General features: G+C 55.9%; 53 protein-coding genes and 1 tRNA gene (2 of these 54 running past the window's edge). 18 read left to right on the plus strand and 36 right to left on the minus strand.

Features of this window, described 5'->3' with window-relative positions:
- Together J2S70_RS01070 and leuS are read right to left on the minus strand one after the other, a co-directional pair.
- On the minus strand, window positions 1–752 hold the 5' portion of the coding sequence (locus J2S70_RS01070) for an aldose 1-epimerase (protein WP_307681903.1). Its footprint begins 208 nt before the window's first position; 752 of the gene's 960 nt are visible here — the first part of the coding sequence; its start codon is at window positions 750–752; its stop codon lies beyond the left edge, outside the window.
- A 105-nt stretch (window positions 753–857) separates the two neighbouring features.
- A complete protein-coding gene (gene leuS, locus J2S70_RS01075) occupies window positions 858–3,737 on the minus strand; it encodes a leucine--tRNA ligase (protein WP_307681904.1) in 2,880 nt (959 codons plus the stop codon).
- Between the two features lie 105 nt (window positions 3,738–3,842).
- Between leuS and J2S70_RS01080 the strand changes: the two genes are divergently transcribed.
- Complete coding sequence (locus tag J2S70_RS01080; protein WP_307681905.1) at window positions 3,843–4,268, plus strand: HIT family protein; 426 nt, start codon at window positions 3,843–3,845, stop codon at window positions 4,266–4,268.
- Between the two features lie 14 nt (window positions 4,269–4,282).
- Here J2S70_RS01080 and J2S70_RS01085 read toward each other — a convergent pair whose 3' ends face one another.
- From J2S70_RS01085 to J2S70_RS01095, 3 genes are read right to left on the minus strand one after another with little or no spacing between them, the layout of a single operon-like run.
- Window positions 4,283–4,969, minus strand: coding sequence for a vitamin K epoxide reductase family protein (locus J2S70_RS01085; protein ID WP_307681906.1), 687 nt, complete (start codon window positions 4,967–4,969; stop codon window positions 4,283–4,285).
- Window positions 4,966–5,724, minus strand: a complete 759-nt coding sequence (locus J2S70_RS01090; protein ID WP_307681907.1) for an HAD-IIB family hydrolase — start codon at window positions 5,722–5,724, stop codon at window positions 4,966–4,968. The genes J2S70_RS01085 and J2S70_RS01090 overlap by 4 nt, the downstream gene beginning before the upstream one ends.
- Before the next feature lie 4 nt (window positions 5,725–5,728).
- Window positions 5,729–6,271, minus strand: a complete 543-nt coding sequence (locus tag J2S70_RS01095) for a DUF4282 domain-containing protein (RefSeq protein ID WP_307681908.1) — start codon at window positions 6,269–6,271, stop codon at window positions 5,729–5,731.
- A gap of 133 nt (window positions 6,272–6,404) precedes the next feature.
- On the opposite strand from J2S70_RS01095, the gene J2S70_RS01100 reads away from it, so the two are divergent.
- The 4 genes from J2S70_RS01100 to J2S70_RS01115 all read left to right on the plus strand — a co-directional run bounded on the left by J2S70_RS01100 (window position 6,405) and on the right by J2S70_RS01115 (window position 10,067).
- Window positions 6,405–7,790 carry an AI-2E family transporter gene (locus tag J2S70_RS01100; protein ID WP_307681909.1) on the plus strand — a complete coding sequence of 462 codons (1,386 nt, stop codon included), beginning with the start codon at window positions 6,405–6,407 and terminating at the stop codon, window positions 7,788–7,790.
- 70 nt (window positions 7,791–7,860) lie between these two features.
- Window positions 7,861–8,568, plus strand: coding sequence for a purine-nucleoside phosphorylase (locus J2S70_RS01105; protein WP_307683346.1), 708 nt, complete (start codon window positions 7,861–7,863; stop codon window positions 8,566–8,568).
- Window positions 8,568–9,236 (plus strand): metal-dependent transcriptional regulator, encoded by a 669-nt coding sequence (locus J2S70_RS01110; protein WP_307681910.1) that lies wholly within the window; start codon window positions 8,568–8,570, stop codon window positions 9,234–9,236. Before J2S70_RS01105 ends, J2S70_RS01110 begins: the two co-directional genes overlap by 1 nt.
- 222 nt (window positions 9,237–9,458) lie before the next feature.
- Window positions 9,459–10,067, plus strand: a complete 609-nt coding sequence (locus J2S70_RS01115; protein ID WP_307681911.1) for a thymidine kinase — start codon at window positions 9,459–9,461, stop codon at window positions 10,065–10,067.
- Between the two features lie 70 nt (window positions 10,068–10,137).
- On the opposite strand, the gene J2S70_RS01120 is transcribed toward J2S70_RS01115, so the two are convergent.
- A complete protein-coding gene (locus J2S70_RS01120) occupies window positions 10,138–12,237 on the minus strand; it encodes a glycoside hydrolase family 3 protein (protein WP_307681912.1) in 2,100 nt (699 codons plus the stop codon).
- 163 nt (window positions 12,238–12,400) lie between these two features.
- On the opposite strand from J2S70_RS01120, the gene J2S70_RS01125 reads away from it, so the two are divergent.
- The 4 genes from J2S70_RS01125 to J2S70_RS01140 all read left to right on the plus strand — a co-directional run bounded on the left by J2S70_RS01125 (window position 12,401) and on the right by J2S70_RS01140 (window position 16,794).
- Window positions 12,401–14,080 (plus strand): fumarate hydratase, encoded by a 1,680-nt coding sequence (locus tag J2S70_RS01125; RefSeq protein WP_307681913.1) that lies wholly within the window; start codon window positions 12,401–12,403, stop codon window positions 14,078–14,080.
- A gap of 104 nt (window positions 14,081–14,184) precedes the next feature.
- Window positions 14,185–15,171 (plus strand): methionine ABC transporter ATP-binding protein, encoded by a 987-nt coding sequence (locus J2S70_RS01130; RefSeq protein WP_307681914.1) that lies wholly within the window; start codon window positions 14,185–14,187, stop codon window positions 15,169–15,171.
- Entirely contained in the window at window positions 15,168–15,893 is a 726-nt protein-coding gene (locus J2S70_RS01135) for a methionine ABC transporter permease (protein WP_307681915.1), read from the plus strand. Before J2S70_RS01130 ends, J2S70_RS01135 begins: the two co-directional genes overlap by 4 nt.
- Window positions 15,894–15,966: 73 nt before the next feature.
- On the plus strand, window positions 15,967–16,794 hold the full coding sequence (locus J2S70_RS01140) for a MetQ/NlpA family ABC transporter substrate-binding protein (RefSeq protein WP_307681916.1): 828 nt from the start codon (window positions 15,967–15,969) through the stop codon (window positions 16,792–16,794).
- Between the two features lie 56 nt (window positions 16,795–16,850).
- Here J2S70_RS01140 and J2S70_RS01145 read toward each other — a convergent pair whose 3' ends face one another.
- From J2S70_RS01145 to J2S70_RS01205, 13 genes are all read right to left on the minus strand, one after another.
- The gene (locus J2S70_RS01145; RefSeq protein WP_307681917.1) at window positions 16,851–18,062 is read right to left on the minus strand and encodes a class I SAM-dependent RNA methyltransferase; all 1,212 of its coding nucleotides are present in this window, start codon (window positions 18,060–18,062) and stop codon (window positions 16,851–16,853) included.
- Between the two features lie 137 nt (window positions 18,063–18,199).
- A complete protein-coding gene (locus tag J2S70_RS01150) occupies window positions 18,200–20,050 on the minus strand; it encodes a phosphoenolpyruvate carboxykinase (GTP) (RefSeq protein ID WP_307681918.1) in 1,851 nt (616 codons plus the stop codon).
- 501 nt (window positions 20,051–20,551) lie between these two features.
- On the minus strand, window positions 20,552–20,692 hold the full coding sequence (locus tag J2S70_RS01155; protein ID WP_307681919.1) for a hypothetical protein: 141 nt from the start codon (window positions 20,690–20,692) through the stop codon (window positions 20,552–20,554).
- 50 nt (window positions 20,693–20,742) lie between these two features.
- Window positions 20,743–22,233, minus strand: coding sequence for an ABC transporter ATP-binding protein (locus J2S70_RS01160; protein ID WP_307681920.1), 1,491 nt, complete (start codon window positions 22,231–22,233; stop codon window positions 20,743–20,745).
- Window positions 22,230–23,048, minus strand: coding sequence for an ABC transporter permease (locus J2S70_RS01165; protein WP_307681921.1), 819 nt, complete (start codon window positions 23,046–23,048; stop codon window positions 22,230–22,232). The genes J2S70_RS01160 and J2S70_RS01165 overlap by 4 nt, the downstream gene beginning before the upstream one ends.
- Before the next feature lie 8 nt (window positions 23,049–23,056).
- Complete coding sequence (locus J2S70_RS01170) at window positions 23,057–24,112, minus strand: ABC transporter permease (protein ID WP_307681922.1); 1,056 nt, start codon at window positions 24,110–24,112, stop codon at window positions 23,057–23,059.
- Window positions 24,113–24,126: 14 nt separating this feature from the next.
- Window positions 24,127–25,803, minus strand: coding sequence for an ABC transporter substrate-binding protein (locus J2S70_RS01175; RefSeq protein ID WP_307681923.1), 1,677 nt, complete (start codon window positions 25,801–25,803; stop codon window positions 24,127–24,129).
- Between the two features lie 333 nt (window positions 25,804–26,136).
- Window positions 26,137–26,212, minus strand: a tRNA-Ala gene (locus J2S70_RS01180).
- Window positions 26,213–26,333: 121 nt separating this feature from the next.
- Window positions 26,334–26,981, minus strand: coding sequence for a histidine phosphatase family protein (locus tag J2S70_RS01185; RefSeq protein ID WP_307681924.1), 648 nt, complete (start codon window positions 26,979–26,981; stop codon window positions 26,334–26,336).
- The gene (gene rsfS, locus J2S70_RS01190; protein ID WP_307681925.1) at window positions 26,978–27,415 is read right to left on the minus strand and encodes a ribosome silencing factor; all 438 of its coding nucleotides are present in this window, start codon (window positions 27,413–27,415) and stop codon (window positions 26,978–26,980) included. Before rsfS ends, J2S70_RS01185 begins: the two co-directional genes overlap by 4 nt.
- 13 nt (window positions 27,416–27,428) lie before the next feature.
- Complete coding sequence (locus J2S70_RS01195; RefSeq protein WP_307681926.1) at window positions 27,429–28,292, minus strand: hypothetical protein; 864 nt, start codon at window positions 28,290–28,292, stop codon at window positions 27,429–27,431.
- The gene (gene nadD, locus J2S70_RS01200) at window positions 28,289–28,969 is read right to left on the minus strand and encodes a nicotinate-nucleotide adenylyltransferase (protein WP_307681927.1); all 681 of its coding nucleotides are present in this window, start codon (window positions 28,967–28,969) and stop codon (window positions 28,289–28,291) included. The genes J2S70_RS01195 and nadD overlap by 4 nt, the downstream gene beginning before the upstream one ends.
- Entirely contained in the window at window positions 28,956–30,218 is a 1,263-nt protein-coding gene (locus J2S70_RS01205) for a glutamate-5-semialdehyde dehydrogenase (protein WP_307681928.1), read from the minus strand. The genes nadD and J2S70_RS01205 overlap by 14 nt, the downstream gene beginning before the upstream one ends.
- A 155-nt stretch (window positions 30,219–30,373) precedes the next feature.
- Between J2S70_RS01205 and trxA the strand changes: the two genes are divergently transcribed.
- Entirely contained in the window at window positions 30,374–30,751 is a 378-nt protein-coding gene (gene trxA, locus J2S70_RS01210; RefSeq protein WP_307681929.1) for a thioredoxin, read from the plus strand.
- 83 nt (window positions 30,752–30,834) lie between these two features.
- Here trxA and J2S70_RS01215 read toward each other — a convergent pair whose 3' ends face one another.
- The 6 genes from J2S70_RS01215 to J2S70_RS01240 form a co-directional block, all read right to left on the minus strand.
- Complete coding sequence (locus tag J2S70_RS01215) at window positions 30,835–31,767, minus strand: LLM class oxidoreductase (protein ID WP_307681930.1); 933 nt, start codon at window positions 31,765–31,767, stop codon at window positions 30,835–30,837.
- A 503-nt stretch (window positions 31,768–32,270) separates the two neighbouring features.
- Window positions 32,271–33,377, minus strand: a complete 1,107-nt coding sequence (gene proB, locus J2S70_RS01220) for a glutamate 5-kinase (protein ID WP_407702617.1) — start codon at window positions 33,375–33,377, stop codon at window positions 32,271–32,273.
- Between the two features lie 12 nt (window positions 33,378–33,389).
- A complete protein-coding gene (gene obgE / locus J2S70_RS01225) occupies window positions 33,390–34,904 on the minus strand; it encodes a GTPase ObgE (protein WP_307681932.1) in 1,515 nt (504 codons plus the stop codon).
- Window positions 34,905–35,028: 124 nt separating this feature from the next.
- The gene (gene rpmA / locus J2S70_RS01230) at window positions 35,029–35,283 is read right to left on the minus strand and encodes a 50S ribosomal protein L27 (RefSeq protein WP_307681933.1); all 255 of its coding nucleotides are present in this window, start codon (window positions 35,281–35,283) and stop codon (window positions 35,029–35,031) included.
- A 35-nt stretch (window positions 35,284–35,318) separates the two neighbouring features.
- The gene (gene rplU / locus J2S70_RS01235) at window positions 35,319–35,624 is read right to left on the minus strand and encodes a 50S ribosomal protein L21 (protein ID WP_307681934.1); all 306 of its coding nucleotides are present in this window, start codon (window positions 35,622–35,624) and stop codon (window positions 35,319–35,321) included.
- A gap of 125 nt (window positions 35,625–35,749) precedes the next feature.
- Window positions 35,750–38,011, minus strand: coding sequence for an Rne/Rng family ribonuclease (locus J2S70_RS01240; protein WP_407702618.1), 2,262 nt, complete (start codon window positions 38,009–38,011; stop codon window positions 35,750–35,752).
- Between the two features lie 441 nt (window positions 38,012–38,452).
- Here J2S70_RS01240 and J2S70_RS01245 point away from each other — a divergent pair, with 441 nt between their 5' ends.
- The 5 genes from J2S70_RS01245 to J2S70_RS01265 all read left to right on the plus strand — a co-directional run bounded on the left by J2S70_RS01245 (window position 38,453) and on the right by J2S70_RS01265 (window position 46,515).
- Window positions 38,453–39,961, plus strand: a complete 1,509-nt coding sequence (locus J2S70_RS01245; RefSeq protein WP_307681935.1) for a cytochrome ubiquinol oxidase subunit I — start codon at window positions 38,453–38,455, stop codon at window positions 39,959–39,961.
- Between the two features lie 8 nt (window positions 39,962–39,969).
- Window positions 39,970–41,103 (plus strand): cytochrome d ubiquinol oxidase subunit II, encoded by a 1,134-nt coding sequence (gene cydB, locus J2S70_RS01250; RefSeq protein ID WP_307681936.1) that lies wholly within the window; start codon window positions 39,970–39,972, stop codon window positions 41,101–41,103.
- A gap of 134 nt (window positions 41,104–41,237) precedes the next feature.
- Complete coding sequence (cydD, locus tag J2S70_RS01255; RefSeq protein WP_307681937.1) at window positions 41,238–43,076, plus strand: thiol reductant ABC exporter subunit CydD; 1,839 nt, start codon at window positions 41,238–41,240, stop codon at window positions 43,074–43,076.
- Window positions 43,073–44,827, plus strand: coding sequence for a thiol reductant ABC exporter subunit CydC (gene cydC, locus J2S70_RS01260; RefSeq protein ID WP_307681938.1), 1,755 nt, complete (start codon window positions 43,073–43,075; stop codon window positions 44,825–44,827). Before cydD ends, cydC begins: the two co-directional genes overlap by 4 nt.
- A 38-nt stretch (window positions 44,828–44,865) precedes the next feature.
- Entirely contained in the window at window positions 44,866–46,515 is a 1,650-nt protein-coding gene (locus J2S70_RS01265; protein WP_307681939.1) for a GAF domain-containing sensor histidine kinase, read from the plus strand.
- Here J2S70_RS01265 and J2S70_RS01270 read toward each other — a convergent pair.
- From J2S70_RS01270 to J2S70_RS01305, 8 genes are read right to left on the minus strand one after another with little or no spacing between them, the layout of a single operon-like run.
- Complete coding sequence (locus J2S70_RS01270; RefSeq protein ID WP_307683348.1) at window positions 46,512–47,135, minus strand: response regulator; 624 nt, start codon at window positions 47,133–47,135, stop codon at window positions 46,512–46,514. The two genes, J2S70_RS01265 and J2S70_RS01270, sit on opposite strands and share 4 nt — an antisense overlap.
- A 47-nt stretch (window positions 47,136–47,182) precedes the next feature.
- Entirely contained in the window at window positions 47,183–48,073 is an 891-nt protein-coding gene (gene mutM, locus J2S70_RS01275) for a bifunctional DNA-formamidopyrimidine glycosylase/DNA-(apurinic or apyrimidinic site) lyase (RefSeq protein WP_307681940.1), read from the minus strand.
- Between the two features lie 2 nt (window positions 48,074–48,075).
- Entirely contained in the window at window positions 48,076–48,765 is a 690-nt protein-coding gene (rnc, locus tag J2S70_RS01280) for a ribonuclease III (protein WP_307681941.1), read from the minus strand.
- On the minus strand, window positions 48,758–49,333 hold the full coding sequence (locus tag J2S70_RS01285; RefSeq protein ID WP_307681942.1) for a YceD family protein: 576 nt from the start codon (window positions 49,331–49,333) through the stop codon (window positions 48,758–48,760). The genes rnc and J2S70_RS01285 overlap by 8 nt, the downstream gene beginning before the upstream one ends.
- Window positions 49,330–49,839, minus strand: a complete 510-nt coding sequence (locus tag J2S70_RS01290; protein ID WP_307681943.1) for a hypothetical protein — start codon at window positions 49,837–49,839, stop codon at window positions 49,330–49,332. Before J2S70_RS01290 ends, J2S70_RS01285 begins: the two co-directional genes overlap by 4 nt.
- Window positions 49,836–50,312: a pantetheine-phosphate adenylyltransferase gene (gene coaD, locus J2S70_RS01295; RefSeq protein ID WP_307681944.1), complete on the minus strand. Its 477-nt coding sequence runs from the start codon at window positions 50,310–50,312 to the stop codon at window positions 49,836–49,838. The genes J2S70_RS01290 and coaD overlap by 4 nt, the downstream gene beginning before the upstream one ends.
- Window positions 50,309–50,878: an RsmD family RNA methyltransferase gene (locus J2S70_RS01300; protein ID WP_307681945.1), complete on the minus strand. Its 570-nt coding sequence runs from the start codon at window positions 50,876–50,878 to the stop codon at window positions 50,309–50,311. The genes coaD and J2S70_RS01300 overlap by 4 nt, the downstream gene beginning before the upstream one ends.
- On the minus strand, window positions 50,879–53,155 hold the full coding sequence (locus J2S70_RS01305; RefSeq protein WP_407702619.1) for an ATP-dependent DNA helicase RecG: 2,277 nt from the start codon (window positions 53,153–53,155) through the stop codon (window positions 50,879–50,881).
- A 232-nt stretch (window positions 53,156–53,387) separates the two neighbouring features.
- Here J2S70_RS01305 and rpmB point away from each other — a divergent pair, with 232 nt between their 5' ends.
- Both rpmB and J2S70_RS01315 read left to right on the plus strand, forming a co-directional pair.
- A complete protein-coding gene (gene rpmB / locus J2S70_RS01310) occupies window positions 53,388–53,579 on the plus strand; it encodes a 50S ribosomal protein L28 (protein ID WP_307681947.1) in 192 nt (63 codons plus the stop codon).
- A gap of 197 nt (window positions 53,580–53,776) precedes the next feature.
- Window positions 53,777–54,631, plus strand: a complete 855-nt coding sequence (locus tag J2S70_RS01315; RefSeq protein ID WP_307681948.1) for an HAD-IIB family hydrolase — start codon at window positions 53,777–53,779, stop codon at window positions 54,629–54,631.
- Here the strand turns inward: J2S70_RS01315 and thiL are convergent.
- The 3 genes from thiL to J2S70_RS01330 all read right to left on the minus strand — a co-directional run bounded on the left by thiL (window position 54,628) and on the right by J2S70_RS01330 (window position 57,498).
- Window positions 54,628–55,590: a thiamine-phosphate kinase gene (gene thiL, locus J2S70_RS01320; protein ID WP_307681949.1), complete on the minus strand. Its 963-nt coding sequence runs from the start codon at window positions 55,588–55,590 to the stop codon at window positions 54,628–54,630. The genes J2S70_RS01315 and thiL overlap by 4 nt on opposite strands.
- A 115-nt stretch (window positions 55,591–55,705) precedes the next feature.
- Window positions 55,706–56,284 carry an NADPH-dependent FMN reductase gene (locus J2S70_RS01325; protein ID WP_307681950.1) on the minus strand — a complete coding sequence of 193 codons (579 nt, stop codon included), beginning with the start codon at window positions 56,282–56,284 and terminating at the stop codon, window positions 55,706–55,708.
- A 104-nt stretch (window positions 56,285–56,388) separates the two neighbouring features.
- Window positions 56,389–57,498 carry a D-alanine--D-alanine ligase family protein gene (locus tag J2S70_RS01330; protein ID WP_307681951.1) on the minus strand — a complete coding sequence of 370 codons (1,110 nt, stop codon included), beginning with the start codon at window positions 57,496–57,498 and terminating at the stop codon, window positions 56,389–56,391.
- Window positions 57,499–57,601: 103 nt separating this feature from the next.
- Here J2S70_RS01330 and J2S70_RS01335 point away from each other — a divergent pair, with 103 nt between their 5' ends.
- Window positions 57,602–57,671, plus strand: partial view of an AMIN-like domain-containing (lipo)protein gene (locus J2S70_RS01335; RefSeq protein WP_307681952.1) — the start only. It continues 587 nt past the right edge of the window; 70 of the gene's 657 nt are visible here — the first part of the coding sequence; the start codon lies at window positions 57,602–57,604; its stop codon lies beyond the right edge, outside the window.

Genomic DNA, 57,671 nt, shown 5'->3' on the forward strand with positions numbered 1-57,671 from the left:
GACGAATTCGATGCCGGGTCTACAACCCGTGTAGCAACCACTCCGTAATTATCCGGCACGAGACCGCGATAGTAATCGTCCAACTTTGCAGAACCGAGATATTCGATGTCCATCGGCATGTTCACACCCGCGTACGCCGACTCACCCGGAAGCGGAATACCGTGCCGGTTGGTCAAAATCTTCGTCCGTGAGGGCACGGATATCGCCAAGTTCGATACGGCGCCCAGGCCGGGCAGCATGACGTGCGGGCTCCATCCGATCGTCAACGGAGCGTCTTCTTTGGAAACGTTCCTCACCTCGAGTGTCAACGACAAATGCTCTTCTGCTTCGGCGCCCGAATCGAGGGAGAAATGGACTGCCACGTCAATGGGCCACGGATAGCCTCGTGAGGCTGGAATCGCCGTCCGCAATGAGAGCGTCGAGCCGGACGATGAGCGCTTAAAGTTTTGCCGAAACGCAAGACCAGCCACTCGCCCGGCATCGTCTACGCGGTAGTCATTTCCTGCGAAACTGTAGGTGCCCGACTCGATCGGCCCTACCCAAGGGGCCATGATAAGTCCGCGTCCACCGACTCCGGCATCCAGTTCTTCTGCATTTTCGTAAGAAGAGATGAGTTCGATTTCGGGGCGAGGTTTCCACGAGACCAGTGTTGCGCCACGTTCGGCAACAATGGCACGCGCTCCGGTTGGAGAGATAAGCTCCCACGCTGGTTCATCGAAAACCTGAGTTTTAACGATATCGGTTGCCACCATCGAACGCCCTTTCTCTCCATGTTCGAACCACTGTAACGCGGCTCAAACATGGAGCAGGTCTCATCCCAAAAGTTGGGATGAGACCTGCCTTGACATCCGAGTATTTTACGGAACGATGTTCACGAGATTCGGTTCACGCACAATGACTTTTCGCGGTTCGCCGGTCAAGAATTTTTGCACCTTTTCGGAGGCTAGTGCGAGCTTTTCAAGGTCTTCAGCTGATATATCGGCGGGAACCTGCAAGCGATCACGGAGCTTACCTTTAACCTGAATGATCGCAATGACCGTATCGTCTTCCAATAGTGATTGGTCAGTTACCACAGGGAAAGGCTCATAAGCCAAGCTTTCGGTATGGCCAAGCCGCTCCCATAGTTCCTCGGCCACATGCGGTGCAACGGGCGCAACCATGAGAACGAGCGCTTCGGCCACGGAACGCGGAACCTCACGCGTGGTGAGGTGGTTGTTAAGCACGATCATCTTCGCGATCGCCGTGTTGATATGCATGTTTTCGTAGTCTTCGGTGACGCCAACAATCGTACGGGCCAACAGCTTTTCTGTTTCCGCATCCGGTTGCGAATCAACGACGACGAGCTCGCCCGTCTCTTCGTTGAGAATATTGCGCCACAGCCGTTGCAAGAAACGCTGCGATCCAACTACCGCGCGGGTCTCCCAGGGCCGGTCAACATCGAGTGGCCCCATCGACATTTCGTAGAGCCGGAAGGTGTCGGCCCCATACTGTTCAGCCATCTCGTCTGGGGTCACTATATTTTTCAATGACTTGCCCATCTTGCCGTATTCGCGGTTTACCTCTTGACCGTTCCACACGTAGGTGACCTCACCTGAACCATCGGTTGCGGCAACCTCTTCGACCTCATCAGCGGGAACATACTGACCGCGCTGATCAGTGTAGGCATATGCCTGTACATAGCCCTGATTGAAAAGCTTGTGGAATGGCTCCGAGGAGCTCAAGTGCCCAAGATCGTAAAGCACCTTGTGCCAAAATCGCGCGTACAACAGGTGTAGCACGGCGTGCTCGACGCCGCCTACGTACAGATCTGTGCCGCCCGCCTTTTTCTTATCTGTGGGGCCCATCCAGTACTCTTCAACCCGCGGGTCAACGAAGCTTTCGTCGTTATTAGGATCAAGATAGCGCAGCTCATACCAACATGAGCCAGCCCAGTTAGGCATCGTATTGGTATCACGCTTGTACATCTTCGGCCCATCGCCCAGATCGAGTTCGACATTCACCCAATCATCGAGCCTGCCCAGCGGTGGTTCGGGATTGGACTGCGCGTCGTCGGGATCAAAAGACCTCGGCGTGTAGTCGGGAGTATCTGGTAGCTCAACCGGAAGCATAGATTCGGGTAGATCGTGTGCGCGGCCCTCCTCGTCGTAGACGATCGGGAATGGCTCACCCCAATACCGTTGCCGAGAGAACAGCCAGTCACGCAAGCGGTAGGTGACGGTCGCTTTACCGAGCCCTTTGCTCTCCAGCCATTCAGAAATCGCCGGCACAGCCTCGGCCAGATGCATCCCGTTGAGCGAAATTTCTTCGTTGGCCGAGTCGATGATTTCGCCATCTTGCACCCACGCGCTTTGCCAATCGAATCCTTCTTCGGGTTTCATCGTTGGCACAATTTCCAGATCGAATGCTTTCGCGAAGTCAAAATCGCGTTGATCGTGGGCAGGAACAGCCATAATCGCGCCGGTTCCGTAGCCCATCATCACGTAGTCGGCTGTAAACACGGGAATCTTCTTCCCGTTGACGGGATTGGTCGCAAAAATACCCGTGAAAACGCCGGTTTTGTCTTTGGTGTCATCTACCCGGTCGACCTCGGATTTGCGTGCAGCGTCCTCCTGGTATGCCCTGACGGCTACCGCCGGGGTACCTGCACCTCCGGTCCAGATTTGTTTCGTGCCTTCCGGCCATTCACCGGGTAGCCCAGAACCGGCAAGCATCGGATGTTCGGGCGAGACCACCATGAAGGTGGCCCCGAACAAGGTATCGGGCCGAGTGGTAAAGACGCGCAACGTGTAGTCACCATCTGCACTGTGTGCCACGAAATCAACGTCGGCGCCATGCGATTTTCCGATCCAGTTGCGCTGCATGAGGCGCACTTTTTCCGGCCAATCAACTAGGTCGAGATCGTCGGCCAACCGATCGGCGTAGGCGGTGATTCGCATCATCCACTGCCGTAGCTCACGTTTGAAAACCGGGAAATTACCCCGTTCGGAACGGCCCTCAGCCGTCACTTCCTCATTGGCAAGCACGGTACCCAAGCCGGGTGCCCAGTTGACCGGCGCGTAATCGATATAGGCCAGCCTCTTAGAGTTGATGGCCTGGTTGCGCTCCTCAGCTGAAAGTTCCTTCCAGGGGCGGCCATCTGGAGTCGGGATCCTACCGGCCGCATACTCTCCGACCAGTTCACTGATCGGCCGGGCGCGACCGACAGTTCCAGGCGCGCGCCCGGGCGCCTTCTCGTCGTACCACGAGTTGTAAATCTGGAGGAAAATCCACTGGGTCCAGCGCATGAACTCCACGTCCGTCGTCGCAACCGAACGACGTTGCTCATGGGACATTCCAAGCCGGCGCAGCTGACGGCGCATATTGGCAATATTTTCCTCGGTGGTTACTCGAGGATGCTGGCCCGTCTGGACGGCATACTGCTCGGCGGGAAGGCCAAACGAGTCGTATCCCATCGTGTACAGAACGTTCTTGCCCTGCATGCGAGCGAATCTTGCGAGAGTGTCGGTAGCGATATAGCCGAGCGGATGGCCGACATGGAGGCCTTTACCGGACGGGTATGGAAACATGTCGAGCAAATAGAAAGTATCTTCTGGTAGTTGATCACCCGGCGCCGGTGCGAGATCACCCGCGGGATTAGGCGCTTTAAATATTTCTTTTTCTTCCCAGCGCTCTTGCCATTTCAGTTCGATCTGCCCGGCAAGTTCTGCCGTGTAACGATGCGACGGCGTAATGCTCATGATTCTCCTAGAAATTAATCATCCGCAATCAATCTTAGCCCAGCCCAAATCACAGCCCGGCGATAGCCAATGTGAGAGATGTGACTTCCCGGGTAGACTTGGAGTATGGCTAGCGTTTTTTCGAAAATTATTGCGGGTGAACTCCCCGGCCAGATCGTGTGGAAGGACGAGCACTGCGTGGTCATGGCAACCATTGAGCCAATGCGCCCCGGGCACGTGATGGTCATCCCCTTGGAGGAAGTCGATAAGTTTAACGACGTCGATCCCGCCGTTTTCGCGCATATGGCGAAAGTGGCGCAGATTATCGCCCATGCGCAAGAAAGAGCCTTCAACGTTCCGCGTGCAGTCACAGCAATTCTCGGCTTTGAGGTGCCGCACACCCATATCCACGTGATTCCCGCAGAATCGGAAGCTGCCGCATACGTTCAAAATGCGCACAAGGCTGAAGCAGACGAGATCGCCAGTGCGATGGACAAGCTACGCAAGGCCTTGGGCGAGCTAGGACACGGTGAGAAGATCCCGCCGAACTAGGACCTGCTAGCGGATCAAAATACCAGCGCCCAAGAGTTCCAGAAGGCGATGATTGTCACCGCAACCAACGTCACGTAAAGTACCGCAACAACTATCCAGCGGTTACGCACGAGCGCCGATCCTGCAGAGCTCGCGCTTTGGCCAAGATGGCCCGCTTGAAGCGTGCGTGCGAGAATGTGCACAAATAGTGGAATCACCGCGATCCAAACGATCACGCAATAGGGGCAGATTGAGCCCGCCACGACATACGATTGGTATCCAAACCAGAGCACCCAGATCATGCCCAGTGATATTCCCACAAGGGCGAGCGACCAAAGGCTTCGGTGGAGTCGGCCACCGGTGAGTAGCACCAGCCCGAGTCCTGACATGCCTGCAAAGAACAGCGCCCCCCACAGGGCGTTGGGCACGTCGAAAATGAGTGTTCCCTGCCAGGCGGTAAACCACGTGGAGCATCCGACGAGTGGATTGACATCGCAAAGAAGGTTGCCGGCGGGATTTCTCAGGTAGTTAATTTCTGAAAGCAAGAGCATGGCAGAAGCAAACATTCCGAGAAGGCTTGCAATCGTCCATAAGAGCCCGGTTTCTAGCGATGCTCCCCCGGCGCTCTCATGTTCGGTTGGCTTTGCTTCGAATTTTGCTATGCGCCGCTCGAGTTCAGCTAGCTCGATATCATCGGTGTCGTCCGCGCCGTCAAAGGTCATCGTGATTGAGCCTTTTTGACGTACGTTTCAACGAATGCGGCGGTGTCTTCCCAGCCGGTTACGGGGTGGGTGTCAATTCCTAGCTTCTTGACCGGGTAGTCGTTTCCTGAAGGATCGAGGCGATCACCGATAAACAGCATGTCAGCAATGTCGATTCCCGTATGTTTTGCAAGTTCGGCAATTCCGTATGATTTATCAACACCTTTACGTGTGATGTCAACGGATGTAGAACCTCCGGAGCGTACTTCTAGCGCCGGTAGACGTTCGGCGGCGGCGGCACGCAATGCCTCTTTTTTTGATCCGGTAGGATCCCAGGCCTTTTTCTCTTCCAAAGGTGCCTGCTGGCCAAGTGCCGAGAACGTTATTTGCGAGCCGCGATCCTCAATGATTTCGCCCCACGGCTTAGATTCCCACAAGCCTAATCGTTTTGCCTCTTCCTCCAAAATTCGCTGGGCCTCCATGCGCTCCTTCTCACTCAGATCGCGAACGTAAACCGGAACCCAATCGCCGTCGTTGAAACGCAAATATCGCGTTCCACACGTTGGCATAAGATGCAGGCGAGCCAGCTGCTCGGCGGTTGCTTTCAATCCACCAAGCAGCTGCCTATTAAATTGCTCAAAATTCCCACCTGAAATGACACAGACGTCATGAAGCTCAAGCAGATCGCGTAGAGTAGCAGCCATTCGCGCAGGAAGTGGTGACTTCGATGGCGCTAAGGTGTCATCGAGATCGAAGGCGAGGAGGGCACGAACCATACCGTTACTTCGTGTCCGAATCCGAATTCTTGACGAAGTACTCCAACATCACCCGCGACGCTCCGATGATGAGCAGCCCGATCGCCGTATTGGTCAAGAAGCCCACGAAAGAATTAAACTTTGCTGCCCCACTTACGTAATCTTCAGACAGCATCGTGATGAAAACGATAAGCCCGCCAACAGCCATGACGATTCCGGCTACAATCGCGAAGATGTGCACGATGCGCGCCAGACCCGGCGTAAACGTGCGCGAGAAGTCACTAGAAAACAGTGCGCCGAAGCCTCCGCCAGAGTTCTGTTGCGCCATCGGCTGCTGACCGTATGGCTGGCCGTACTGCGCCGGATGTGGCTGACCGTACTGCTGTTGGCTATACGGCTGCTGGCCGTGAGGCTGCTGCGGCTGCCCCCCGTACTGAGCAAAGGTCGGTGCCCCCTGCGCGCCGTAGCCCTGATAGTTCTGCGCGGCCGGAGAAGATCCTCCCTGCCCGCCCTCATGGACTTCCGGTTTGAACTGCCCTTCAGAAGAGTTGGTATTCTGTTCAGACATCAATGGTTCCTAACCTCGGTTTCAACTTGCGAAATTATTGTCTCACCCTTGATGGGCAATTCCAATTTCTTACGGTTTGTTCAATCGGCGCTTAATGTTCTTAACATGGCGGCATTCGAGTAAGGTTGGCTGCATGGAAAAAGTAGAGCCCGAGGGCATTTCAGCCTCGACTTATGACGGCGCAGACACCAGCCAGCGTCTCAGCACAACCCGTGTTCCCACAGGTTTACGCACAGCCGCTGCGTGGTCCTGGCGCATTATCGTCATCGCCATCATTGCCATTGCTCTGGGCTGGTTTTTGCTCCAATTTTCTACGATCGTCATCGCGCTGATGATCGCTTTGCTGCTTGCAGTTATTTTGGAGCCGGTATCGTCTCGCCTCCAAAATCGCTGGGGATGGCCTCCAGCCGCAGCAGCAGCCGCGGCTCTCATTGGTCTGGTGCTCGTCATCACCGGGCTTCTTGCTGGGGCAGGCACGGGAATAGTCGCGGGAGTTTCAGACCTTACCGAGCAGGTTGTTGAAGGTATTTCTACGCTCATCGCCGTGATAAGCGAGCAGTTCCCGAACTTGCGATCATCGCTCGATGACGCTTGGGGAAGTGCGCAGGAAACGATCCGCCAAAATTCCTCGTCTATTCTGGGCGGCGTTGCCTCTGTTGGTTCAACCGTCACCTCTTTTTTCACCGGCCTGATTTTGACCTTCTTTTCTCTATTTTTCTTCCTTAAGGACGGGCGCCGGCTATGGCACTGGCTAGTTCGGCTCGCGCCAACATCCCAGCAAACTCAGATCAACGAGGCCGGTATCCGGGCATGGGTGACTATCGGGAACTACACCCGAACACAGGCAATCGTTGCGGCTGTCGATGCAGTTGGTATTGCCGCTGTTGCCATGCTCTTAAAGACTCCATTCAGTCTGGCTTTCCCCATCGCCGTCGTCGTGTTTTTATTCTCGTTTATCCCGATCGTTGGCGCGTTCCTCTCGGGCTTCCTCGCTGTTGTGATCGTTTTGGTCAACACGCAGTCGATAGCAATGGCCCTGCTGATGTTGCTCGGCGTGATCGTCGTCCAACAGTTGGAAGGCAATGTCCTTCAGCCCGTACTGCAGGGTAACGCTCTCAACATGCACGCACTGGCAATCGTTATCTTCGTGACCGGCGGCTCGGCCGTCGCAGGAATTTTTGGCGCGCTGTTTGCCGTTCCGGTGGCCGCTGCAATAAATACCGCTTTGCTCTACTTCCAAGGCCACGATACCTACCCGTATTTGGACCACATGGAGGATCGCCCCGGTGGTCCCCCGCGTAACTTCGAGCATTATCGCACCGAGTATTGGAGGAAGTTCGACGAAAAGGTCGCCCAACATTTATCCCCCAAAGAGCGAAAAGCCGAAGGTAAACGGGCCCGTAAGGCCGCCCAACTCCATGCTAAGGAGGATATCGGGCTCGAAGAGGCTAAAGCGCGAGTTGACTCTCAGGATGGAGATTCGAGCGCTGCTGACGCTACCGATGATTCGGCAAACTAACGTCAGCCTCGCGCGCGATGAGTTTATTGGCGATAATATATAGAAATCGTAACAACCGAGGAGATCCATGATGGCCACCCCACATATCGCCGCCGAAAAAGGCGATTTCGCACCAGCTGTTTTAATGCCTGGCGATCCCAAGCGAGCCGAAAGAATGGCCGAACTGCTCATGCCTGACGCTAAAGTCGTCTCCGATGTGCGCGGTATCAAGGCTTTCACGGGAACTGTGGACGGCAAACCACTGTCCGTTATGGCATCTGGTATGGGCCAGCCGTCGCTTGCCATCTACGTCTCCGAATTGTTTACGCAGTTCGACGTCGAACGCGTGATTCGCGTTGGAACCTGTGGCGGTCTTTCCAACGGGGTGAAAATCGGCGATGTCATCGTTGCTAACGGCGCACACTATGAAGGTATCATTAACACTCACCTCATTCCCCAAACCCATTTCTCTGCTGTCGCCTCGCACAATCTCGTCCAGGCGGCGCTCGAAGCTGCAACGGACGATATGAACGTCGTCGTCGCACCTGTTATTTCCCGGGATCGCTTCTACGACGTGCCGGATGAGGTGAATGCGGCCGCTGCCCGCGTTGGCACGGCGGGCGCGGAAATGGAAGCTGGAGCACTCTACGGGCTTGCCGCACTACACGGCAAAGAAGCATTGGCCGTTTTGACCGTCTCGGATCACATAACGGTGAAAACAGTCGATATGACCGCGGAAGAGCGCGAGACGAACTTCCAATCGGCTCTAAAACTCGCGGTGGCCGCGGCTTTGTCGTAATGGTTGCCCTCACGCCGTCTACCGAAGACTATTTAAAGACCATTTGGGCAATTACCGAATGGTCTGGCCCCGAGGTTTTGCCGACCGAACTTGCCCGGCGGATGGAGGTTAGTCCGTCCACCGTGACCGAGGCTGTCAAAAAACTCGCAGCCCAAGGACTTGTGGTTCACAAGCGCTACGGGCCGATTCGCCTTACGGAAGATGGCCACCGTGAGGCCCTGCGTGTGGTGCGCAAGCACCGACTTATCGAATCATTCCTGCACAATCATTTGGGATACGCGTGGGAAGAGCTGCACGCGGAGGCTGAGGCGCTTGAACACGCTGTTTCTGAACGCTTCATCACAGCCGTTGACGAGCTCCTGGGCCACCCTTTACGTGATCCGCACGGTGATCCCATTCCTCGCGCTGACGGTACGATGCCTCAGTTTGACGTTTTTCTGCTTTCAGAGGTGGAGGAAGGATCAGAGGTCGTTGTCGCACAAGTCGACGACGACGATTCAGATGTGTTGGTCTACTTGGGGGATCTCGGGGTGAGACCCGGCATATCAGCGCGAGTCGCCGTTCAAACCCCCGGACTGGGACTTACGACCATTGATGTCGAAGGCCGTGAGGTTTCGCTTCCCTTGCCCGCTGCTCGCCGAATTAGGGTGACAGCCGAGGAGGGGTAACTGACTGCAGGTTGGTAGTACCTGCACCGGGCCCAGCTTTACAGCACCGAGCGAAATTACCCACCCGAGCTTCGGCTTTCGCCACGCGTACTTTTGTTGTGAAACGATCTCAATGTTCATACCACTACCCTCGCATGCGGCTCCGACACCGATATTCTTGGGCTGGTACATCACGCACGGCCGTCAAAGCTGTAACATTGGATAGACCGAAAGGTAATTGTTGTGGCAAAACTGTACTTCCGCTATGGAACCATGAATTCAGGCAAAACAGCCGGTTTGCTGATGGCGGCACACAACTTCGAAGAGTCTGCTCAGCAGGTTTTCATCATCAAGCCCGCTCTTGACTCTAAAGCTGGCGGTGCACTAAGCACCCGGCTCGGAATTGAGCGAAAGGCCGACCATTTGGTTCGACCAGAAGATGACCTGTTCGACATTACGAAGGCGTGGCTGGGGCAAATCACAGGGAATACTGTTGGCGGTGTTCTGGTCGACGAGGCGCAATTTTTGACTTCTACCCAGGTTGATCAGTTGCTTCGAGTCGCTCTCGTCTTAGACGTGCCTGTCTTGTGCTATGGCCTTCGCACAGATTTCCTCACCCGTGTCTTCCCCGGTTCGGCCCGGTTACTCGAAACGGCTCACACCCTCGAAGAGCTGAAGACGATGTGCGGCGCCGGGTGCCGCCGAAAAGCGAATTTCAATGCTCGAAAGGTTGACGGCGCGTTCGTGCTACACGGCGAGCAAGTGAGCATCGATAACCAAGAAAACATCGATTACGTCGCACTTTGTGGTCAGTGTTTCTTGCAGCTGGTGGGGCCAATCGAAGGTTCATAAAGAGGTGGGCGGAACCGAGGCTCCGCCCACCTCATCTTAGGCACATCAGCATCTGACGTGCCGTCGTCGCTTAGTCCTCGTACGTTAGTCCATGGCCGAGCTTATAGACGTTGCCATCTGTATCGGTCCACGCGTAGTCGAGACCTTCTGGCATGTATTGCTGCTTGTCATAGCCGGGCACGTCATTGGGCGAGACGCAAATACCATTCTCATCCACGTGAATTGCCGCTTCGGTTCCCGGTGGTGTGATCGGCATCTTGCCCTGCGGCTTGAACTTTCCAGCGATAACCTCACCCTGAGCGTCAAAGAAGCTGTGGAAGGTACCGATGAGTGCATCCGCGAGCGGCTCGACGTCGTCGATAATCCACGCCAAAGAATAGTTCACCGAAATGATCACCTTCTGGCCACGTTCGCGGCCTTCGCGCGCCATTTGCTTGAACTCTTCGGCACCGGTGACTGTCGTTTCCGTATACTCCGTGCCGTCAACAGCTCTCAACGGTTTATTTTCGCAAATGGTGAGCTCGAGCAACCCGGGAGTTGCGTTAAAGTAATCGCCGGACTGCGGATCAACCATGAGGTAGAGAGCATCCGCCTCTTCCGGTTTATCCACGAGTATCAAGCCATCAACCGCACCGATCTGCTCGCGAGCTTCAGCCGTTTTCTGCTCGGAGGTTTCGGGCTTCTTATGCCACATCTGAACGTAAACCTTTGTACCTTCCGCAAGGGGCAAGGTCTTGTTCGAGTTCTTCATAAGCACGATGGACTTGCGGTGCACCTCATCCGCAAGCTTCCAGCCCGGAGAGTTCTTCACGATATCGTCAGCCGCCTCGGCGTCGACGTAGGTCTGTTCATCAAACAGCCCGAGTTGGAACATCTCCATCAGCAGTCGGTAATTCGCCTCGTCGATACGCTCCATCGAAATCATGCCCTGTTCGACAGCGGCCTTAAGATCTTCGACATTATTGGTATCGGCTATCAAATCCGTGCCGGCATTAACCGCCTTCGCAAAGCGGCCAGGCCGTTCGAGATCCTCGACGCCCCAGTTCATATTGTCTGTGACGCCCGAATCAGAGTTGATATAACCCTTGTAACCCATGCGGCGCCGGAGAACTTCTTCGATCAGATACCAGTTAAAGGTGAATCCTACCTCCTCGAAGGGCACGTCAATGCCGTCAATGTGCTGGACCACGGATTTCTCGATCGACGGGGCCGAGTAGTAAGGCATCATCGAAGCAGACTTAATCGCGGCCCTAAACCCGGGCATGTGGTACTTATCCAATGAACCCGGGGTACGGTAAACGTTCCATTTGCCCTCAACGTAGTGCGGGTCAAAACCGTTTTCACGCGGTCCGCCACCCGGGTAGTGCTTCGTTGTTAGTGACACGGACTCCGGGCCAAGTTCATCGCCCTGGAAACCTTCAATGATGCGCTCCATCGCATCGGAAATTAGTTCCGGATCTTCGCCGAAAGTTCCGTAGGTGCGCTGCCAGCGTGGGTCCGTGACGACGTCGGCCATATACATGTAGCCCTTACGCAGGCCACTTGCACGCCATTCCGCACACGCTGCTCGAGCGTATTCTGAGAAAATCCTGCCATCTTTGCCCAGCGCCTTTTCGCCGAGCACCGCGGCTGCAATACCCATCGTGGCTGGGAACGTGGAAAAGACACCCATTGCGTCATTCATGCCGAAAACGAACTCACCGTTATCGTTACGAGGATTCGACGTCACGAGGGTTGGGATACCAAGGCGGGTGCCCTCTGCAATTTCATTCATCGCGTTATTCCAGCGGGCGAGCTTCGTCGGTGAAAAGTTATCGCGCAAAATGAAATGGCGAATGTGAAGGTTTTCGATCGTGTGGCTTGTTCCCCACACCTTGCGCATGGCAAAAATTGTTTCGCCTTGTTCGATGATCTCCTCGTCGATAATGCCGTCATAAGACGTCTTTCCGCCTTCGGGGGTGTTGTACCCCGTGCGTCGAGTATTGATGAGCATATTGCCCACCTTTTCGTCGAGGGTCATGCGCGAAACAAGATCTTTTGCACGCTCCTCGTATGGTAGGCGCCAATCCTCGTATGGATCGAGCTTCCCATTACCATTGAGATCTTTGAACTGGTAGCCGTCTACTTCGATGATCTTCTTTGATCGGGTCTCAAGCTTGGGTTGTTCCACAATACACCTCTTCGTCAATGCTGAACACTTCAAGTTTAGTCACATCGAATGGGAAATAGGTGAGTTGCCGGACGTTGCCACGGTGCGGGTCATTGATCCCGGGATTTAAAAAAAGTGCACGTTAGCCTCTTATCGACGAGTTCTTTGACCAGAAAGATGAACGATGGCTGACATAAAATACAGGGATATGCTCCCCCTTGGCCCGGATACAACCGAATACCGCCTTCTGACCACTGAAGGTGTGCGCACTGTTGAAGGCCCGGAAGGAATAACCTTCCTGCAGGTGGACGAAAGTGCACTTGAGCTCCTTGCCGAAACCGCAATGCATGACATCAATTTCTTCATGCGAACTGAACATCTCGAGCAGCTGGTGAAGATCACCGAAGATCCAGAAGCTTCCCCCAACGATCGCTTCGTCGCTAAGACACTACTCCGAAATGCCTATATTTCCTCGCAGGGTGTGCTTCCGCTGTGCCAAGACACGGGCACGGCAATAGTCAAAGGTGATCGCGGGCAGCACGTATTAACCCCGGGAGTTGACGAACGCGCTCTGTCTCGCGGCATCCAAAGTACGTACGACAAGTACAATCTGCGCTATTCCCAAAATGCTCCTTTGACCATGTACGAAGAAGTGAACACGGGAACGAACCTGCCGGCACAAATTGAACTCTACGCAGATACTGCGCCTGGCAAAGAAAATGAGTACAGCTTCCTCTTCATGTCCAAAGGTGGCGGCTCGGCTAACAAATCGTTCCTGTATCAGGAAACCAAAGCGATCCTTAACCCCGAAGCGATGATGCCCTTCCTCGAGGAAAAGATCCGCTCGCTGGGCACGGCCGCTTGCCCGCCCTACCACCTTGCAATCGTGATCGGTGGCACTTCAGCAGAATATGCTTTGAAGACGGCGAAATACGCTTCAGCAAAGTATCTGGACGAGCTTCCCACCCAGGGTGGCGAAGAGGGCTACGGTTTCCGCGATCTCGACATGGAAGCACAGGTACTCGATCTCACCCGGAAGATCGATATCGGCGCCCAGTTCGGTGGAAAGTATTTTTGTCACGACGTACGAGTTGTTCGCCTTCCCCGCCACGGCGCCTCACTGCCGGTGGCAATTGCCGTCTCATGTTCGGCCGATCGCCAGGCAAAGGCAAAGATTACTCCCGAGGGCATTTTTCTCGAACAGTTGGACTTCAATCCGGGAAGGTTTTTACCTGAAACAACAGACGCCGAAATCGGCCACCAAGAAGGCGATGAGGTCATCCACATCGACCTCAATCGGCCGATGTCCGAAGTGTGTGCTGAACTTTCGAAGTATCCGGTAAAGACCCGCCTATCGCTCAGCGGCACGATCGTCGTCGCACGCGATATCGCACACGCGAAAATCAAGGAACGCCTCGATGCCGGCGAGGGTATGCCGCAATACATGATGGACCACCCGGTCTACTACGCAGGCCCCGCAAAAACTCCGGATGGTAAGCCTTCGGGTTCCTTTGGCCCGACGACGGCCGGGCGCATGGACGCCTACGTGGAACCCTTCCAAGCGGCCGGCGGTTCTCTCATTATGCTTGCGAAGGGAAACCGCTCACAACAGGTCACCGATGCGTGCCAAAAGTACGGCGGTTTCTACCTCGGATCAATCGGAGGGCCCGCGGCGCAGCTGGCTGAAGACTGCATCAAGAAGGTCGAGGTCCTTGAATACCCCGAACTCGGAATGGAGGCCGTGTGGCGGATCGAAGTTGACGATTTCCCGGCCTTTATCGTCGTTGACGATAAAGGGAACGACTTCTTCGAGGGATCCACGAAGGTCAGCGTCACCATCGGTAAACGGCTCGGGCTCGAATAACGGCGAATCGATGAACATCTGGTGAGATGAATTTGCAACCATGTACTTCCCTGTGTTTACTATTCCCTCGTAAGCACAGCCTGCATGGCTAACAGCGGAGGACCATGATCGAGCTCGATGGGGTAACGAAAATTTACCCGCGCAAGAACGGCGAGGACGTCGTCGCTCTTGACAATCTGACGCTCACGATCCCAAATGGTGAAATTCACGGGATCGTGGGCGAATCAGGTGCGGGCAAATCAACCCTCATTCGCTGCCTGACCGCACTCGAACAACCCACGCGCGGCTCGATCAAGGTTGACGGCAAAGATCTGACGAAACTTTCCGAGGCAGATCTACGTGCGGAACGGCGCCGGATTGGCATGGTCTTCCAAGGGGCAAATCTTTTCGAGGCACGAACCGCCTGGGATAATATCGACTACCCGCTCAAGGTGACGGGAGTAAAGAAAGCGCACCGTGATAAACGCGTGGCAACCTTACTTGAGCTGGTCGGTCTGGCTGATCGAGGTGCGTCCTACCCGGCGCAACTTTCTGGCGGCCAGCGCCAACGCATCGGGATTGCTCGCGCGCTCGCGGCACAGCCGTCGGTGATCCTTGCCGATGAGCCCACTTCTGCCCTGGATATGGACACCACTGACCAGATTCTTGATCTCTTGAAAGATATTCGAGACCAGCTTAGTGTCACCATCCTCATCATCACGCACGAAATGTCCGTGGTACGCAAGATTTGTACTTCGGCTACATTGCTGGAAACCGGCAAGATCGCCGAAACGGGATCGATTCTCCAAATGTTGAGCGATCCCACGTCAAAGCTTGCTAGGAAGCTTGTGCCCCTTCCCGCAGTCGATCCCTCAACCGTGACGGGTCAGCGCCTAGTCGACATCTATTTCACCTCCAGCCCAGGGATCCCCACCGGTTCGAAGGTGATGAATAAAGTGGCCGAGCTAGGTGCCGACATTTCCGCGGGAACCTTCGAATCTATCGACGACACGCAGGTAGGACGCCTGGCTCTCGCATTTCCACCCGAGAAAGTCGCCAGCGCTATGGATGCGTTCGAAGCCGCCGGAATTCATGCGAGGGTGAGATTATGACGACGCCGTTATCCACGGCTATCGTAGCCACTCCCCTATTGTCTTCTGGCTCGTGGTTTTCCAATCCTGCGATTGAGCGAGGTTTGTGGCCAGCGCTCATAGAAACGCTCTACATGGTTGGCTTCGCCTCGCTCTTTACCGTGTTGCTCGGTCTACCGCTCGGCGTGTTTTTAGCAGAAACTCGTAAGGATGGTCTCATCGAGGCACCGATCGCAAACCGGGTGACCGGCGTCGTTGTTAACCTGGGCCGCGCGATACCATTCATTATATTGGCAATAATCGTGCTTTTCGTGATCCGCGCGATCGACTTGCCGTTTCTTAAGGCAATAGGCTGGCCCGCCTTCACCATTGCTTTGACGGTCAGCGCCATCCCATACTTCGCCAGACTCGTCGAGTCGAATGTGCTTGCCGTCGAATCGGGCAAGGTTGAAGCGGCTCTCATGACTGGAGCTACCCGAACGCGCATCATGTGGGATGTGCTCGTGCGCGAAGCTCTGCCGTCAATTATCAACTCCATGACGATCCTCGTGATTACAATCGTGGGATATTCGGCGATGGCCGGAGCGGTCGGCGGCGGCGGTTTGGGCGCACTTGCGATCAATCAGGGCTACCAGCGTTATAACTTTGACGTGATTATCATCGTCGTCGCCGTCATTTTGGTTATGGTTCAGCTTATCCAGTGGATGGGCGACATGCTGAGCCGGATGGTTGACCACCGCTGAGGCGCAACCATCCGGGCTAAACAGCCTCGGCTCCCCATCTAGAAATCAGTCCTTTAAGAACAGGAAAACAATCATGCGTAAAATTTTTGCACTCGCAGCAGCCACGACCTTGGCTCTTTCAGCCTGCTCGTCCGATGAAGGAAACGAAACGACGAACAACGAATCCAGCTCGGACGGCGTCGTCACCCTAAAAGTGGGAGCCTCCCCGGTTCCGCATGCCGATATCCTCCAATTCGTTGATGACAACCTGGCAGCCGACGCCGGCTTGGATCTCGAGATCACCGAGTACACGGATTACGTTCAGCCGAACGTAGCCTTGGATGCCGGTGATCTTGACGCAAATTTCTTCCAGCACGTCCCATATGTTAATGCTGAAGTTGCAGAGAAAGGCTACGAATTCACACACGGACCAGGTATCCACATCGAACCCTTCGGCCTGTATTCCGAAGTAGTGGACACGGTTGATCAGCTCGAAGAGGGCGCTGTCGTCGTCGTGACGAACGATCCGTCCAATCAGGCGCGCGGTCTGAAACTCCTCGAGCAGGAAGGGCTGATCACACTGGCAGACGTTGAAAATCCAACGATTTATGACGTTTTGGACAACCCAAAGAATCTTGATATTCGCGAGTCGGAGGCACCGGCGATTCCGGTTCAGCTTCCCGACGTCGACCTAGCGGTGATCAATGGAAACTTCGCACTTGAAGCAGGCCTCGTTCCGTCCGAAGACGCGATCGCGCTCGAATCGGGCGTGGATAACCCGTACTCGAACGTTCTGGCGTGGAACATTGGCGCTGAGAATGCCGAAGCAATCGAAAAGCTGGATGAACTCCTGCGATCCCCCGAGGTCGCACAATTCATTGAGGACACCTACCCCAACGGCGAGGTTGTTCCCGCCTTTTAACTGAATGGGCGGCTCCGGTAATTCCCGGGGCCGCCCATTTTTATACCTATTTTTACCTACTGCACAACGCAAACAGTCTCTACAAAATGCGTTTGCGGGAAAATATCGAGGGCCACGAATTGTGTTACTCTCCTACCCGCGCGTACTAGAGCCGCCACATCCCGTGCCATCGACCTGGCATCGCAGGACACTAAAGCAATTTGCCGAGCGGGGCTGAGAGCTAGAATCTTTGCGGCTTCGCTTCCAAGTCCCGCTCGAGGCGGATCAGCAACGACAACCTGGGCGGAACCGACAAGTGAGCCAAGTGTGTGTGCATCGATGGTGAGCGCGTGGGAACTCGCCCAAGGCGCGGCCGTGAAATTAGCCGAAGCTGCCTCGGCTGCCTCGCTGTTACCTTCATATGCTCGGACGCTACCGCGTGGACCAATAAGGTCAGCCGCGACGAGCGAAAATAGACCCGCACCAGAATATAGGTCAACGAAGTGGGTGCGTTCGTCGAGCTCGAGGTTGTCGAAAACCGCGGCTACAAGCGCATCGGGAGCATTTTCATGGACCTGCCAAAATCCTTTCGTGCCAAGTGTGTACTCGTAGCTTCTCCCCCTATAATTCACGATTTCCCAGATCGTGTTAGGTGCACGTTCGGAAGGTGAAAAGAAGGCTTGACCTGCCGACATAATCACCGGCGAACCAGCATTCGGAGCGACGAGCTGGAGGTGTTCGCCGGTCGTGAGGGTCTCATCCCACGCGTTGCCAAAGAGATCGAGTGATTCAAGCCGTTTACTTGCCAGCGGAAGTTCTGATACTCGCACAAACGTGCCGCCAGAATTGACCCCAACTCCAGTGGGAAGTTTATTCACGCCAATTCGCGTGCGGTAGTGCCAACCGTTGCCGTCAACTGCTTGGACGGTAAGCATCGGCGGGGAAAACTGCGCAAGTAACTCCTCGCCACCTGCCTCTCTTAATTCACGTCTCAGCATGCGCGTTTTCATTTCACGTTGGCCGCTCAGGGTGATGTGGCCGTAGTTTGCGGCACCGGTTTGATACACACTGCCAAGGGGCCACGGATGGTCAATGCGGGTTGGTGCCGGTTTGAGAACCTCACGCGTGATGGCAAGTAGGCCGCGAGCGCGAATGTTCGTAATCTCAGCGCGCACGCGCTCACCAATAATGGCACCGCGCACAAAAAGTTGCTGGCCATCAAATTGGCCGACGGTCTCTCCGCCGAATGCGACATCCACGATGTCAACATCCACGCTTTTACCGATCACGTGCTCCCCTATCTGCTATTGCACAAGTTTGGCACATGTAAGTGGCTGGATAGAAAACCTCGAAATCCGCACTGATAAAAAAGCTGCTCGCCCGGGGGCTGACTTCCGGGCGAGCAGCGTGTGCATCGGTGAGCTGACTACTGCGAGTCAAACCTTTCGAGAACCGATCGGTGGGCTGCCCAAATCTCTTCGGGTAGTCCATCGAACTGTTCTAGATGTTCGGCGCGGCGTTCCATCTCAGCACGCCACTTCGGCTCATCGATATATAGCAGCTGATCGAGGTCATCTTTGGAGATGTCCAGACCGGCAAGATTGAGTTCTTCGGGTAGCGGAATAGTGCCAACGGGAGTTTCGCGCCCTTCAACGCGGCCCTCCTTGAGATCCATGAGCCACAGTAAGGCTCGGAGGTTCTCGCGGTAACCAGGCCAGATGAACCGGCCGTCGTCGTCGCGCTGGAACCAGTTCACGTGCGCAAAGATTGGCTGCTCTTTTGCGGTGCCAACGATACGCAGCCAATGCTCGGCGTATGCACCTTCCGGATAAGCCATGAATGGGCGCATGGACATGGGGTCGTAGCGGAGCACGCCTTCCTTGCCTTCTGCGGCGAAGGTGGCTTCAACACCGAGCGTGAGCCCGTCGTAGACCCCCTCCGGCAGCGAGCTCATTGCGCGGATCAGTGGCTCACGATCGCTCGTACGGCCGCCGAAGATTATGCCATCGATCGGTACACCAGCCGGGTCTTCAAAATCCTCAGCAACGTTGGGGACGTTCGCGAGCGTTGTGGTGAAACGTGAATTCGGGTGTGCCCACGCGTCTTCCTTGGCCTTCGAGCGCTGGCGTTCTTCTGGCCGGTCGGAAATGAGTTCACCTTTCCAGTCGTACCAGCCCGTGACGTCTGCGGGTGGTTCCGGCGTGCGGCCTTCCCACCAGACTTCCTGGGTATCTGGGTTGTAGGCAACGTTGGTGAAGAGCGTCTTGGTTCCAGGGGCGATCGATTCGACGGCGGTCGGATTCGTTTTTTCGTTCGTGTCCTTCGCGACGCCGAATGCGCCATATTCGGGATTCATGCCGTAGAGTCGGCCATCCTCGGGGTTGACCCACATCCACGCGATGTCATCGCCGTAGAAATCGACTTGGTAGCGATCGCCGAGCGCTTCCGGTGGGAGCATCATGGCAAGGTTGGTCTTGCCGGACGCCGAGGGGAAACCACCTGCGATGTGCCAGCGCTTGCCCGTTTCCTTGTCGGTGATGCCGATGAGCATGAACTGCTCGGCTAGGAACTCCTTCGAGGCCCACCCGTCATAGCATGCCTGGCGCAAGCCGTGAGCGATCTTGCCCAAGAGGGCGTTACCGCCGTAGGAGGATCCGAAGTGGAGGATAGTGCGGCGGTCGGCGACGGTGGCAAAGAGCCTCTGATCGTTTTCGGTGCCCTGACCGAGGTTTTCAAGATCGCCAGTCACGTGGACTGCGCGAACAAAGTGATCCGGTTCGTCCAAGTTCTCCACGTACTTGACGCCAACACGGGCCATCCTGATCATGTGGTGAACAACCGTACGCGAATCCGTGAGTTCAACACCGACCGCATACTTCTCGAGTGGAGAGCCGACCGGTGCCATCAGGTAAGGAACCACGTACATCGTCCTACCCTTTGACGCGCCCGTCATGCGCTCGGTTTGGATTTCTACCGTTTCTTGCGCATCGCGCCAGTTGTTATAGACGCCTTTTTCTGCCGGATTGGATGTAGCAACGACAGTACGTTCTTCGGAACGAGCCGTGTCCTTCCGATACGAGCGCGAGTAGTACAAACCACCTTTAACCGGCAGGATCTCGCCCTCATCGAGAGATTCCTGAAGAAGGCGATCATCGTCTTCCGCGTTAATTACTTCGACCCGATCGGGCTGGGTAACCTCAGCCCACTCCTTCACATACTCACGCACGTGTGGGTTGTTCAAACCCGCTTCATCCAAAATTTTATCAATATTAGTCATTGATCCTTCTTCCACCTTCGAGATATTATGGCTCGCCGAAGATTTTCTTTTGCCTCGCCTAACTTTAACCCATTTTCGATCATACACAAAGTTTTTGAACACTCACGCACGACGAGGACGATGGCAAGAAGAACTAACACGCGGAGTCGTAAACGCCAACCAGAAAATTACTACATTATGGTCGTGGAATATTTGCGGTCAATCTGGGTACACACCACGTACCTATCCAAAAGTGCGCTATCAGTACTCGGCCGAAACTGGGCGCCACTGGTGACATTGATTGCGACTGGCCTGGCCGCACGCCACGTCATCATCTGGCTAGCGATTCGGATCTGCGAATTTTCTCCGCAAATCACCGCGTTCCCAGCTTCGTACGCTGGGTGGCCTACTCATTCCGGTTCTATCGGTTTATGCTTCCAACGGTTTCCTTAAAGCCGACTCTTATGCGTTTGTTAGAGGCGCCTGGGCCGAAGAAGCTTCTTCACGGCTTCTCACAATTGACTACAGCGGCATCGAAACCCCAAACAGCCCAAATGCCCCAACGATTGCGAGCAGTACCGCAATAAGAACGACATCACGAAAGATGAGGTCCCCTTTCAGGGACTTCTTCAAAATTTCGCTCCGCCGGGCCATCTGACTCAAACCGGAATTCTATCGGTAAATTGGCCGTTTACGATCGCCCAGAGCACCTGCTAAACCACCCGGCCATCTTCTAAACGCAACACGCGGTGGGCAAGGCGGGCGGTATCGTCGGTGTTGTGCGAAATGAAGAGCATTCCAAGTTCGCGGTGATGCTGGATCTCGGCCAGAACGTCCAGCACTTGCGAACGCGTAGCCGGGTCCAATGCCGATACCGCTTCGTCGGCCACTAGAACCTGCGGCTTAGCGGCCAGAGCCCGAGCAATCGCCACGCGTTGCCGCTGCCCACCAGAAAGGAATATCGGCCTGCGCCCGGCCACAACCGTTTCTAAACCAACTTCCGCCAAAGCCCACCCTATCTCCTCGCGGTACGGAGCTGGCCGGTAAGTGCGCCCTTGTGAAAGCGCATCAGCCAAGATCTCTCCCACGGTTCGCCGTGGATCGAAGCTAGAAAGTGCGTCTTGCGGAACGGCAACGATTTTTCCGCGCAGATGGCGCCGATGGCGTTCTTGCAGCGGAGCCCATTCCTGCCCGGCAAGGCGAATCGTGCCCTCGTCGGGCTCCAGGACTCCCAAAACTAGCCGGCCGAGCGTCGTCTTGCCCGAACCTGACGTGCCAACAATTCCTAAGCATTCCCCCGCACGTAACTCGAAGCTCACTTTATTGACGGCGTGGATGTGCTCGCCATCTGCTACCGAAAACACTTTCATCAGGTCACGTGCTTCTAATAAACGCTCTCGCCTCAACGGCAGCGGCGTCGAACGAGCGGAGCGTTCGGTCAATTCGCCATGCGAGTGCTCGTGCCGCCACTGTTCCACCGCAAGCGGCGGCCCGAGCTCACCAGCACGAAGCTCTTGAACGCGATCCGCTATCTGACCAACAGCCTCCATGTCATGAGAGATAAAGATAACGGCCGCGCCCGCGCGTGCCTGGTCACGCAAAAGATCCAGAATCTGATCCCGGGTGTTTGGGTCCAACGACGCCGTGGGCTCATCAGCGATGATCACGTGCGGCTCGCGAGCAATCGCCGTCGCAATTAAGGCACGTTGGCGCTGCCCACCCGAAAGCTCGCCCGCTCGGCGTCCCAAAAACTTATCGGGTTCGGCTAAACCGGCACGTTCAAGCAGTTCGCAGGCACGTTCGTAGCGCCTCGAACGCGACTGGAGCGGGCCAATGGCCTCATCGAGTTCTTTTCCAATCGTTCGCAACGGGTCCAAACCCACAAGCGCATCTTGTAACACCAAGCCTGCCACGTCGCCACGGACTTTTCGCCACTCCCGCTCGCCTTTGCCACAGAGGTCCACGAACCGATCGGCGCCGCGGTATTCAAGCCGTTCACACCTGACACGACTTCCCCGCCCGGCCAACCCGAGTAGTGAACGGGAAAGAACTGACTTACCTGATCCGGACGGGCCAATGATTGCGAGCACCTCACCGGCAAAAGCGCTGAACGAAACTTTTCGCAGCACGTGATGAGTTCCGAAAGATACGTCTAATTCACGTACGGCGAGCGCGGGCTTCGGCAGGCGATCTTTCAGCGTCATTGCGCACCTCGGTTTCGAGCGCGGTTGCGTAAGCGCCGCCCCACAACTGTTGCGCTAAGCGCCACTAACACGATTGCAGTTCCCGGGAAAACCGTCAGCCACCAACCACCAGTGATCAAGTGGGTACGCCCAGCGGCGAGCATTGCGCCCCATTCTGGCGACGGCGGAGGCGCACCCAGCCCTAGGAACGCTAACGCGGACGCCCACACGACTGCCTGGCCTAAACCGAGCGTGGCGAGCGCGAACAGCGAAGCCGCCGTATTCGGTAGGATTGTACGCGTAAACCGGTGCCACGAGTTCCGCCCCATCACGAGATCAGCCTCCACATACATCGAGCCGAGCACGGAGCGCATAACACCACGAATCACTCGCGCATATCCCGGCGCGGTAGATAGTCCCACGGACACGATGGCTGGCCCAACACCCGGCCCCACAAGCGACATGATGAGAAGTGCTAAAAGAATGCCGGGAAACGAGAAACCGACTTCGATAACACGGGAAGCAATCCAGTCGAGTCGGCGGCCGCCTAATGCGGCCAGACCGCCGAGCAGCAAGCCAACGCCAAGGCCAATCAAGGTAGCGCTTGCCCCGATAAGCAAAGAATCGCGAGTGCCCCAAACGATGCGCGTGTAAACATCGCGTCCGGATTCATCCGTGCCCAGCCAATGTTCCGCAGAAGGAGCAGACATGCCGGTCAGCGGATCGATGGCGAGCGGATCACCCGGCGCGAGTAAAGCGGGACTTATCGCTGCAATGACGAAGAAGGCGATAACGAGCAACGAAATGAAAAGCACTGGATCCAGACGGTGTTTCATCTGCGCGATCATGATGCATCACCCGCGCTCGAACGGGCGGTGGTCCGCGGGCGTGGATCCAACATGGTTTCACCCAGATTAGTCAGGAGTGTCATCGTCACGTACACCACTGCCACTGTGATCAGCGCGCCGGAGACGAGCGGCACATCACGGGCTAATACCGCGTTAAGTAGCGTGCGCCCGAGGCCTTGACGAGCAAATATGGTCTCTACGACAACAGCTCCGGAGATCAAGTTGCCAAACTGCCACGCCGAAATCGCCACCGCGGGCAGAGCCGCGTGGCGAAGAACGTGCCGGAAGAACAGTTGGGTGCGGGAAATGCCGCGCGCTCGGGCAGCCGTGACGAACGGCTGTTCCAACGTGTCTAACATGCGTTCGCGCATGGTTTGCCCGAGGTATCCAGCGGCCGGGATCGCCAATGTGATCGCGGGGACGATGAGCCCCTTCCACCCGGGAACGGAAACGGCTACTGGCAGTCCAAACCCGACGGCCAATATTGCAATTAGCACGATCGCCAACCAAAACTGTGGAAGGATCGATGTCACCGCCTCAACACTCGAAGCGAGATTCCAAACCCGTCGCCCGCCTGCAACACTCACCCATGCGTTCAACAGCGCTAACACCCATCCAAGTAGCAAGGCGAAAACGGCCAACTCTAGCGTGGCTGGGAACTGTTCGGCCACGATGTGGGTAACCGGCCGACGCAAAGAATAAGAAGTGCCCAGATCCCCGGTGAGTATCTGGCCGAGGTAGCGCACGTACTGTTGCCACAGGGGCAAATCAAACCCGTAGTTGCGGATAGCCTGAGCCACTGCTTCTTCACTTGCATTTGAACCAGGACCGCCCAACACCGCTTCGAGCGGATCTCCGGGGATCGCTCTGACCGCGATGAACGTCACGGTGATAACAGCCCAGATCACCAGTAGCGCGCTTCCCAGTTTTTCGAGGATGCGCGCACCAAAGCTTGGCTTATGTTTTGCGGGTAGCTCTAACTTTCGCCTCGATTTCCAAGCCGCGGGCCCGCCGTCCATTGTGTTCTGCCTGCGCGGTTGAATTTCCTGCATGGACCCTCGTGGACCTAATCAGCCCATCGGGCTTCAACGAAACTTGGCACTCCCAACTGCGGTTGCAAGCGGAACCCTTCAATTTCATTGGTGTATGCCATTTGAACCATCTGCCCGTACAGCGGGATAACGACAGCGTTTTCCAAGATCATGTTTTGCGCTTGCTCATACAGGGGGCCGCGTTCGTCGTCGCTGGACAGCCGGGAAGCTTCGTCAAGAATCGCATCAAGTTCTGGATCTTCGACCCCGGTTTGATTTGCATGATATCCCGATGGCGCTGGAACGTTCGCGGAAGAGTGGTAGACGGTGCGAAGCACGTCCGGAGATGTCTTTGAATAGGGCGCGATAATTGCGTCAAATTCCCAGTCGCCAGAACGGGAATACCACGATGACAGATCCAGCTGTTCAATCTTGACGTCAAAACCGACTTCTGCTGCAGTTTGCGCTATCTGCTCCACGAGCGAGACTTCAGCAGGGATCGACTGGTTTGTTGAGATTGGGAACCGGACTTCCAAGCGCTGGCCGTCCTTGACTCGTACGCCGTCCTCGTCACGCTCCGTCCAACCGGCTTCATCCAAGAGAGCATGAGCTCTGGCGGGATCGTATGTGAATAAATCCGGGCGTTGCACCCCGAATTTTACCGAGTCGGAGAGGATCGAATAGTGGCGCTCATACATTCCGTGGAAGAGCGTTTCGATCGCCGGGTCAAGGTTCATCGATGCAATAAACGCTTCGCGCACAGCCTTATCAGAAAACACGGGGCCGCGAGTGTTGAGCTCTATCCTCGCGGTGGTTCCCGGCCGTTCAAACATCGCGATTGAATAGTCCGCCGAGTTGCTGTAGTTCGCCAGCGCCTCGGGTTGCACCGAGTCCACGACGTGGGCTTGCCCGGATTCCAGTGCGGCAAGTCGCGTTGCAGATTCGGGGATGAACGTCCAGTGAATACGTTCGATGTGCGGCCCGGAATCGTCAACGACGTCGGCTGGCGCAGAGTTGTAGTCGTCATTGCGCACTAGAGTTATTTTCTGGTTTTGCTCCCACGTCTCCACCTTGTACGGACCCGTACCGAACGGCTGTTGACAGTTCTCATCCATTCCACGCTCGATTCCGGCCGGAGACATGATTCCAGTCCAGGTTTGCGCCAGTGACTCGATAAGCGCTCCGTCAGGTTCGGAAAGATTGAAACGAACTGTGTGGTCATCTAACACTTCCACGTTTTCAACCTTGCTCATCGCTAAAATTCCAGTCGACGACGCCGTGTCCGGATTCTTCAAATGTTCGATGTTGGCTTTGACGGCAGCGGCGTCAAACGGGGTGCCATCGTGAAACACCACATCTTCTTTAAGAGTAATAGTCCAACTCAGCTTGTCTTCGGCTTCCTCATAGCCTGTGGCAAGCCAGTTCACGATGTCGCCATCGGAATCCTTAGAAAAGAGGGACTCAACGACTTGGTTGCCGAGCAGGGCCTGTGGGAAGTTTCCACCCACGTGTGGGTCAAGGCACGTTGGTTCGGCGTCGCCCGTAGCATAAACCAAGGTCATCGAGTCGGCTCCATCGCCGTTCTCGGACCCGCCCGATGCGGTATCAGAGCAACCCGCCAATCCGGCTCCACTGAGAGCCAAGCATGCCAGTAAAGCTTTAGCACCACGCGAGCGATAGGGCCGGGGGCGGGTAAATTCCTTTTTCTTCACGATTTTGTCCTTCAGAGTGCGCCTTCGTATTAAGCATTATTCATGATTCAGGCATTGTCTTGTTAAGTGCTTAACTGGCGTGTTTTTCACTGACGTTCGTGAGCTTCGCGCCGGCGCTCTTGGCCTTATCCACCTTCCCCAACACGCGAATAGGCTCGGCTACCTCGTTGGTAACGGCGAAGTGAAGGAGCGCCCGATTCGCCGCAGTACCGACGTATACGGAGATCGTAAAGAACCTCCGGCGCCGATGAGCTTAGGGAGTGAAGTAGGGAGTAACCCCTAAAACAGTGATGGCCAGCATCTCGTTTTCGTTGAGATACCGGCCATTTATCTTGGTGGAGCTAAGGGGATTCGAACCCCTGACCTCTTCCATGCCATGGAAGCGCGCTACCAACTGCGCCATAGCCCCGTTGGACTTGAATCATCTTACTCACAACTTTGGCGGCTCGCCAATTTGCCGAGGTTTACCGGGGGTGAGGCCGCTCACTCAGACGGGTCTATTTCACGCGAAGCTACGAAAACTCCAAGTCCTAGTACACGATACTTGGAGGCACGACCGTACGACGATTATAAGATCTCAATCTCCACGGCGGATTCGCCCCTGGCCTTGGCTCGACAATCGCCCACCTGCAATTATCCATTCCCTGCAAGCCGACCCATTCGGAGGGATTTAGGCCAAGTAGAGAAATGATGCCATTCGAAATTGAACCGCCATGCGCCACGAAGACTATCGTCTCATCCACCTCTGTTTTTTCCGCGTCACCAACAGCTTCTAGCACGGCTTCAACGACGCGCTCACCGGTAGCTTTGCGGGTTTCCACCTCTACTCCTGTGGGTTCACCACCGCTGCGCCAAACTTGCCACTGCTCAGCATGGGAAGCCTTAATCTCGTCAGAGGTCATTCCCTCCCACAGCCCATAAGCTCGTTCTCGCAGCCGTTCATCTATTTTGATCTCCAGGCCGGTCTCATCCGATAAAAACTGTGCGGTTTGCACGGCGCGCCCCAAATGCGAAGAGTAAATACGTGTTGGTTTCATGCGCGCAAGCTCTTTCGCAGCTGCCCGCGCTTCCCCAAGCCCGGTATCATTCAAAGGGATATCTGCTGATCCCTGAATTCTTCTCAGCCGATTCTGTTCGGTTTGGCCATGCCGCCAAAAAACTAGCCGAAGAATGCTCACGGCTCCTCCTCATCATCAAAAACCGGCTCAAAATAGTCAGTCAACGCAGACCTCTCCGGTTCTTCAACTGTCACATCCTCCGGTAGTTCGATGAGCGGCTGATCTGCCCACAGCTTTTCTAATGCGTAGAATTCTCGATCCTCATCTTGCTGGACATGCACCATTAAGTCGCCATAGTCGACTATGACCCAGCGCGCTTCACCTTCGAGCCCCTCACGACGTAATCGAGTCCGGCCCGCTTTGAAAAGTGCTTGTTCGACGTCGTCAACAAGCGAGCGCACCTGCCTTTCAGACGAACCGGAGATAACTAGGAAGACGTCTGTGAGGACAAGCCTTTCCGAGACGTCGATCGCAGTGATGGAGGTTGCCTTACCGTCAGATGCGGCACGCGCCGCAATGAGAGCGAGTTCTATCGATTCCGGTGAAGCTGTCATGGCGTCCTTTCAATCACAACAGCATGGTGGTCTCGGAGGCCTGAGGCGGCTCGGAATCCGAGAGATAGTTCTTGGTAATCCACGAGCCGGCAAGGTATCCCACCAGCAGGCCCAGCACAATCACCAGTACCGGTACAAGCCATTGCCGCTTCGGCGATTCAACCTCGATGTCCTCGTAATCATCCAAAGTTTCATCTTCGGTATTTTCGCTGGCAGCCGTAGACGGCGCAGTGTCAGCAAAAGGTTCGGCATCGCCTGGCTCTGCATCGCTTGGTTCGGCGCTGACTGGTTCTGCGATCTCAACTTCGTTCGTGGCTCCAGCAGCACCGGACTGTCCGCCCGAGCCCTGACCATCCTTGCGCGTCATTGCAAGGAAACGTTCCCGTAACGGCGAATCCTCATCGATTTCCTGATCGTCAGCTGATTCAATCTGAGCGTGTTCGCGCGAGGCTACGACGGCGTGATCACCGCTTTGAATCTGAGCTCCATCGGTATATTCTTCAAAGCGTTCAAATACTGATTTGCGCTGTTGTGATTCGGGCGAACTCTCATCACCATCCGCGCTTTCGTTAGCCTTTGAAGTACTCAGATCTGAAGGCTCTTCTTGTGTAACATCGGTCTCGCTTTGCTGATCGGTTTGCTCAACTGCATCTTGCACCTCAGCTGCTGGCGTTATTTCGTCGCTAGACTCTTGAGCGGTTTCACTTACGTTATTTTCAAGCTTTTCCCGCTCAGCTGCCTCACGCAATTCTTTGCGCGAGGGCCGGCGCAACCGTAATTCAGCAGTCTCCGTAAGCGTTACCTCATCCGCGGGTAACGCTTCCAACTTGCCCAACTCCCGAAGTTCTCGGCGTGATAGCCGGGGAGTTTCACTCATTCTTCCTCCTTGCCCTCGCCGTCGGCGCTGGGGCCTACCGGCGCTAGCGAGGTCCTATCGACATCTTTAGATACATATAGATGATACTTGTTTATATACTGCACTACCCCATCGGGCACCAAATACCATACAGGTACGCCATTGGCGGCTCGCTGGCGAATGCCCGTTGACGAAATCGCCATGGCCGGAATTTCCACCAGTGACACAGCGCCTTCGGGTAGTCCAGAAATATCAAGATCGTGCCCCGGGCGGTTTACTCCCACAAAATGTGCAAGCTCCCAAAGATCTTCCTGGTCCTTCCATGTGAGGATCTGGGGTAGCACGTCGGCCCCCGTGATAAAAAATAGATCCGCATCCGGATAAATCTTTCGCAAATCCCTCAAAGTGTCAATCGTATAAGTGGTTCCGCCCCGTTCTATGTCTACTCGCGATACGGTAAATCTCGTGTTGGATGCCGTAGCAATCACCGTCATGAGATATCTATGCTCAGCGAGCGTCACGCGCCGGTCTTTCTTAAAGGGCTGCTCCCCCGTGGGCACGAAGATTACCTCGTCAAGGTCAAAGTAGTACTGCACTTCAGATGCCGCTACCAGATGCCCGTGGTGGATCGGATCAAATGTTCCACCCATTATCCCGATGCGGCGGCGTGCGGTTCCTTCGCCTCTAGTTTCTGACATGTCCATCACCTTCAACAATCCACATCGTCGTAGTTAGTTCTGCCAGAGCCATAGGGCCACGCGCGTGTAGTTTCTGCGTGGAAATGCCAATCTCAGCACCTAGGCCAAATTGCCCTCCGTCGGTAAAGCGAGTTGAGGCATTAACCATGACCACAGCGGAATCTACGGCATCGGTAAACGTATTCACAGCCGAAATGTCCTGTGAAACAATCGCTTCGGTGTGCCCCGAGGAATACTTTGCAATGTGAAAAATCGCTTCATCAATTGAGTCCACTACTTTCACCGCTAAGTCAAGCGAAAGGTACTCGGTTTGCCAATCTTGTTCGGCGGCAACTTTAGCCTCTGGAATGACCTTTCGAACCGCGTCGTCGCCGCGTAGCCGAACCCCTGCCTCAGCAAACGAAGCACCTAAACGCGCGAGCAGCTTCGGAGCAACTTCGCTGTGAATGAGGAGTGTTTCAGCGGCGTTGCATACTCCTGGGCGATGAGTTTTGGCGTTTACTGCGATGTCGTGGGCCTTGTCGAGGTCGGCACCCCTATCGATATAGACATGGCAGTTACCAATACCCGTTTCGATTGTCGGCACCGTGGCCTGCTCGATGACTGTCTGGATGAGCCCGGCCCCACCGCGCGGAATGACTAGATCTACGTAACCTCGAGCGCGCATGAGTGCAACCGCTCCCTCGCGCCCGTGCTCGTCGACCGTCGAGACCAGTCCCGCCGGAAAACCTGCTTTTTCCACGCCGGCTCGAATTGTGTTCACGAGTACTCGGTTCGATTCAATTGCCGAGGAACCACCGCGTAAGATAACCGCGTTACCAGACTTAAGTGCAAGAACTGCCGCATCAACGGTCACATTGGGCCGCGCTTCGTAAATCATGCCGATCACGCCCATAGGTACGCGCTTCTTGGTCAGCCGCAAACCATTGGGCAACGTCCGGCCTGCCAAAATCTCGCCGACGGGATCTGGCAAAGAAGCTACATCACGCACGCTTTCAGCAATATCTTCCAAACGCGCGTGAGTTAGCTGAAGGCGGTCCAAAAGTGCCGCACTCATACCGCTGTCACGCTCGCGAGCCATATCAGCTTGATTTGCGGCCAGAATGTCATCGGTGTTCGCCACCAGCTCATTTGCAATCGAATGGAGCAGAGCGTCCTTTTTCGCCGTGCTCGCCAAACGTAGCGAACGCGCAGATTTCTTAGCTTTAACTGCCAACTTTTCGACGTCGCGCACAGCCTCATTTTTCACAGCTACGGCCACTCCTTCTCAGCGTTTTACCCGCCGTCACGGATAGAATTCTAACTGGCACCTAGCCTACGGGAATACAATGCGGAAACATGCGTTGATTTCGCTAGGTAACTACACGGGTGTGAAAACTTCATACCCAGCGAAAGGAAAATTCTATGGCAACCATCGAAGTCACCGCAGAAAACTTTAACGATACCGTCAAGGAAGGCACTGTGCTCCTTGATTTTTGGGCCGAATGGTGCGGGCCCTGCAAAACCTTTGGACCAACCTTCGAAGCAGCATCGGAAGAGCACACCGACATCACATTCGGAAAGGTTGATACGGAAGCTCAAGGCGAGCTAGCACAGGCTTTCCAAATCATGTCGATCCCTACACTTATGGTCTTCCGTGACGGCATCCGAATCTACGAAGGTGCTGGCGCCTTGCCCCCAGCCGCGCTCGAAGACCTCATCAACCAGGCAAAGGCTATTGACATGGACGAGGTCCGCGCCAAGATTGCCGAAGCAGAGGCCCAAGCAGACGACGAGGCCTAAGCGCAAACTCTTCCCAAGCGGAGCACCAGTCGGGTTCTTACGCCCTGTGCCGATTGGTGCTCCGTTCGCCTTTCAGAGCCTCGCTATGGCTGGTCTAACTTTGCCCGCGCTTGGAGCAAAGGAATAACGCCTTTCAAAGCTGAAGCAAGATCCGTTGGTAGCGAGGCCGGCAGAAGAATGATTCCATCCGCCGCGCCGAGCCCAACCCAAGATTCAATCGCGTCGGCAACCGTATAGACCGTTCCGAGCACGGATGCAATGCCTGCAAAAGGCTCGCATCCGTTCATCCGCTCGATGAGGTAGAAGCGCTCCTCGGCCGCTTGTACCGAAGCAGATATCGCGATACCCATTTCCGCAAATACGCGAATGTCTTTGCCAAATCTCTTACCCGCCGCACGGATTTTGAATCGCGCTTCACGAGCAGCGTGCGGGTCAGCAACACGTAACCGGACGGCGTCGGCAACCGATACGATAAATTCTGCGCGTTGGTCGGAAATCGAAGGGTTGTTGATGATCAGGCACAGGCGCACTCCAGACGCGCGCGCATTAACTGCGGCTTGTTCAATCGCCTGAAAATCGGAGTCAGTGGATACGGAAATTGTGATGCCGCCCCAGCCCTGCTCCTGTGCCGCGAGAAGATCAACGGCTGCATTGATCTCCTCGGCCTGCCCCTCCACCCCGGCAAATATGCCAGCCTGAGATACTTCAGCCAAGCGAGAAGCGGTATAGACCGCACCGAACTTAGGCTCGTGCCGAAAATCCGAACCAGCCTGAAACTGCGAACCGAAAGTGACGAAGTCGAATCCGCCTTGTTGTGCTGCACGCACCGAGGCCGCCAGCCGCGGATAGTTCAATTGGTCAAAAGGCGATTCGTCGAATCCAGGCGGAGTAAAGGCGCCCAGCAGAGTTAAATCGACGCCCAACCATGTGGTCGAGGGATAATTTGGCGCAAAAGTAGTATCTAAGTGTTGCGTATTTTTCGGAGCCATGTGTGAGGACGGCAGTTCAATGGTCATGTGGTTTTCCAATTGTTATATCACCGGTGATGAAATGCCGGCTACTGTCGATTAGTTTTTTACACGGAATGGTTAATACATTCGCCAATGGAGCCACACGTGGGCGAATATTGCCCTAACCTCTTCGGAATGATTGAGACATGGGGTGATGTCACTCTCGATCATTGTCATTCCTTTCCACACTAGTTTCGAGGTAGCTTCACGCTTCGCGGATATTTACACGAAGTATTTCCGTATCTTAACTTCTATAAATATTACTCAGCGCGCATACTTTTAAAGGTTGCTACCCATTGAAATTACCCAAATTCGCGCCACCCGGTCAATGATCGAGCAGCAAAATGCCACTCATTCCACAAACTGAGAGACCGTATCTCGCAATCTGGTCCAGAACTTTCCGCGAGATATCGGGGATATGCCGGGCCGCAACCGAGTGCGTGTGAGGTTCGGCACGAAGCTCACACGCACATTGCCAAAAGGTTACGAGCAAGTAAGTAGCGGGTGTCTTACCTTGTTGGCAGTACCAGATCGTCTGCGTGAATCACTGGTCTGGGAGCCACCTTACCCGCAATATATTCCTGCAATTCAGGCGTCGAAAAAGCACTCAACCCACGGGCAACCTCAACGCCGCGCCCGTCGACGATCGAGACCAGATCACCGGCGGCGATCCTTCCTTGCACCGCAGTCATTCCAACGGCAAGCAGCGATGCTCCCCCACTTCCAAGCGCCCGTTTCGCGCCGTCGTCCACGGTTATGGTCCCCTTGACGAGCGCTGCGTGTCTAAGCCACAGATCTCGCGCAGGCACCTTCTTTGAGCGCGGCAAAAACCATGTCCCAACACTTTGCCCGTCGAGCGCGGCACCAAGATCGTTTGTAGATGCCAACAGGGTCGCCACCCCGCCCGATGTTGCCATACGCGCAGCTTCAACTTTGGTAGCCATTCCGCCCGTACCAACATCTGATCCACGACCCGTGATCGTAAACTGTTCGAGCTCGCTCATATCGTTCACTACGGAAATTAACTCGGCTCCGGGCGCACCCGGTGGTCCGGAATACAATCCGTTCACATCCGTCAGCAAAATAAGCGCAGTGGCACTGACAATGTGTGCGACCAACGCGGCGAGCCTGTCGTTATCCCCAAATCGCAGCTCGTCTGTTACCACGGCGTCATTTTCGTTAACGATAGGCACGACACCGAGGTGCAGTAAACGCTTGAGCGCCGATTGGACGTTGTTATAGTGGCGACGATCGACGACGTCGTCCGGGGTGAGAAGCGCTTGCCCGATCGTAATGCCATAGCGTGCAAACTCGTCGGTATAGGCGCGAATGAGGTGGGATTGGCCAACCATCGACGCCGCCTGCTGGTCACGCACATCGGCGGGACGACGCCGAAAACCGAGTGGCTCCAATCCGGCGGCAATCGAACCGGAAGAAACAAGCACAATCTGCTGCCCACGCATGGCTGCCGGGCCGACGACGTCGACCAAACGTTTGATCTGTTCGCGGGCAAGCGAGCCATGATGCGTGAGTGAGGAAGAGCCGATCTTAATAACTATTCTGGGCGCTTGACCAAGTAGGGCCCGGTTCGAAAGTAGGTTCTGCACATTCTCCATCCTAGTTCCGGATCAGCTGCCGGATGGATCTGTCCAGATTCCTCCGTCGCGATCTTCTTGCAAAGCTTGGCGCGCTTCTTCCTTGGCGTCCATTCGATCGTGGAACGCGGCTTTACGCTGCGCCCTGGTGGGCCGTGACCAGTCCTCGAGGCGAGCATCCATACCGCGCGGTGCCAAGTGTTCGGCACCCGTGGAAACGGTCGGCTCCCAGTCAAAGATGACTCCGCCGTCGAGCGGTCCAATCACAACCGTGTCACCCGCGCGGGCGCCCACCTTGAGGAGTTCTTTTTCCACTCCGAGGGCATGTAGCCTGTCGGCAAGGTAACCGACCGCCTCGTCGTTGGCGAAGTCCGTCTGGTTTATCCACCGTTCGGGTGTGCGCCCGCGCACCTGATACACGGTAGCTGCGCCGTGGTTAACAGGCTTAACTGTCAAGCGAGAATCGTCTTGCGTAACCGGGCGAATAACCGGCCGGGTCTGCGGGAGAACATCCTGAGAGCGAATCTCTTGCACAATTTTCGCCAGCGCAAATCCCAGTTCTCGAAGTCCCTGATGCGCCGCTGCAGACACGATAAACACCGGATATCCCTTCGCCTCAATCTCCGGTTTGACGAATTCTGCCAGTTCGCGTGCTTCGGGCAGGTCCGCCTTGTTCAACACGACGACGCGTGGGCGGTCCATGAGTGGAACGCGATCTTCCATTGGCGGGATAATGTCGGCGTAGGCAGCTAGTTCACCTTCAATAACTTCAAGGTCCGACATTGGATCACGCGAAATCTCGTAAGTACCACAGTCCACTACGTGAGCGATGACTGCGCATCTTTCGATGTGCCGCAAAAATTCGTGGCCGAGGCCTTTGCCCTGTGACGCTCCGGGAATGAGCCCGGGAACATCAGCCATGGTAAAACGGTAATCTCCTGCTAACACAACTCCCAGGTTCGGCACGAGGGTGGTGAATGGATAATCCGCGATTTTTGGGCGCGCTGCCGACATCGCCGCAATAAGTGAAGATTTGCCCGCGGAAGGAAAGCCGACAAGCGCGACGTCGGCAACTGACTTCAGTTCAAGGACAATCGATATTTGCTCTCCCGGCTCGCCCTGCAGAGCAAAACCTGGAGCTTTCCGTTTCGGCGAAGCCAGCGCCGCGTTGCCCAGACCACCGTATCCGCCCTCGGCGACCAGGTATTCATCTCCATCGCCAACCAAGTCGGCAAGGATGTTACCGTCGACGTCTTTAACAACCGTTCCAGATGGAACAGCCACAACTAGGTTTTCGCCGCGCTTACCGTGGCGCAGGTCCCCTTCACCAGGTTTGCCATTCTCTGCCTTTAAATGTGGCGAATGATGGAGTGAGAGCAGTGTATTTTCCTGCGGGTCGACCCTAAGGATCACATCCCCGCCGTGCCCGCCATTTCCTCCATCTGGGCCACCGAGGGGCTTAAACTTCTCTCGGCGTACCGAGGTGATGCCGTTGCCGCCTTTTCCCGCCTGAATGTGCAAAGTTACGCGGTCAATAAAATTGGCCATGACGTCCTCTCAGTTGTCAAAATTATTGCAGAAATTATTTTCCGCGGTGCGCCGATCTTGAAGATACGACAATGGGTGGAGAGCATCGCCCCCCACCCATGCTGAATAAACCAGCCGAACGCTACTAGGCGTCGACTGCTACGCTCACTACTTTGCGTCCGCGTTTGGTTCCGAACTCAACGAATCCGGTCTCAAGAGCGAACAGCGTGTCATCCTTGCCGCGGCCTACATTTTGGCCGGGGTGGTACTTGGTGCCGCGCTGGCGAACGAGGATCTCGCCCGCGTTGACAGCCTGCCCGCCAAAGCGCTTAATGCCGAGGCGTTGCGCATTGGAATCGCGACCGTTGCGAGTGGAGCTCGCACCCTTCTTTGTTGCCATCTTCAGACCTTCTTTTCTTAAAAGCTCGTGACTGGTTAGCCGATGTTGGTGACCTTCAAGCGGGTCAGCTTCTGACGGTGGCCCATGCGCTTGCGGTAACCGGTCTTGTTCTTGTATTTGATGATCGAAATCTTCGGACCCTTTTCATCACGAACAATTTCGGCGGTCACCTTCGCGGAAATACCATCGGCAGACGTGGTGATCTTGTCACCGTCGACGAGCATGATCGGCTCAAGCTCGACCTTGTCGCCAGCTTCGCCTTCAATTCTGTTCGTAACCACGATAGATCCGACGGACACCTTTTCCTGGCGCCCGCCTGTCTTTACAATCGCGTAAACCACGTTCAGCTCATCTCTGTCGATTTGGTGCACATGCGTGCATTGGAAACTGCGCTCATTGCGCCGAGTTACAAGTTTACTGAGATCACCTATTCGTAACAAGTCTGCCTAGGGCGATCATCGCCACATTATTCGGCGCCCTGTTCGTTACTCTTTGCCGGAAAAGTCATAATGTGCGACTTCGGCGAATTGCCTGTGGTGATCGTGCCCGAGGATGTTACGCGCCGCTTTCGCTGAGGCTTGGCGTGCGATTCATTCGCCTGATCCCTCGCCTCTTCAGGTTTGGCCTGCGGCTCAGCGTTCTTTGCCTCCGGCTCGGCGTTCTTTGCCTCCGGCTCTTCGGTGCTTTTCTCGGATTCGTGTTTCGACGACGCGGCGGCGGCAATGTTGGCGAGCGCTGCCCGCACTTCCTCATGTTTCGGATCGAGCTCATTGTGAGCCGGGCTCCCTTTGGCGCACTGCTTTGTTTGCCTGCGCACGTTCGTACGCGGATTTTGCTCGTCAGTCTCCCCGCGTTCGACGGGGTTGGCGTGGGTGATGTAACCATGCCCATCGCAGCATTCGCAGGTGGTCGAAAATGCTTCAACGAGGCCCTGCCCGACTCGCTTGCGCGTCATCTGTACGAGCCCAAGTGACGTTACTTCCGCCACCTGGTGGCGAGTCCGGTCTCGGCCGAGACACTCGATGAGGCGCCGTAAAACGAGATCGCGGTTTTCCTCAAGCACCATGTCAATAAAATCAATGACGATGATGCCACCGATGTCGCGCAACCTGAGCTGACGGACGACCTCTTCGGCAGCTTCAAGGTTATTGCGCGTCACCGTCTCTTCCAACGTTCCGCCCGAACCGGTGAACTTTCCGGTGTTCACGTCAATCACAGTCATCGCTTCGGTGCGCTCAATAATGAGCGAGCCTCCCGATGGCAGGAATACCTTGCGGTCAAAAGCCTTCGCTAACTGTTCGTCCACGCGGCTGGCTTCGAAAATGTCTTGATCACCGGTCCAGTGTTCGAGGCGATCAACCAACTCCGGTGAAAGTTCTTCAACGTAGCTACTGATGGTTGCCCACGCGTCGTCGCCGGAAACTTTCAGCTCCTTGAAGTCTTCGTTGAAGATATCGCGCACGACTCGCACCGCTAGCTCGGGTTCGGCCTTAAGGATGGAAGGCGCATTTTTCGTGGACTTCGACTTCGCTTCGATATCTTTCCACGACTTCAACAGCCGGTTGACGTCCCCTTGTAGCTGCTCCTCGGTGGCACCTTCGGCAGCTGTTCTGACGATCACGCCGTGCTCTGAAGGAACCACCTTTTTCAAAATGCTTTTGAGTCGCGAGCGCTCCTTATCTGGGAGTTTGCGCGAGATACCCGTCATGGAACCGTTCGGCACCAGCACCAGATGGCGGCCAGCGAGTGTGACCTGGCCGGTCAATCGCGCGCCCTTGTGACCAATTGGGTCTTTAGTGACTTGGACCAGTACCGTGTCACCGGATTTCAGCGCGTTTTCAATCTTGCGCGGGCTGCTGTTGAGGCCGACCGCATCCCAATTCACTTCGCCTGCATATAAGACGGCGTTGCGCCCCTTGCCGATGTCGACGAAAGCGGCTTCCATCGACGGCAACACGTTTTGTACCCGTCCAAGGTAGACGTTGCCGACCATCGAGGTTTGGGTGTGGCGCGCTACGTAGTGCTCAACTAGCACGCTGTCTTCTAGCACCGCTATCTGATTTAGCCCATCCTGTTCACGCACCAGCATTGTTCGGTCCACGGCTTCACGACGCGCCAAGTATTCCGATTCTGAGATTGTGGTGTGGCGGCGCGAGTTCCGCCGGCCTTCCTTTCGCCGGCGTCTCTTCGCTTCAAGCCGTGTGGAACCTTTGGGAGCCGTAACGCCATCATCGGTCTCTTCTGATGAGCGGCGGCGCCGCCGCCGAACAGTGGACGTTTGCGCCTCGTTCTGATCATCGGCGTTATTCGAGTCTTCACTAGTCTTTGCGTTATCGGTATTTTGGTCGGCCGAATCGCTACTTACCTTGCGCTGGCGTTTTCTCGTGCGTTGATTGCGAGAGGCGCTCTCTGACTCTTCTTGCGCCTGTTCATCTGCATTTTCAGTCGAATCCTGGTGGCCGTCATCCGAGGATTTACGCCCGCCGCGCTTGCCACGCCGCCGCTTACGGCCCGAGCTCTCTTCGGCATTCGCATCGGTATGATCCCGAGGGTCCTTCTCCGAGGCTGAATTCTCATCGCGTGATTCGCCTTGCTTTTGCGTCGTGTCAGAATCTTCACGGCGGGCACGGCGCGAACGTACTGCTCTGGACAGATCTGGCTCCTGAAAAAGAAGCGCAGTCATTGGCGCAACTTGTGCGCTCTCTTTATTTTCGGCATTTTCTGCCATCGATATTCCCCTAGCCGGCATTCGCGTGCATCTTCGCGCCTGCCGTCAGGTAGTCGCGGCTCTCACCGCGGAAGCTTCATAGTCAAACCCGCCCGGCTGCAACGCGTGAGCGGCGCACAAGGTAGGTTCTCGAGCGGATGCACGCCCGATTCACGGTCCTATTGTTGCACATTCCGTGCGCGGTGTCAGCGTCGGCATTGCCGTGTACTCGCCCACCGGCCCCATTGAGGACATTAGTCCTAGTAGTGTTGGCGTTTTCAAGTGATGACTATTTTCACTTTGGAGTCATTACGGTTTGGAGACGAACTTCGCGGCGAGTGTAGGTTAAGCTGAAAGCAGCTCTCGGCGCCGCCATCAGCACGCTGGGAAATCAGGCACATCAGTTACGGCTGGGTCTTGGATCAAATTGATTCAAGGCGTTCACACGGAAAGGTGACACACGTGGATGTCTTAGACCTTTCACGGTGGCAGTTCGGTATCACAACCGTGTACCACTTCATTTTGGTACCGCTAACGATCGGACTTTCGCCACTCGTGGCATTAATGCAGACCAAGTGGCTGCGTAGCGGGGATACTAAGTATCTGCGCATGTCGGAGTTTTTTGGGAAGATCCTCCTGATTAACTTCGCACTCGGCGTGGCAACGGGTATCGTCCAAGAATTCCAGTTCGGTTTGAACTGGTCTGAATACTCCCGCTATGTTGGCGACATTTTCGGCGCCCCACTGGCATTTGAAGCATTGCTGGCATTCTTCATGGAGTCCGTGTTCTTGGGTGTCTGGATTTTCGGCCGCGGGCGCATCTCAGCTAAAGCTCACACGGTGGCAATCTGGATGGTTGCCCTTGGCACGAACGTTTCGGCATTCTTCATTCTTGCCGCGAACTCGTTTATGCAAAACCCCGTGGGTGCCGTTTACAATCCTGAAACGGGCCGAGCCGAACTTGATGGCATGACCGGCTTCCTCGAAGTCATCTTCTCGACAACGACGCTGTATGCGACCTTGCACGCAATCGGCGCATCCCTCATGGTTGCGGGAGCCCTGATTAGTGGCGTATCAATCTGGTGGATCGTGCGTTCGATAAAGACCAACAACGAAGCTGAGGCTCGAGAGTTCTGGAAGCCTTCGGCACAGTTTGGACTCAAGGTACTCGTCGTCTCCGGTGCTGTTACCTTGCTTTCCGGTCACTTTATGGGCCAGCACATCTACCATATTCAGCCCACCAAGATGATCGCCGCGATGGGTATCGCCGAATCGGGAGAAAACCACAACCTCGCGCTCATCATGACGGGCACCGAGCTGGAGGCAGACAACATCGTTGCGCTTCCGATCCCCGGTCTGGAATCGTTCATGGTGACCAATCACTTCTCCGGCCCGGATTCCTACCTCAAGGGAGTCGACGAACAACAGGAGATTTTCAACGAGAAGTTTAGTGACGTCTATGGCGAAGATGCCGATTACATGCCCAATGCGTTCATCGCCTTCTATTCGTTCCGAATTATGATGGCTCTTGGGTTCGCCTCGGTCGGCCTCGGAATTTTGGGCTTGTACCTGTTGCGCAAGGATAGGCTGATCGAAAACGACCTGATTTCTAAGCTGTTCGTGTGGACGATTCCCTTCCCATTCTTGGCATCCTCCTTCGGGTGGATTCTTACGGAAATGGGACGCCAGCCATGGGTTGTCTACCCGAACTTCGAGCGAGAAGGCGACTTAACTGCCGGCGAGATGATTCATCTGCTCACTCAGGATGGCGTATCCCAGAACGTACTTGCTGGCGAGGTATTCGTTTCCATGATCGCCTTCACGTTGCTCTACCTCGCGCTAGGTATCGTTTGGTTCCGCCTGATCGTTCGGTACGTGCGCGAAGGCATCAACCCGGCGGAGAAGCTTCTTCTTGAGGAAGCTGAATCCCCCGAGTTCCGCGACGACATGAAGCTGAGCTTCGCATACTAGGAGGAACCGTGGAACTTACAGCACTTCAAGTCATTTGGTTCGTACTGATCGCCGTCCTATGGATTGGCTATCTCACTCTCGAGGGCTTTGGATTCGGCGTGGGAATGTTGATGAAAATCCTGCCGAAAAATGAGAAGGAGCGCCGCCTGGCGCTCAACACGATTGGTCCTCACTGGGACGGTAACGAGGTTTTCCTCCTCACTGCAGGTGGCGCAACTTTTGCCGCCTTCCCGGAGTGGTATGCGACCATGTTCTCGGGCATGTACATGGCCCTCATAGCGATTTTGATCTTCCTCATCATCCGAATTTCAGCGATCGAATGGCGCGGAAAGATCAATTCGGATTCATGGCGTAAGGTCTGGGACACCCTCCATACGGGAGTTGCCTGGCTAGTGACCCTCGTCTGGGGCGTTGCCTTTGGCAATCTCGTTCAGGGGACCCAAATTCAAATTGGTCACTACGCCGAGCGCGGCGGAGGTGAATTCGTCCCGGCTGATCCCAATAACATCGAGGCGGCTCTAGCTGCGGGTGATCAACACTTCCTCACCGGTGGATTCGTTTCGCTCTTCACTCCGTACACGATTGTGGCTGGGCTCGTCTTCATCGCACTCTTCCTCTCGCACGGCGCGCTCTGGCTCGCGATCAAGACGAAGGGTGACTTCCATGACCGTGCTTTGGCGCTGGCGAAGCCACTATCGGTTGGATCGACATTGCTGACAGCCGTGTGGGGCATCTGGGGGCAGATCCGTTACTCCGATCATGCCTTCGGATGGATTCCGTTGCTCATCGCAGCCGCTGCGCTGATCGGATCGATGCTCGCAACAAGCCAGAAGCGCGATGTACCGGCCTTCTTGCTGTCATTTGGTGGCCTCGCGGTTGCCGTGGCATGGGTGTTTACTACATTCTGGCCAAATGCCATGAAGTCCTCCCTCAACGACGCCTATCACCTGACTTTGCAGCAGGCCTCAGCCACCGGCCCAACCCACGCGGTCATGCTCATTGCAGCGGTGATCTTTGTTCCGATCGTTTTCGGCTACATGGGTTGGTCCTACAAGCAGTTCGCAGCGCGGATCGGCACCGAAAACATTTCGGATGAACCGGCGGGCCTGCACCCGGACAAGGTACGGGAATTTGCGAAATAGCCGCTAACTGTGTCCAATGATCAGAGGGAGCGTGGATAGCACGCTCCCTCTGATCATGTCAGTGTCATGTCAGCCAATTCTCTTTTTCTGCTCAACACCTTTAGACTATTGATCCGTTCAGAAAAGTAGGTGCAGTGAAACCTTTTGATCCTCGCCTCATGCGCTACGCCCGTGCAACACGCGCTTACATCGGGTTTCTCGTCCTGCTTGGTCTTCTTGACGCCACCCTAATTGCCGCGCAAATAATTTTGATTGCCAAGGCAGCATCCCCGATCTTCTACGGTGTAGCTACCCCGACGGAGGTACTGCCAACAATCGGATGGGTTGCAATTGTTTTCGCGGCTCGATTTGCCGTTGCCTACGTGCGTGAAAGTGTCGGGCATCGATCGGCCGTCACCGTCATCACCGACCTGCGCAATAAAGTCCTACATCGAGCGGCTGAACTTGGTGACCGCTGGCTTTCGGGAAACACCACGAACACCGTTACGCTCGCCACCCGCGGCCTTGACGATCTCGAGGACTATTTCGTAAATTTCCTCCCCCAACTTTTCCTCACAGTCACGGCCGCACCGGCATTGACGGTTCTGCTCGCCACATACGATTGGATTTCCGCGCTTTTCGTCGTATTCTGTGTGCCGCTGATCCCGATTTTTATGGTGCTCATTGGCAAGATGACTGCTAAATACTCCAACGAACGACTGGCTGCTATGCAACAGCTGTCCTCGCAGCTACTCGATCTTTTAGCCGGGCTTGCGACGTTGAAGGGGCTAGGGCGTGAACATGGCCCAGAAAAACGAGTGGAGGGGCTTGGCAAGCGGTTTGCGCAAAAGACGATGCAGACCCTCTATGTGGCGTTTCTTTCCGGGGCCGCCCTTGAATTTCTCGCGACTCTTTCCACTGCCTTGGTTGCAGTTAATATCGGCCTGCGGATGGTCGGGGGCACAATCCCATTGGAGATCGGGCTGATCGTCATCATGCTCACCCCCGAGATTTTCAAGCCGCTACGCGAGGTGGGCACTCAGTTCCACGCTTCCGCAGACGGTGTGGCCGCTGCCGAAAAGGCGTTCGAAATTTTACAAACCCCGGTGCATGAACACGCGGGCTCCCAACCCGTGCCAAACCTCGACGAGGCACAAATCTGCTTTGAAAACGTATCCGTTTACGCGCCCGGCCGCTCCACCGTCGCTCCGGCCAATTTAACGACGACGATCGAGCCCGGCGAAATCACGGTTCTGCGCGGTCCTTCCGGTTCGGGTAAGACGACCACAGTCCACGTCCTCCTCGGTCTGCTTGCACCAGATGAGGGCGAGGTACGGGTTGGCAACGTGAGGCTGTCAAGCATTGACCGTGACGCGTGGTGGGAGCATATTTCTTGGGTGCCTCAGCGTCCGGCAATCCTGCCAGGAACAGTAGCTGAGAACGTGGGAGCATCCGGCGAACAGGCCCGCCGAGCTGCAGAGCTGACGGGTTTTGACGACGTCGTCAATCACCTCCCACACGGCTGGGACACGCGTATCGGACACGGCGGGACCGGCCTATCGGTTGGCCAACGCCAGCGTCTCGCACTCACTCGTGCGCTCATCTCGTCGCGGAAGATCATCGTTCTCGATGAACCCTCGGCGCATTTGGACGCCATGAGTGAGGAATACGTGGCAAACGTGGTTCGCACCCTCAAGGCGAATGGACACACCGTCGTCGTGATCGCGCACCGGCAGGCAATTAGCAGGCTTGCCGATCACGTCGTCGACATCAAGCCCGCTTCGCGCGATATCACCGGCGAACTACGTGAATCTACCGCGGTGAAAGAGTCTGCTCAATACGCCGAACGAGTCGAATCTCAGCGCGCCGATTACGCCATCCCGCAGGACTGGCTCGGCGCCAACTCTTCCGGCCACAAAGTCATCAAATTGACCATTGGAGATGGCAAGCCCGAGTCTGCCGAGTCCCCCACCCGTCCAGAGGAGGGCCAGTGAGCGTTATTGACAAAGAAGAAAGAATCGCACTCAAGCGTGCGATCGGTATGCTCGACTATGACAAAGCAAAGTTCGCTTGGTCTGTTGCGGCAGGGTCAGGCGCAATTGGTTCGGGTGTCGCGCTGGGTGCCACCTCCGCATGGTTGATCGCACGGGCGGCTCAAATGCCACCGGTGCTCCAGCTTTCAGTTGCGTCCACCGGCGTGCGCGCTTTCGGTGTCGGTAAGGCAATCTTCCGCTATTTAGAACGTATCGCCTCCCATTGGGTAGCTCTTTATGGCATGGCAAATTTACGTTCCCGAGTCTATTCATCAATGGCGAATTCGACGACGGACGTCGTCACCTCGGTTCGTCGCGGCGACCTCCTCGCCCGCACCGGCGCAGACGTGGACGAGATCGGCGATGTGGTCGTAAAATCGATGCTTCCAGCCGCGGTAGCCTTGATCGTCTCGCTCTTTTCGATTGGCATCGTCGCGTTCCTCTCCCCACCCATTGCACTCGTTCTGGCAGCATGCCTTTTTGTTTCGGGTGTGGTTGCTCCCTATATCGCGATGCGAGGGGCACGCATGGATCAAATCGCGCAGATTGAAAACCGTGCGGACCTCAACGCGCAGTCGCTGACCATGTTGGAGTCCGCCTCGGAGCTGCGTATTTCTGGTCGCCTCGCCGAACTTGATGTGCAACGGGAAGAAACCGAGCGCCGCATACATAAAAACCGTGACCGTTCGGCAAGGCCATCGGCTCTTGCATCGGCTCTCGATACGCTCGCCATGGGCGCTGCGGTAGTGGGCGCGCTCATCATCGGTACCCAACAGGTGGCTAACGGTGATATCGGCGCGATCGACCTCGTCGTTGCCACTCTCACACCGTTGTCCGCTTTCGAAGCAACACAGCGAATGGGCGGTGCTGCCACGCAGCTCGTGCGATCAGCCTCGGCCGCCAAGCGAATCGTTGACCTGCTTGACGCTGCGGAAACAACCGAGCATCCAGACACCGATAACAGGCCTGCTAGCGACGACGGGCTGCGTGCCAATGGCCTGCATGTCGGCTGGCCTGGTGGGCCCACGATTGCAGGGCCTATCGATTTGCATCTGACCAAAGGTAAAACGATCGCGATCGTCGGCCCGTCCGGCATTGGCAAATCTACGCTGCTCTACACTCTGGCTGGCATGCTCGAACCTCATTCCGGCGCCGTAACGATTAACGGGCGAGATACGTGGCGAATCGACAGGGCTGAAATCTCCACGCACCTATCCATGACGGCTGAAGATGCGCACATTTTCGAAACCAGCGTGCTGGAAAACTTGCGCGTAGCCCGTGCCAGTGTGACGCGTAAGGAAGCGGCCGACCTGTTGCGACAGGCCGGCCTTAAAAACTGGTTAGCCCAGCTCCCCGAAGGCGTAGATACCATGCTCGGTTCGAACGCGACCTCGGTATCGGGTGGCGAGCGGCGCCGGCTTCTTCTGGCCCGGGCGCTCGCCGGCTCAGCCACTTATATGCTTCTCGATGAACCCGGTGAACATTTGGATCCGGCCACTGCCGATGAGCTGATGAGAGATCTGCTGAAAGTAGGGAATGACGAACGCGGGGTCATCCTCGTCACCCATAGATTAACGCCCCTAGACGTGGCCGATGAGGTTATCATGCTCGGGGAAACCACGCCCGGCGAGGTCGGCGTGATCGCGCGTGGAACGCACGCCGAGTTGATGGAACACATGCCCACCTACGAGTGGTCGCTCACTCAGGAATAGCTTCAGCCCGGTAGTCTGAAGGCTGAGAAAGGAGCGCCATGGTCACAAACGAGTCCCTCAAGGACTTTTCCAGACACATCCTCAGTATCGCCTCATCATTGGACCCGTTTGAAGTTTCTCGCGCTCTAGTGACGGCGGCCTGCGAGGCAACGGGAGCAAAATTTGGCGCAGTATCGGTACTTGATTCTCACGGCGAGACGATTCAGTTCATCCAACACGGCGAACCGGCCGGCCCCGATTCGGTCATCGAACACCCACCGATCGATCACGTCGTGTTTAACGATATTCCGATCGATTCCTACCTGATCATCAACCACATCGGCAGTTACTCAAATAGTGTGCTACCAGAAAACCATCCCGCCATTTTGAATTTTTTGGGTGCCGCAATCACGGTTAATGAGCAGGCGTGGGGTCGGCTCTATCTTTCTGACAAGCCGGAAGATTTCACGAACGACGACGGCGATATCGTCCATCTGCTAACCCGTGCGGCAGCAATTTCGGTAGTGAACTCCCAGCTTTACGAGCAATCTCAAAACCGTGCTCGCTGGCTGACTGCGTCCCAACGGATCGTTTCCAGCCTGCTAGAAGACTCGGACGAAGACGAGGCGCTCAAAACCATCGCGCACGAGATGCGGCTCGCTGCTCAAGCTGATATCGCGATGATTATTCTGCCCTCCATTCAAGACCAATGGGTTTCTGAAATAGTGGACTGCGCTGACCCCCAGATGGCCCATGAACTTCTCGGTCTGAGTTTTCCCAAGGACGGACGAGCACGAACCGTACTACGCGAACAGGGCGGCGTCGTCGTTGATTCAATGCAAAGGTTGCGAACGGTTCGCGTTCAAGAACTGCGCCAATTTGGTTCGGCTCTGTACGCTCCGCTCGTCTCACAAGGGGTGGGGCTCGGAGTGATTTTGCTTCTTCGGGTTCCAAACGAGCTGGAATTTAACCTCCAAGATTTACGAATGGCTGAAAACGTGGCCAAACAGGCGACGATCGCACTTGAATTATCAGCTGCACGCCAAGCGCAAGCCATGGCCGCAGAACTTGACGAACGTGCCCGGATTTCACGGGATCTGCATGATTTGGCGATCCAACAACTTTTCGCCTCCGGCATGCACATCACGGCGGTCCGCGAAGAAATGCACCAGCGAGGGCTCGGTACGGAAGTGACTGGCTCGCTGGATGCTGCCATCTCCGCAATCGATGACTCTGTTAAACAGATCCGTGCAATCGTCCATTCGCTTCGCGAAGACGGTTCTTCGGCCGCGGTTGTCGCTCGCCTCCAGCACGAAGCTTCCGTAGCACGCGCGGCTCTAGGGTTCGCGCCCTCGCTGCTGATCACGTGGAATGGCGTGAATATCGAAGAAGAGAATTTTCACCTGGTTGACGACGCGATTGGATCCGATGTTGCCGACGACGTCGTCGCAGTCGTTCGCGAGGGCCTCTCAAACGCTGCCAGACACGCGAAAGCATCGTCTGCGATCGTTCTCGCCGACGCGGGCCCTGATCAGATCACCATCCGCGTGGTCGATGACGGTACGGGCATCCAGCAAAGCCTTTCAAGACGATCGGGACTGGCAAACTTGGCAGCCAGAGCGCGCCGACACCAGGGAACCTTTAGCATCAGCCCGCGAACTGACGGGCAGTCGGGCACCGAGCTGACCTGGACAGCGATGCTTCGCTAAGCGTTCTGGTTACGCCAACCCGACGCGCGTTGACCCGCCACCCAAGCCGCGACCTGTGTGCGGCGTTGCATACCCATTTTCGACAGTAGAGATGTGATGTGGTTCTTCACTGTTTTTTCTGCGACGCCGAGCCGGTCACCGATTTCTCGGTTCGATAGGCCGTCTCCGATAAGGTCAAGAACCTTACGCTCAGATGGAGTCAAATTGGCTGTCGGGTCATCATGATCAGCGCGCCGCCGGGTCACCGTGCGCTCATCAAGTAGCACCCTGCCCTCGGCAACAGCCTTAATAACCTCTGTAATCTCCGCCCCGCGCACCGATTTCAACAAATACGCTTTAGCGCCTACCTCAAGAGCTTCTGCAAGCGCGTCGTCGTCGTCAAAAGACGTCAACACTATGGACTTTGTATCCGGAACAATCTCACGGAACTTGTCGATAACCTCAATACCCGTACCATCCGGCAAGCGAAGATCCACAAGCGCAACATCGGGGGCCATCAGCCCGGCACGTCCGATTGCTTCCGCCACCGAACCCGCTTCGGCCACGACAGCCAACCCATCGGCACGGTCAACAACTTCGGCGATTCCACGGCGGACGACCTCGTGGTCGTCAATAATCATGACGGAAATTTTATTGCTCACGCATCGTATCCTATCTTGATCGCTAACTATTTCCCACGTGAAGGTTGAGTCAGTGGGCGAACGTTTCTTGGCCGCTGGCAGGTGGGGCAAAAATGCGAGGATCTGTTCATGAACACCTCACGTTTGATGGGTGTTCCACATACGGGGCACGGGCTACCTTCACGCCCGTAGACGTTCAGCGAACGGTCAAAATAACCCGATGCGCCGTTAACGTTGACGTACAGTTCATCAAATGATGTGCCACCCACCGCCAGCGCGCTGTTCATCACGGCTGTTGCAGCTAAGTACACTTCGCGTATCTTTGCCACAGACATGCGATTAGTCAGGCGGCGCGGATGGACGCGAGCAAGGAACAGTGCCTCGTCGGCATAAATGTTCCCAATTCCCGAGGCGAGCGTTTGGTCCAACAACGCGCGCTTAATTTCCGTGTTTTTCGATTTCACCTTTCGAGCCACACGATCGATATCGAAAGCCGGATCGAGTGGATCACGCCCAATATGAGCGACTGACCGCGGTAGACGATCATTCTCGCTCCCCCATCCGCCCGGCGCCCCGTCTGGAGTCTGGATCAGGTCATCAGGTAGCAGGTGACCAAATGTTCGCTGGTCAACAAAGTCGAGCCGAACGCCGTCGTCGAGTGTCAAAGATGCCCGCCGATGTTCCTGCACACCGCCACCCACGCGGAATTGACCAGACATGCCCAAGTGAGCAATTAAGCACACGTTCCCGGCCTCGAACCACAAAAACTTACCCCGCCGCACAACCGCCTCAATTCGCATATCGCGAATCGGTTCCAATCCCTGTGTTGCCCGGCGCACCGCGCGCGGATGAAGCACTTGCACGTCAGTGATCACCCGGCCCATAATGATCGGCTCCAACCCGATTCTGATCGTCTCCACCTCGGGAAGTTCAGGCACAGCTATTCCTCGTCATCAAGCGCATGATATGCGCTCTTGCACGCTTCAAGACGCGCCTGTTTGCGCGTGGTTGCCACGCCCGAACCCCAGTAGCGATCGTCGATATAGACGTGCGCGGTATAACTTCGCGCGTGATCTGGCCCCTCTCCGGTGATTTCGTAGTGAAGATGCCCGGCGATGCCACGTTCGCGCAACTTTTCCTCGAAGGCCGTACGCCAATCCGCCGCTGGCCCAAGCGCTTGAGCCTGCGCGATCTTCGGCTTCAGGTGGAGCAACACGATGTCGCGCGTTTGCGCAATACCGCACGTAAGGTAAGTGGCCCCAATAAGGGCTTCAACGGTGTCGGCCAAAATTGAATCCTTATTGCGGCCGCCCGACAACTCCTCACCGCGGCCCAAGCGGATGTAACTACCGAGTTCTAAATCGCGGGCAAGTTCGGCAAGCGAACGTTCGGACACGGCCGCAGCTTTGATCTTCGACATATCGCCTTCGGTCGCATCCGGTAACGCACTAAAAAGATAGTCTGCAACGACCACTCCGAGGATCGAATCTCCCAGAAATTCCAGGCGTTCCGCGTGCTCACCATCATTTTCGTAGGCCCACGAACGATGGGTCAGCGCAGGGTGCAGATACTCCTCAGCAATCTGGACTCCCCACGTGGCAAACTCCTCATTCGTAACCAGCTTATGCATCCTCGCCTGCTTCTTCCTCCCTGGCTTCCTCGATTAATTGCGCAGCTAGAGCGTCTAGCGCAGAAAAACGGGGATCAAGGATTTCATGTTCGTGCCCGTCGGGAAGATCATCCCAACGCTCACCACATTCCTCACACAAGCCGGGGCAATCCGGGCGGCACAGCGGGCTAAGTGGCATTGACAAGACGAGCGAATCACGAATTATCGGCTCTAAGTTCACGGTGTCATCTACGACGACGAGCAGATCCTCAGCTTCCTCGTCGCCTTCGGCAATGAGCTCTTCTTGCCGGTGCGGGTAAAACACAAGTTCAGCAATGTCCTCGCGCAGGGACATCGAAATTTCCTGCAAGCAACGCGAACACTGCCCGCGCGCACGTGCCCCTATCAAGCCCTGCACCAGCACTCCTTCATCGAGTGCAGATAGATGCAGGGACAGTTCGATCGGATCACCCTCGGGAATAGCGATAAGTGCAACCCCGACGTGCGCGGGCGCAGGAACGCTTTTTACAAGGTCGAGGCCAGAGCTTTGACCGGACAGGCCATCGACCGGGACGATCAAGCTGGTCATGAATCATACTCCTCATGTTTCGTGGCAAGGTGCGCCCTACCCGCTTCAATCTGGTCCAGTAGAGAATTGAGCTCTTGTGACAGCCCATCAAGCGTGCTGGCCGCGTACTGATCTGCTCCACGGCTGAGCGCATCAGCTTTGGACTTCGCCTCATCTAAAATGCGCGTCGCCTGAGACTTCGCCGCGATCGTTATCTGATCCTGGGCAACGAGACGAGATGCCTGTTCGCGGGCTTCCGCAATAATTGTCTCTGATTCCTGATGGGCCCGCTGACGGATAGTTTCAGCCTCCTGGCGCGCATTTTCCGAAACGGCGTTCGCGTCCTGCAGAACTGAATCTGCGGCAATAATCTGGTCCGGAACAATTTCGCGAGCCGTTTCCACAAGGTCTAGAACCTCCGATCGGTTCACCATCACGGATGCAGACATCGGAAGAGACTTCGCATTTGCCACGATGTCGACCAGCTCGTCGAGGACTTCGAGGAGTGATTCGCCTTGCTCGTTCATGATTTGACCTTCTCTTTCAACGCCTGCGCCACATTCGGCGTCACTAAATCTTCGATCTTTCCGCCATACATCGCGATTTCTTTGACGAACGACGAGGCGACGTGATTAAGCGAGGGATCACCCATAATAAAAACGGTCTCAACCCCGCTCAGATGACGATTGAGGAGCGACATCGCCTGTTCGTCGTCGTAATCGGCCGGCCCACGCAAGCCTTTGACAATTGCAACTGCCCCACGCTTAGTCACAAAATCCGCCAAAAGCCCAGAAATAATTTCGACTCGAACCCCATCGATTCCCCTCAGTGCTTCGTTTGCCAAGGCAACTCGCTCGTCGTCGCTGAACACATAGTTCTTTTTCGCATTCTGTGCAACGCCAACAATGACCTCGTCAAACATGCCGCGCGCACGCCGGACGATGTCGATGTGTCCGAGGGTCAGTGGATCAAAGGATCCCGGGCAGACAGCTAGACTCATACCTCTATTCTAGTGCCCTCCTGCTCCACAACCGCACTCCACACACGGGTATCGCCCCATTTGCGGACATCGTCGCGCACAAGACCTGCGGGCCACTGAGGTTCGGGAGCCTTTTTTGCTCGTTCGACCACCACCATGGCATCATCCGCTAAATGTGGCCTTAAAAGCGCGAGCACAACTGCGATCTGCTCCTCGGAGACGTCATAGGGCGGATCGATCAGCACCAGATCGAACTTTTCGATCGGTTCGCTGGCCAGATACGTTTCGGCCTTTTGGTTCACAATTTCGACGTCAAGGCCAGTTGCTTTCGCATTCGCAATAGCCACTTGAGCTGCGGGTCTGTGTGCTTCGACTGCGACGACGCGCCGCGCACCGCGCGATTTAGCTTCTAACCCCAACGCCCCCGATCCGGCATACAGATCCAAAACTGCACAATCTTCAATGTATCCATAGTGTTCCAGGCGCGAGAACATTCCCTCGCGAACACGTTCGGATGTTGGGCGGGTTCCCGACTTAGGCACTTGCAACGCGAGCCCACCCGCGGCGCCTGCGACGATCCTCGTCATTTAAGCCTTCTCTAAATAGTCCGTGTCTGCACCTTCAGCCTCCGCGATCCTAGCTCGCAATGCACTATGCTCCACGAGCGCCGGATCGGCGTCGACGATCTTCCTAGCTGCCAATCGTGCATGTTCGATAACTTCCTCATCTCGCGTGACACGCACGAATTTCAGCGATGATCTGCGCCCCGATTGGGCCGATCCTAAAACGTTTCCTTCGGAACGAAGTTCGAGATCTCGCTGGGCGAGGGTGAACCCGTTCGTCGTCGACGCAAAGGCTTCAAGACGTTCATATGCGACCGTACCATCTGCCGCGTTGTGCACAGCTAGACAGATTGATTCTTTCGCTCCCCGCCCAACGCGCCCGCGTAGCTGGTGGAGTTGGGATAGGCCGAATCGTTCAGCGTCCACAATGACCATCATCGTCGCTTCTGGCACATCCACACCGACTTCAATCACTGTCGTGGCAACAAGCACGGGAGCCTTGCCCGCCGCGAACTCTTCCATAGCCGCTGCTTTCGCGGCCGAATCGAGTTGACCGTGCACGTAAGCCACGCGGATTCCCGCAAGAGCGGGCTGTTCACAAAGTTCAGCATAAATTTGCTCAACGGAGGCAGGTTCGGCAGCAAACTCTAACCCCGTTTGTTCCGCGGCACCGGGAGCTACATCTTCCTCCGCCTGATGTTCCTCAGTTTGATGAGCTGAAATTCTTGGAACGACGACGTAGACGCGGCCACCGGAATCCACCTCCTCACGTGCACGTTCCCACACTCTACGCATCCAGGCCTTATTCGTTGCCGGCACCAACGTGGTGGCAATCTCCTGCCGTCCCCGTGGCAACTCGTTCAACGTGGATACCTCCAACTCACCGAAGGAAGTCATCGCAATCGTTCGTGGGATCGGGGTGGCTGTCATAACGAGCATGTGTGCGCCGGTCACGAGGCGATCACGTTGGTCGACCCCGAATCGATGCTGTTCGTCGATGACTACAAGACCCAGGAAAGGGATCTGGACGACGTCTTCGAACAGCGCGTGCGTGCCGATGATTATTTCGGCTGCACCCGAAGCAATATTGGCAAGGGTCTGGCGCTTCTTCGCTGCCGGGAGTGAACCGGTGAGCAGCTCAATCGACGTCGCCGCCGCTGGCCCGCCCAGCTGGCCCGCCATCGCAAGCTCGCCGAGCATTGACTGGAACGTGGCAAAATGCTGGGTGGCAAGCACTTCGGTAGGCGCCACGAGAACGGCCTGCTGACCCGCATCCACGGCCTGCAGCATCGCGCGCAGGGCAACAACTGTTTTTCCCGAGCCCACATCGCCTTGAAGCAATCGGCGCATGGGGATTTCGCTCGCAAGTTCCGTTTCAAGCTCAGCCCCAACCTCCTTTTGCGCCGCGGTGAGCTCAAAGGGTAAACGTTGATCGAAAGCTGCAAGTACGCCGTCGTCGATCCGTTCTAAGGCCGGTGCTGGAGTTGCAGTGGCGGCCCGCGCGCGCTGTGCTAGCAGAGCTTGAAGGATGAAGGCTTCCTCGTGTTTGAAACGCAAAACTGCACTTTCCCATTCCTGTTCCGAATTGGGATTGTGCGCCATATGCAGCGCTTGGAATTGGCTTGGAAGCTGGTGCGCAATCAAATAATCTTTGGGAAGAGGATCGGCAACATCGCCCTCGGTAACTGATTCGAGTACCACCTGAACAGCCTTGTGAATCTTCCACGAGGGCATCTTTTGTGCCGCATGGTAAATCGGAATCGGTTGAGCAATTTTGGTTGGATCAACGGCCGCGATATCTTCAACAACCTCGTATTCCGGATGGGCGAGCTGAAGCTGGCCTCGGTAAGAAGAAATCGTGCCTGAAAACGTTGCAAGAGTTCCGGGTGCGAGTTTACTGGCATGGAAGTTCAGCGGGCGCGAAGATTTGGCAAAGAAGGTGAGTTCGAGGTTGTGCTTGCCGTCCGAGATGAGGACATTCAAGATGTATCCGCGGCGCCGATTCATGGGCCTGACCCTCGAGTCAATGACCCGAGCAACTACAGTGACGGAATCCCCGTCGCGCACAGCCTGAATTGGCAGTAGTTCTCCTTTGCGAGCCAAGCGAAACGGGAGATGGCCAAGCAGATCGCCCACGGTTACCAAGCCGAGTTTTTCCAAGGCGGTAGCCGTTCGCTTTCCAAGGGCACGTTCGAGTGGCGTGCCAAGCGCCGTCCACGTCTCCGCCCGTGTTGCTGCGGTTTCGACGGCCTCGTTCCGATCGCGCGGACTGTTCGCCACTATTACCTCCCGTAAATACATTAGCGCCTAGCGCCGACGCCGTGGCGCACCCAACTGGGAGCGCAAACAGTTCCGCCGAAAGCAGGCTACAGATGTCCTAGTTACTCCGGCAGTTCCCCTGGCCAAAACGGCACGGACGTGCGCAATACCACTGCGCGGTTTTCTTGGTATCGCAACAGGGGGTCAGATACAATTCATAAGTTGCATTTCTACGGGCGTTACTCTCGCCCACCGTCTAGCGAAGGAGATAACCGTGGCCTCTGTATGTGAAGTCTGCGGCAAGGGCCCTGGTTTCGGTAAGCAGGTCTCGCACTCGCACGTGCGCACCAACCGTCGTTGGAACCCGAACATTCAGCGCGTTCGCGCTCTCGTCAACGGCGCACCAAAGCGCCTGAACGTCTGCACCAGCTGCATCAAGGCTGGCAAAGTAACGCGGAACGTTTAAGCACAAACCTGAGATAAGAGGCGAGAACCCAGCGGTTCTCGCCTTTTTCTTACCTGTCGGCGTGCCTTTCAGCTTTTTGGTGAAAATACCATGACTGAGAGCGCTCGTATCCACGATCGCGGTAAAATACCGCGTTTAGGCAGCTTAAATTCCCGCGGGCAGCCCGCAATTGTGCAAGTCACGATAGACTGCGGGTGATGAATACAAAGCCTGAAATTGATTTCGCTAATCTCCCCTGGCCAGTTGGAACTATTACTCACGCGATCTTCGATATTGACGGAACGCTTACCGATGAAAGCTCGCTCGTCTCAGATGCGACAATCGCGGCACTGCGCCACCTTGATGCGGCCGGCGTGCCCATTACCCTTGCAACCGGGCGAATTTTGCACGGCGGAGCCAACCTCGTCGAACGCGCCGGAATCCACGCGTGGGTGATCGCTGCAGGTGGTGGCGTGGTGTGGAACGGAAAAGATATCGTCTCCACGCATTACATGGAGCGCGAACAGTACGACGCCGTCTCCCAGCTTGCCGCACGCACGGGCCTGGTGCCTTTCTATTTCGACGAGTTGGATTTTTACGCCGACCTCGAAGCTCTGGCCGCAACCGGCACACTCGAAGTTAATGAGAATGCCTCCGAAGGTCGAGGAATGCGCCCGCTTGAAGATCTCGACACGACCAAGCTCACGAAGATCTCTTTGGCCGCGCAAGATCCGGCGCAAGTTGCCGAACTCCTCCCGGAAATAGTTGAGCAATTCCCTGGCACAGTCCAGTCACACGCCAATTTCGTTGATATCCCCGTTACCGGTGTAACCAAATGGGAGGGGATCGAAAAAGCGCTTGCAGTGCGCGGTTTAAAGCCAGAAACGGCCATGGGTGTGGGCGATTCGGACAATGACATCGCTTGGCTCAAAGAAATCGGCTATCCAATTGCAGCGCCAATAGCTTCGGCTGGCGTGCTTCATGTGTGCCGCTGGCAATTGCCCAAGGTTGAAGATTCCGTCGCCCGGCTTATCGAAGCTAAGTTAGCTCGGGATAACGACGGCGATATTTAGCCTTTTCCGAAATGGTCCCAGCCGCCTTGCCCGGCAACTTCCATTCCTTCTAACGTGACTCTGCCGCCCATCGCGGCGCCCATGACCTCGCCAATGTCAGTAAATCCATCTGGTAGCGGCGTGTCGGGACGAATCGTTGCAAGGAAACCGTGGTCTTCTCCCCCGGTGTAGAGCCATTCTCTTCGATCTGCTCGCAATCTTCCCGCTGCGATAGCTAGATCGCGTAGCCGGGGTTGGAGGTTCTTACCTTCAAAATTAATCCACACCCCAGACGCTTTGGCCAGCCTTCGGCCATCTCGGATGAGTCCGTCTGACACATCCATCATTGCGGTGAGCGATCCGGATTTAGCGGCGGCTAAAACGGTTTGGAGGGGAGGTTGAGGCCGGAGGAAATTATCAACCAGTGGGGCGAGTGCCTCGTCGATTTCGATTCCGGATGCTAAAACATGATAGCCGGCCGCGCCGTGCCCAAGATTTCCAGCATGGATCACCCTGTCGCCAATCTGGGCGCCACTGCGTTGAACAGGAGGCCGACCTTCTAGATCGCCGATGACTGTTACGGCCACTACGATCTCGCTTGAGCCGACGACGTCGCCGCCGTCCACGCCCACACCTAGCGGTGCGCATGCCTCGCTAAGCCCGCACGCGAACTCCTTGACCCATTCCACGTCTAGATCGCCTGGTAAGCCGAGTGAAATTACAAGCGAACGCGGGCTTGCCCCCATGGCGACGGAGTCGGACAGGTTTTGCATCGCCGCACGAAAACCGACGTCGGCCCCACTCGACCAATTCTTCTGGAAATGGCGGCCTTCGACGAGCATATCCGTGGAAACAGCCGTTTGCCCTCGCATCTGGAGTACCGCGCAATCATCACCAGTTGGAACGCTCGCGGTACTGGGTGGGAGGAGTGGCAAAAACTCGGACAAAAGAATGTCCTCGGTCGTTTCTGAAATAAGCATGCTCACCATCATGCCAGATGCTTCAGAACCGACCGAGGACGTTGGCGGTTTATCAGGTGAACGTACCGGTACGCCACGGAGGTGAACTCACCCCTCACTTCCGACCGGAACGTTACTAAGCTTTGTTGTCTGCCACGAACTGAGCGAATGCCTCAATGAATTGCTTGATAACAGCCCGTGATTCTTCGTTCGTGATCTTGCCGTCTTCAAGAACGCCCGTCTTGGTGCCATCGATGTATGCTTCGGGCTGGCTCATCAGTTTGGGGCCAAAGAAGAGCAGCGACTGCCGTAGCTGGGCCTGGGCCAGCGACGTACCGATTCCTGAGGGCGACTGGCCGGCGGTCGCTACCGGCTTGCCCGCCAGTGGCCACTCGCCGAAGGGGCGCGACGCCCACTCGATTGCGTTATGAATCGGGGCCGAGAATGTGCGGTTATGCTCAGGAGTGATGAACAGGACGCCGTCCGCCTCATACATGAGGTCCTTGAACTCACGCGCCGCCTCGGGGAAGTCATGTTCGTTGTCACGATTGAACAGGGGAAGATCGGCGATCTCGCCCTCGACCATTTCAACGCCTTCGGGCGCCAACTCAACAATGGCCTCGGCTAGTGCCCGGTTGATTGATTCCTTGGATAGTGATCCGACTACGTATGCGATCTTCATTTCCACACCTTCCGGTTGTTGATTTTTCTTCACGTCACCAGCATGGCCAGTAGCGCAATCCGGAGTCATTCTAAACGGATCCAGTTGAACGTTCAACCTTTTGTTTTGTGTCAACAGTCACGGAAGATTCGCGGCCACTAACGCAGGCCGAGCGGACGCTCCAGCGCCAAGTCAACGAGCGTATCCACCAGTTCCGCGTATGGCACACCGGTAGCCTCCCACAGTGCGGGATACATCGAAAACGGCGTGAAACCGGGCATTGTATTGATCTCATTGACAAGAATCTCGCCTGAATCTGCTACGAAGAAATCCACGCGGGTCAGCCCCTCGCACTCGAACGCATCAAATGCGCGCACTGCCAGGTCTCGAATAGTTGCCGCAACGTCGTCGTCGAGCTGGGCAGGAATCGACATCGTCAAACCGTCCGTCGAGACATACTTGGACTCCCAATCGTAAAAGCCGCCCTGCGGAACTTCGAGTAATACCTCTCCGGGCACCGAGGCCCGCGCCGGCTCATGCTCTACACCGCCGAGAACGGCCACCTCAATCTCGCGGCCGCTGATCCCCTGCTCAATGACGACCTTTGGGTCGTGCTCGTGCGCCTCGCACACCGCCTGCACAACACCTGCGATAGAATCAACCCGTGAAATTCCAAGCGAAGAACCGGCCCGTGCCGGCTTAACGTAAACCGGAAACTCAAGCTCAGAAACCTCAGCGATCACACCCTGTTGGTCGGTGTGCCAGCGCCGGGCCGAAACACCCACGTAAGGTCCGACCGGAAGGCCGGCTGCGATCAGGACTTTCTTCATCATGTCCTTATCCATACCCGCGGCCGAGGCGAGCACGCCACTACCCACATACGGAATATTCGCCATCTCAAGGAGTCCCTGAATCGTGCCGTCCTCACCAAAGGGTCCGTGTAACATCGGGAACGCCACGTCAATCGGGCCTAGCATCCGCATATCTGAACCGTCGGCAGCAATATCCAACAACGGCTGAGTGCCATCCCCCATCGGAAGCACGATTCGCCGATCCGATTCAGGAACTTCGGCAAATCCGCGTTCCATCGTCATCTGCGCCGGGTCTAACTCCCCTGGCACCCATGTACCATCGGGGCGAATACCGATCGACAATACTTCGTATCTACTAGGATCTAGAGCCCGCAGAATCCCTCCAGCCGTTATCCGCGAAATAGCATGCTCACCAGAAGTACCGCCATAAATCACTGCAAGTCGAATTTTTTCCACGCCTGTATTCTACCCAAGTGCGCACGCGTTCTACTCACGCGTGCGCGGCGGCACCTCAGTTCGCTAAAGTGGACTCGGTTACGCCCTGCGAGATTGGAGAAAAATGATGCATAAGCGCTTCGTTGTTGCTCTTGGAGTTATCGCGATGCTTGGCGCCTGTTCGGCGTCGAATG

The sequence above is a fragment of the Trueperella bonasi genome (genome assembly GCF_030811535.1).
Taxonomy (GTDB): Bacteria; Actinomycetota; Actinomycetes; order Actinomycetales; family Actinomycetaceae; genus Trueperella; species Trueperella bonasi.

Coding starts and splice junctions, on each gene's coding strand:
- leuS (WP_307681904.1), bottom strand. CDS start 3,737: ATGAGCATTACGCCGTCGCATCGTTACACGGCAGAACTTGCCGGGCAG.
- J2S70_RS01080 (WP_307681905.1), top strand. CDS start 3,843: ATGGCTAGCGTTTTTTCGAAAATTATTGCGGGTGAACTCCCCGGCCAG.
- J2S70_RS01085 (WP_307681906.1), bottom strand. CDS start 4,969: ATGACCTTTGACGGCGCGGACGACACCGATGATATCGAGCTAGCTGAA.
- J2S70_RS01090 (WP_307681907.1), bottom strand. CDS start 5,724: ATGGTTCGTGCCCTCCTCGCCTTCGATCTCGATGACACCTTAGCGCCA.
- J2S70_RS01095 (WP_307681908.1), bottom strand. CDS start 6,271: ATGTCTGAACAGAATACCAACTCTTCTGAAGGGCAGTTCAAACCGGAA.
- J2S70_RS01100 (WP_307681909.1), top strand. CDS start 6,405: ATGGAAAAAGTAGAGCCCGAGGGCATTTCAGCCTCGACTTATGACGGC.
- J2S70_RS01105 (WP_307683346.1), top strand. CDS start 7,861: ATGGCCACCCCACATATCGCCGCCGAAAAAGGCGATTTCGCACCAGCT.
- J2S70_RS01110 (WP_307681910.1), top strand. CDS start 8,568: ATGGTTGCCCTCACGCCGTCTACCGAAGACTATTTAAAGACCATTTGG.
- J2S70_RS01125 (WP_307681913.1), top strand. CDS start 12,401: ATGGCTGACATAAAATACAGGGATATGCTCCCCCTTGGCCCGGATACA.
- J2S70_RS01130 (WP_307681914.1), top strand. CDS start 14,185: ATGATCGAGCTCGATGGGGTAACGAAAATTTACCCGCGCAAGAACGGC.
- J2S70_RS01135 (WP_307681915.1), top strand. CDS start 15,168: ATGACGACGCCGTTATCCACGGCTATCGTAGCCACTCCCCTATTGTCT.
- J2S70_RS01140 (WP_307681916.1), top strand. CDS start 15,967: ATGCGTAAAATTTTTGCACTCGCAGCAGCCACGACCTTGGCTCTTTCA.
- J2S70_RS01150 (WP_307681918.1), bottom strand. CDS start 20,050: ATGACTAATATTGATAAAATTTTGGATGAAGCGGGTTTGAACAACCCA.
- J2S70_RS01160 (WP_307681920.1), bottom strand. CDS start 22,233: ATGACGCTGAAAGATCGCCTGCCGAAGCCCGCGCTCGCCGTACGTGAA.
- J2S70_RS01165 (WP_307681921.1), bottom strand. CDS start 23,048: ATGAAACACCGTCTGGATCCAGTGCTTTTCATTTCGTTGCTCGTTATC.
- J2S70_RS01170 (WP_307681922.1), bottom strand. CDS start 24,112: ATGCAGGAAATTCAACCGCGCAGGCAGAACACAATGGACGGCGGGCCC.
- rsfS (WP_307681925.1), bottom strand. CDS start 27,415: ATGACAGCTTCACCGGAATCGATAGAACTCGCTCTCATTGCGGCGCGT.
- J2S70_RS01195 (WP_307681926.1), bottom strand. CDS start 28,292: ATGAGTGAAACTCCCCGGCTATCACGCCGAGAACTTCGGGAGTTGGGC.
- nadD (WP_307681927.1), bottom strand. CDS start 28,969: ATGTCAGAAACTAGAGGCGAAGGAACCGCACGCCGCCGCATCGGGATA.
- trxA (WP_307681929.1), top strand. CDS start 30,374: ATGGCAACCATCGAAGTCACCGCAGAAAACTTTAACGATACCGTCAAG.
- J2S70_RS01215 (WP_307681930.1), bottom strand. CDS start 31,767: ATGACCATTGAACTGCCGTCCTCACACATGGCTCCGAAAAATACGCAA.
- proB (WP_407702617.1), bottom strand. CDS start 33,377: ATGGAGAATGTGCAGAACCTACTTTCGAACCGGGCCCTACTTGGTCAA.
- obgE (WP_307681932.1), bottom strand. CDS start 34,904: ATGGCCAATTTTATTGACCGCGTAACTTTGCACATTCAGGCGGGAAAA.
- rpmA (WP_307681933.1), bottom strand. CDS start 35,283: ATGGCAACAAAGAAGGGTGCGAGCTCCACTCGCAACGGTCGCGATTCC.
- J2S70_RS01240 (WP_407702618.1), bottom strand. CDS start 38,011: ATGGCAGAAAATGCCGAAAATAAAGAGAGCGCACAAGTTGCGCCAATG.
- J2S70_RS01265 (WP_307681939.1), top strand. CDS start 44,866: ATGGTCACAAACGAGTCCCTCAAGGACTTTTCCAGACACATCCTCAGT.
- J2S70_RS01270 (WP_307683348.1), bottom strand. CDS start 47,135: ATGATTATTGACGACCACGAGGTCGTCCGCCGTGGAATCGCCGAAGTT.
- rnc (WP_307681941.1), bottom strand. CDS start 48,765: ATGCATAAGCTGGTTACGAATGAGGAGTTTGCCACGTGGGGAGTCCAG.
- J2S70_RS01285 (WP_307681942.1), bottom strand. CDS start 49,333: ATGACCAGCTTGATCGTCCCGGTCGATGGCCTGTCCGGTCAAAGCTCT.
- J2S70_RS01290 (WP_307681943.1), bottom strand. CDS start 49,839: ATGAACGAGCAAGGCGAATCACTCCTCGAAGTCCTCGACGAGCTGGTC.
- coaD (WP_307681944.1), bottom strand. CDS start 50,312: ATGAGTCTAGCTGTCTGCCCGGGATCCTTTGATCCACTGACCCTCGGA.
- J2S70_RS01300 (WP_307681945.1), bottom strand. CDS start 50,878: ATGACGAGGATCGTCGCAGGCGCCGCGGGTGGGCTCGCGTTGCAAGTG.
- J2S70_RS01305 (WP_407702619.1), bottom strand. CDS start 53,155: ATGTATTTACGGGAGGTAATAGTGGCGAACAGTCCGCGCGATCGGAAC.
- J2S70_RS01315 (WP_307681948.1), top strand. CDS start 53,777: ATGAATACAAAGCCTGAAATTGATTTCGCTAATCTCCCCTGGCCAGTT.
- thiL (WP_307681949.1), bottom strand. CDS start 55,590: ATGCTTATTTCAGAAACGACCGAGGACATTCTTTTGTCCGAGTTTTTG.